Source organism: Stappia sp. TSB10P1A (assembly GCF_900185725.1).
GTDB lineage: Bacteria > Pseudomonadota > Alphaproteobacteria > Rhizobiales > Stappiaceae > Stappia.
Genome location: NZ_FYAU01000032.1, coordinates 109,624 through 164,528, shown reverse-complemented (window position 1 = coordinate 164,528; position 54,905 = coordinate 109,624). Strand labels below are relative to the sequence as shown.

The following is a 54,905-nucleotide window of genomic DNA, read 5'->3' as shown; positions in this document are numbered from 1 at the left end:
CGACGGCCATGGCGTCGTCGATGCTCGGTGTCTGGCCGCCGAACCCTTGCGTGAACTGTGAGAACAGCGTCGAGCCGATGCCAATGATGACGGCCAGCACCAGAACCTTGATGCCGGACGACACCACATTACCCAACACCTTCTCAGCCATGAAGGCGCTTTTGCCCCAAAGCCCGAAGGGGATGAGGACAAAGCCGGCGAGCGTCGCAAGCTTGAACTCGATCAGAGTGACGAAGAGCTGGATCGCCAGGATGAAGAAGGCGAGGATCACCAGCGCCCAGGCGAAGAGCAGGCACGCGATCTGGATGAAGTTCTCGAAGAAGGCGACCCAACCCATCAGGTCGGAGATGGATTCGAGCAGCGGCCGGGCGGCATCGAGGCCGGTCTGTGCGACCTTGCCGGGACGCATCAGGTCGGCGGCCGAAAACCCGGTCCCGCTCGCCTTCAATCCCAGCCCGGCGAAGCTGTCGAAGACGATCTTCGCCAGGTTGTTCCAGTTGCCGATGAGATAGGCAAAGGCCCCGACAAACAGCGTCTTCTTGACGAGGCGCGCGATGATGTCGTCATCGGCGGCCCAAGACCAGAACAATGCGGCCAGCGTCACGTCGATGACAATGAGCGTGGTGGCGATGAAGGCGACTTCGCCCGACAACAGGCCGAAGCCGGAGTCGATATAGCGGGTGAAGACCCCAAGGAAATTGTCGATGACGCCAGCGCCGCCCATGATCAATTCCCCTCGGTTCGGAGGGGCGAGAACGGCGCGGGCGTGCGGCCGAGAAAGCGGTCGCGCGTTTCCGCCCAGACCCGCATACACTCGCCATCCTCGGCAGCTTTCTGGCCGAGCTGCTGGCAACGGCGCTGGCCTTCACGCAGCGGGTCGGATGCGGGTTGGTGAAGGCGCACCGGCGAAGATGCCGACGCGTCCTCCTTGCGGGTCAGCTCGATCACCGTCGCCGTGAAGGCAACGGCGACGAAGACGATAGCGCCGAGGCGTGCCAGCATCTTGCCGTCCATGGTCACGACCTCAGTTGCCGTTGTTGAACATCCGCGCGCTGCCTGGCTGGTAGCCCGAGCCGGGCGTCAGGAAGCGGCGGCGCTGTTCGCGGCCCTGTTCGGCGGCGGCGGCACGCTCGGCCTCGGTGAGTGCGCTCGCGCGGCCGTTGGAGGCGAGCAGCGCGACGAGATCGGAGAGCTGCTGCGACTGGAGCGCGAGAAGCTGGTTGCCCGCCTGCGCCGCTTGCAAAGCGCCGGTCGCGCCCTGGCTCTGGTCGATCAGCGCCGACATCTGCGCGCGGTTGCTGTCGATATTGCCGACAACACCGGCCTGCACGCGCATGGCGTCCTGCAAGCCGCCAACCGTGTTCTGCCAGCGCGAGCGCGCATTGGCGACGAGCTGCTGGTCGGTGGCCGACATCGAGACGTTGCCGTACTGGCTTTGGAACGCCTGATCGATCTTCTGGACGTCGAAGGCGATGTTCTGCGCCTGGCCGAGAAGCTGCTGGGTCTTCTGGACGTTCTGCTGCAAGGTCTGGAGGGCAGAGAACGGCAGGCTGGCGAGGTTCTTCGCCTGATTGATGAGCATCTGCGCTTCGTTCTGAAGCGAGGTGATCTGATGGGTGATCTGCTCCATCGTGCGCGCCGCAGTGAGGACGTTCTGCGCGTAGTTCGTCGGGTCATAGACGATGCGCCAAGCATGGGCCGGCGTCGCCATCATCGGCGAGAAGGCCACCGGCGCCGCAGCGAGCACGGTTGCGGCGAGCGCCACGGCGCGCGAGCGGAAAGTACGGGTCTTCATGGCATGGTCTCCTTTTCGGCTTGGGGGAAGTTCGGGATGAGATCGGCCGCCCAACCGGCGTCGCGGGCGCGCAGCCATGCCGCGAGGAAGCCTTCGCGGCCGTGCTCGGCGACGAGGTTCGCGATGAGTGTCTGATCGGATTTGGAGGATGCGGCGCAGAGCGCGAGGCCAACCTCACACAAGCCCAATTCGAACAGGCGGTTGCCGCGCCGCGACTGGCAGTAATAGTCCCGCTTGGGCGTGGCCCGCGCGAGGATTTCGATCTGCCGGTCGTTGAGGCCGAAGCGCCGATAGATCGCTGTGATCTGCGGCTCGATCGCGCGTTCGTTCGGCAGAAGCAGCCGCGTCGGGCAGCTCTCGATGATGGCCGGCGCGATGCTCGAATTGTCGATGTCGCTGAGCGACTGCGTGGCGAAGATGACGGACGCATTCTTTTTTCTGAGCGTCTTCAGCCATTCGCGGAGCTGGCCGGCGAAGGCTTCGTCATCCAGGGCCAGCCAGCCCTCGTCGATGATGAGCAGCGTCGGCCGCCCGTCGAGCCTGTCGCCGATGCGGTGGAAGAGATAGGAAAGCACGGCCGGCGCTGCGCCGGTGCCGATCAGCCCCTCGATCTCGAACGCCTGCACGTCGGCCGAGCCGAGATGTTCGGTCTCGGCGTCGAGCAAGCGACCGTAAGCGCCGCCGACACAATAGGGACGGAGCGCCTGCTTGATGTCATTGGACTGGAGCAGGACCGCAAGACCGGTGATGGTGCGTTCCTCGACCGACGCGGAGGCGAGCGAGGTCAGCGCGGTCCAGATATGCTCCTTCACCTCAGGCGTGATGGGGATACCCTCACGCATGAGGATCATGACGATCCAGTCGGCCGCCCAGGCGCGTTCATAGGTGTCGTGGATGCGCGCCAGCGGTTGAAGCGAGACGGAGAACTCGTCCCCTTCGGTCAGCCCACCGCCGAGATCGTGCCAGTCCCCGCCCATGGCGAGCGCGGCGGCGCGGATCGAGCCGCCGAAGTCGAAGGCGAACACCTGGGACCGCTCGTAGCGCCGGAACTGGAGCGCCATCAACGCAAGCAGCACGGATTTGCCCGCGCCAGTCGGGCCGACGACCAGGGTGTGGCCCACGTCGCCGACATGGAGACTTAACCGGAACGGGGTCGAGCCTTCGGTCTTGCCATACAGCAAGGGGGGCGCACCGAAATGCTCGTCCCGTTCCGGCCCCGCCCACACGGCAGAGAGGGGGATCATGTGGGCGAGATTGAGCGTCGAGACCGCCGGCTGGCGGACATTGGCGTAGGCATGTCCGGGGAGCGAGCCGAGCCAGGCATCGACGGCATTGACAGTTTCGATAATGGCCGTGAAGTCGCGGCCCTGGATGACCTTCTCGACGAGGCGCAGTTTCTCGTCGGCAAGGCGAGGATCGGCATCCCACACCGTGATGGTTGCGGTGACATAGGCCATGCCGGCGACATCCTGGCCGAGCTCCTGCAAGGCCATGTCGGCGTCGGCGGCCTTGTTCGCCGCATCAGTGTCCACAAGGGCGGATGCCTCGTTGGTCATCACTTCCTTGAGGATCGCGGCGATGGACTTCCGCTTGGCGAACCATTGCCGCCTGATCTTGGTCAGCAGCTTGGTCGCGTCGGTCTTGTCGAGCAGGATCGCCCGCGTGCTCCAGCGATACGGAAAGGCCAGCCGGTTGAGATCATCGAGCAGCCCCGGCGTCGTCGCGGTCGGAAAGCCTATGATTGTGAGGACACGCAGATGCTGATCGCCAAGGCGCGGCTCCAGCCCGCCGGTGAGTGGCTGATCGGCGAGCAGCGCATCGAGACAGATCGGCGTCTCAGGGACGCGGACGCGATGCCGATTGGTCGAAACGGTCGAATGCAGATAGGTCAGCGTCTCGCTGTCATCGAGCCAGTCGCATTCGGGCATGAAGCCATCAAGCAGGGCCAGCACGCGCTCGGTGCGATCGGTGAAGGCGCGCAAGATCTCATGCGGATTGACGCCGGAGCGCTCGCGGCCTTCGTATAGCCAGGTCTCGGCGCGGGCGGCTTCCTCGGCCGGCGGCAGATAGAGGAAGGTCAGGAAGTAGCCGGAGACGAAGTGAACGCCTTCTTCCTCGAAATCGGCCTTGCGCTCTGCGTCGACGAGGCCTGATGCGGCGTCGGGGAATTGGTTCGCCGGATAGATCGCGGCCTGGTGGCGCTGAGCTTCGACGAAGATGCTCCACCCAGAGCCGAGACGGCGGAAGGCGTTGTTGATGCGGCCGGCGACGGCGACCAGCTCGGCCGCGACGGCGCTATCGAGATCGGGACCGCGGAACGACGCGGTGCGCTGGAAGGAGCCGTCCTTGTTCAAGACGATGCCGGGGCCGACGAGGGCAGCCCAGGGAAGGAAATCGGCGAGGCGGTTGGCGCTGCGGCGATATTCGGCGAGGTTCATCATGGCGTGGGCTCCCTCAGACCGACAGGTTTGCGGGGATGCGCAAGTGCCGGCGGCCGACCTCCACGAAGAGCGGATCGCGTTTCGCGGCCCAGACGGCGGCGAAGTGGCCGATGGCCCAGATGGCGAGGCCGACCAGCCAGAGGCGCAGGCCGAGGCCCACGGCCCCGGCCAGCGTCCCGTTGAGGATCGCGATGGAGCGCGGCGCACCGCCGAGCAGGATGTGCTCGGTCAGCGCGCGGTGGACCGGCACGGTGAATCCCGGCACGTCCAGTTGCTCGAAGGCGACCGCCATCAGACGAGCGCCCCGCCGCCGAACGAGAAGAACGACAGGAAGAAGCTCGACGCGGCGAAGGCGATCGACAGGCCGAACACGATCTGGATTAGCTTGCGAAAGCCGCCGGACGTATCGCCGAAGGCGAGCGCCAAGCCCGTTGCGATGATGATGATGACGGCGACGATCTTGGCCACGGGGCCTTCAATCGACTGAAGGATTTTCTGAAGCGGCGCTTCCCACGGCATCGAGGAGCCGGAGGCGTGGGCAGCAGGAACGAGGACGAGATTGACATAGGTGGCGGCAGCAGCGGTCGCGATCGTGCGACGTACGCGCATGGTGGTGGGGATCATGAATTATCTCCTGTGCTGGCGGGGATTGCGGGGCTGATGCGGTAGTCCCCGTCCGGGCCGAGTCCCTCGACACGGGCGAGTTCGGCAAGACGGCGCGCGGAGCCGCGGCCGGAGAGGACGGCCACGAGGTCGATCGTCTCGGCGATCAGGGCGCGCGGGACGGTGACGACGGCTTCCTGAATGAGCTGTTCGAGACGGCGCAACGCGCCTATGCCGGTGCCGGCGTGGATCGTGCCGACGCCGCCGGGATGGCCGGTGCCCCATGCTTTGAGAAGGTCCAGCGCCTCGGAGCCGCGCACCTCGCCGATGGGGATACGGTCGGGGCGCAGGCGCAGCGACGAGCGGACCAGATCGGAGAGCGTGGCGACGCCCTCCTTGGTCCGCATGGAGACGAGGTTCGGCGCGGCGCATTGCAGCTCGCGCGTGTCCTCAATGATGACGACGCGATCCTCGGTCTTCGCCACCTCGGCGAGCAGCGCGTTGGTCATCGTGGTCTTGCCGGTCGAGGTGCCGCCCGCGACGAGGATGTTGGCGCGCGCCGCGACCGCCGCGCGCAGCGTCAGGGCCTGGTCGGCCGACATGATCCCGGCGGCGACGTAATCATCGAGCGTGAAGACGGCGACGGCGGGCTTGCGGATCGCGAAGGCGGGCGCGGCGACGACGGGTGGAAGAAGCCCCTCGAACCGCTCTCCTGTTTCCGGCAGCTCGGCCGAGACGCGGGGGCTGCGGGCATGAACCTCCGCGCCGACATGATGTGCGACCAGGCGCACGATGCGCTCGCCATCGGCCGGCGAGAGGGTTTCGCCGGTGTCGGAAAGACCTTCGGAAAGGCGATCGATCCAGATGCGCCCGTCCGGGTTCAGCATCACTTCGACGACGGCAGGGTCTTCCAGAAAGCGCGCGATGGCGGCTCCAAGCGCCGTTCGCAGCATCCGCGCGCCGCGCTGGATCGCCTCTGGTTTCTGGTGAGAATTGTTGGTCATGCCGCCCCCAAATCCGTGGGGACGCAACAGATAGTTCCCCGATCGGGGATGATTAAAAGAGCCCGAAATCAGGCCTGTTCAACAAGTATCTAGACCCGTGCGGTGGTCGGCGGCTATTGGCGGCGAATAGGATGGGTAAGGTCTCGAATGAGGTGGAAAGCCAAACGACGGCTTACGGTAGCCTGACCAGGAAAGTGGCCACTCACTGAGCCAATCACTTCGGCGACAACGCGCCGCCAAAAAACATGAGGTGAAGCCTGGGATCGTGGTATAATTGCGATGCAATTGAGGCTTGGGGGAATATGGGCAATCCGCAAAACTTTAGCATCGACGTTCCGCACAGGTGCCAGATACTTCTCGAACAGCTTTGGCCGTCAGTGTCGAACAAAGCCGATGGAAGGTTACTTCCGTTGAATGCCTCATTTCTTCTGGCGATCTCCACACCCATGGTGAATTTGCCGATTGAGAGGATTTGGAAGCCGCAAATGGGCAGAGCGGTTGGCCACCTCAATGATGGCGTCCTTGACGCTTCGCTGGCGAAGGCAGTTAAGGGGCATATAAGTCAGAGCCCAGTTGCAAATGCTCCGTTCTACAAAGCCGGTGCGTGGCGCTATAGTTATTTGCCCAAGGGCGCGGAACTGCCAGACCTCTCCAAGCAGGGCCTACCAGCTGTAGTACAGCACGAGCTTGCTGCGGATGGCGCGGTGGCGGATGCCGACGCGCTTGCGACCGAGACATTCTGCAGCATTCTGCGAAACGGTTTGGCTCACGGAGGCGTGCTTTACCTCGATAAAAACGGTCAAACGGTGGAAGGCGCGCCGGTTACCAGGTTCTGCTTTGTCAGCACGAAGCAAAAAAAGCAGGCGGTTGTAGGCCTGCATTTTCTGCAGATCACGATGCAGGAATATCGCGCGTTTCTGGGTAGGTGGGTTGGCTGGCTTCAAAGCGCCACTGCCCGAGGGGCAGAGTTAGCCGCTGACCGAACCATTCCCCGAGAGGAGATCCTCGGGCTTCAGGCGCCATGACGCAATATCCTGATCGATTAATTCCCAGTTCGCATCAAGCTCGGGCATGTCGGCTGCCGACATCGCAGCCATGTCTAGCCCTTCGAACTGGTTACCCTGGTAGACGGCTAGGGTAGAGACCGCTCCGTTGGCAAACCAGAGCCCGATCAGGTCACCAATCTCCTTTAGAGCTTTGATCACTTCCCTCGCGTCGCGTATGTCAAATTCCTCGAGACCCTTCCCCAGGCGACTCTCAGCGTTGCCTGCATGAGCGATGTGGGTGGAGGCATGGTCGCTGATGCGATCAAGTTCCTTGAGACGTGTTTCGATCAATTCTAGAACGGCGGGATCTATCAGGTCGGTCTCGCTCCGATCCGCTTCCCTGACCCCGCTGAGATAATCGAAGTCTCGATGACTATATTCGCTGAGGGTTAGGGCAGGGTCGCCCCATATTGCTCTTCCCGCAGCGGCTTTCAGGGCCTCCCAGTTCTCCTGTCGAAGTACGTCGAGATCGTAGCGGCACATCCGAAGGTGCTCGACGTATACTCGTCGGGTCAGTTTAGGTCGGCAAGCTTTCACGTCATTCAGGATCGCCCGAAGTGAATAAACCCCGCGTGGTCCAACAAGTGGGTGCGGATCGAGCAGCTTCCTGGCCCCGAGAAGCAGACTGGACCAGTAACCCTTTGCCAATAGATCAAACAACATCTGATTTAACGATGGACTGTCACCGTCTGGTACTTCTGCCCGCTGCCGTTGACTGGCGAGATTGACAACCGTGATTGCCGTTCGAAACGCGGCATGATCCCACAGCATGGCTTCAATGGCCGCCAGGACGCCGGTGGTGTCATCGGTGTAGGCCATCTTCCAGTTTGCGATGCGCCGAAGTAGTGCGTCGTCTGCCTGTTTGCCCAAAATTCCCCCTCGACCTTCAAGTATGCCATCAGCCGATCCAGTATAGCGCTTCAGATAGCTGATCTACGAGTATCTGGCCTGAGATAGCTGCGTCCCCTTTCGTGGACTGCGTCGGCTTCTTGGTTGTCGCCGTCGTTTCTGTAGCGGCACGGGGTCGAAACCAGACGCCATTCCTAAGCATCTTCGTCATTCTCTGTCGGGGGCTATTCAGAAGGATCTACATCGCGCGACAGCTCTTTCAAGAACCTGTCTCCCGTCGCGAGACGACGGCCGAGCGTCTGCATAAAGCGCTCGAACCGTTCCGCTCCCTTCGCACGCGCGGAGGCTTGCGCGTTCTCCGGGAGCGGCGGCGTGGAGGAGAGCCAGATGTTGATGAAGAGCGAGATGGTCTCGCCGAGCACGGCGAAATCTTCGTCGATCGTATCGATCTGACGGCCGAGCTTGTCGAGGCGGCGAGACATAGCCGCCTCCAGCTTCTCCGTCGTGTCGCCGGACAGGAACGATGCCACGGCCGCTTCGACGATGGCGGATTTGGAGATGTTCCGGCGCAGCGCCAGCGCCTCGACCTGCTTGAGCAAGGCCGGGTCGAAATAGACGTTCATGCGGGTGCGGGTTGTCATGGCGCGCTCCTCAAAGCTCGATGCCGTCGCCGGGATCGAGCGCGGCTTGCCGCGCGACCATCCGCATACGAGCGCGAATGGCGTTGGCCTTGGCGGCTTCGACATCGGGTTCGTCGTCCAGAAGCTCGAACTCGTGCTCGGACGGCGGCGGCGGGGGCAGGATTTCTTCGTGCTCGGGCAGTGCGGGTTCGCGGCGAATGCCGGCATTGGCGGGATCGCCGCCGTCATGGCCTCCGCCGGCTCCGCCAGTCTGGCCAGCCGCCGCGACGACGCGGCCGGACCAGTCATCGGTTGCGGGGGCGTTCGCAGGTGCGGCCACCAGCTGGGGCGGCGCGACGATGCGCTCCTGCAAGCGCGCGTCCTCGAAATACTTCGCCTTGGTGGCGCGGATTGGCGGCGTGCCCGCCACCATGACGATTTCCTCATGGGGCGGGAGCTGCATGATTTCGCCCGGCGTCAGCAGCGGCCGCGCCGTCTCCTGCCGCGAGACCATCAGATGCCCGAGCCAGGGCGACAGCCGATGGCCGGCATAGTTGGTGGAATCGCGCAGCTCGGTCGCGGTGCCGAGCGCATCGGACACGCGCTTGGCGGTGCGCTCGTCGTTCGTGGCGAAGCTGACGCGGACATGGCAATTGTCGAGGATGGCGTTGTTCGGCCCATACGCCCGCTCGATCTGGTTGAGACTCTGGGCGATCAGGAAGCCCTTGAGGCCGTAGCCCGCCATGAAGGCGAGCGCAGATTCGAAGAAGTCGAGCCGCCCCAGCGCCGGAAATTCGTCCAGCATCAGCAGCAGCCGATGGCGTTCTCCGGAGTTGGTCAGCTCCTCGGTCAGCCGGCGGCCGATCTGGTTGAGGATCAGGCGAATGAGCGGCTTGGTGCGGTTGATGTCGGAAGGCGGCACGACAAGGTAGAGGCTGACGGCTTTCCTGCTGCCGACGAGATCGGCGATGCGCCAGTCGCAGCGTGCAGTCACACGCGCCACCACCGGATCACGGTAGAGGCCGAGGAACGACATGGCGGTCGACAGCACGCCCGACCGCTCGTTGTCGGACTTGTTCAGCAGCTCGCGGGCCGACGAGGCGATGACGGGATGAACTCCGGCTTCGCCGAGATGCGGCGTGTCCATCATCGCGCGCAAAGTGGCTTCGACCGGGCGGCGCGGATCGGAGAGGAAGTTGGCGACGCCTGCGAGCGTCTTGTCCTTCTCCGCATAGAGAACATGCAGGATCGCGCCGACCAGCAATGAATGGCTGGTTTTTTCCCAATAGTTGCGCTTGTCGAGCGAGCCTTCGGGATCGACTAGGATGTCGGCGATGTTCTGGACGTCGCGGACTTCCCATTCCCCTTGCCGGACCTCCAGCAGCGGATTGTAGGCGGACGATTTCGCATTGGTCGGATCGAACAACAGGACGCGACCATGCTTGGCTCGAAAGCCAGCGGTCAGGCCCCAATTCTCGCCCTTGATGTCGTGGACGATGCAGCTTCCCGGCCAGGTGAGCAGGGTCGGGACGACGAGGCCGACGCCCTTGCCCGATCGGGTCGGGGCGAAGCACAGCACGTGCTCGGGGCCGTCATGACGCAGGTAGTCGCAATCATAGCGACCGAGCACGACGCCATCGGGACCGAGCAGGCCGGCGGCGCGGATTTCCTTGTCTTCGGCCCAGCGTGCCGATCCGTAGGTCGCGACATTGCGCGCCTCGCGCGACCGGATGATGGACATGGTGATCGCGGCAACCATGGCGAAAAGGCCGCCGGATACTGCGATGATGCCGCCCTCGGTGAAGATCGCGGGGGCATAGGCATCGAAAGAGAACCACCACCAGAAGAAGGCGGGTGGGTAATAGATCGGCCATCCCGCCAGCTCGAACCAGGGGCTTCCAAGCTGCGCCTGAAAGCCGAGCCGCCACGCGGTCCATTGCGTCGCCAACCACATCATCACGAACACGATGGTCAGGACGACGGCAATCTGGCCCCAGAGAATTCGGCCTCCACGCATACGAGCTCCAATCGGCAAAATTGTTGGAGCCGATCAGAGAATGCGGGATTTCGGAAGGAGCAACAGTTAAGACGATGCTGGAGGGCGGCCGGATACTGTCGACGGCGAATAGGATGGGCGCGTCAAATCTATTCTGCGCACGCCGTGGTTTCTGTTCGCCGCATCTTCGATGCTAGTGTGAGCAGATTTCGTAATGCGGCGCCGCGATTGTTCGGTGACCAGACCGCCGAGAAAACCACGGGATCAGGTTCATCAATGATCGGAGCAAGCGCGACACCAAACGTAGGAGAAAGCTGGCTCGCAGCTCCTAACAGCGTGATTCCGAAGCCCTGCGCTACCATGGATAGAAGTGTGCCGCGCTCAACCGCGAATCGATGGATGGCAGGCGGCGGCCACCCTCGCGCAAGCCGCAAGATAATATGGTCGTGAACTTGTGGTCCGGTCCCACCATGACGGACAAGAAAAGTCTCAGCAGCGAGATCAGTCCACTGGACACCTGCCCGGCCGGCCAGTCTATGCTTTGACGGGAGCGCGACGACGAGCGGCTCAGTCCATATCGGCCGGGAATGGCAATCGGGCAGCTCAAAAGTGCCAACAAGGAACGCCACGTCGAGCTGACGGGCGCGTAGTTGCGTAATGGCGTCGCGTGCCGATCCTTCGGCCATATCAAGTGCTATGGCCGGATATTGCTCACGGTATCGCGTCAGCAGGAGATCGAGAAAGCTGCCTGCTATCAGGCCGTGAACACCGACGCGCAGGCGGCCGGATTCTCCCGATGCCGCCAAGCTTGCGGATTTCACGGCATTCTCAAGGTGGTCGACGCCGGCTGTCACGCGTTCGACAAAATAGCGTCCAGCTTCCGTCAGGCGAACGCCGCGGGTATTGCGCTCGAAGAGCGGAGTGCCAAGCTCATCTTCCAGCGCCTTTATGCGAGCGCTGACACTTGACTGGCTAGTGCCCAATGCTTTCGCCGCGTGGTGAAAGTTGAGATGCTCCGCAACGGAAATTACTTGAATCAACGAGGCCATAGAGATGCGGTTGCGCAGGATCGCACAGCAGGTCAATGGTTTCGATTCTGCTTCTGTTGACCTAATCGTTTGCCCGGCCTTGTTAGCGACGGCCATGGAATGCGCTCCTCCGTGCTCGCTTCACTCGTGGCCATCGCACTCGAAAATGAGGAATCCATCTAGGTTGCGTTTTGCAATGTTGAAAACGCGGGCAATTGAGTCTCCCGTACTTGGAAGGAAGGCTAGACGTTCAGGAGGTCAAGCTTGGACGCTTTAAAAACGGCCGACGATAACGTCAGTGAACCGAGCTTCCGGCGCGCGCAATGCAAGTGCTCTCTGGCCATCGAACTACTAATTTTCAGCTGGGCCGCGATCTGCTTGGGCGCATAGCCGCGCGCGTAAAGCTCAAGGCATTGTTGCTGTCGATGGCTCAGGCGGACTTGCCTCGGCTCCCGTGCATGAAGCAGGAATGCGACTTCATGGAGGTAGGGAGCAAGCGCGGAAACAAACGCCTGGTAGCGCCATCTTTTTTGTTCCCACTCCCGGCAGGAATGAAATGATGTCAGCGTTATAAGCGCTCGCTCCCCGGAGGCTCCCCGCATCGGTACAGACACTCCTTGCCGCCCAACGCCGAAGCTTTCTGCCTCCGCAAATAGCCAGCGCAGCGAGGCCGTGCTGGCAACTGCCTGCCAATCGAACGGCAGCTTCCTGGTGATGCCGTCGGCAATCGGGTCGATTCCTAGATAGCCACGATCAAAGTAACGGCCTTCCCATTCCCTTGAATATGTAACGTATCGAATCGGATCGTCAGCAGGCGCCAATGCGCCGTCAGCCATATAAGCAATATTAGCGGCATCGATCTCTGTAGATATTTCCATCAGAACAGATTGTATCTGGTTCTCAAACTTGACGTTCTCTAGCCTCCGTACAGCGTCTTGCAGCACAATCATCGCACATCTCCTCCCGGCCTGCTCGTCGGAAGATGCTGCATGTATTGCCCGGCTACAGCAACCGTGCCTTATAGTCCCAAGCCGCGTTGCCGCCCCAACTGCCACGACACCGATCCGCCTTGAACGACGCCACTGACTTCGCGCCCGAGTTGGCGGTCGATGACCGGCCGCCATGGGACCATCGTGAACTCGTGGCTCTGCTCGACTAGGGCGAATTTGCCGCTCAATAGCTGGACGGTGCCGGTGAACTTGCCCGCGATGGTCTCGCCGTCAGCGGCGGGGCGAAAGGGCAGGTTCTTGCTTGCAGCCAGCTCGCCGCCGATGCGTTCGATCTCCCGTGCGCGCAACGTGGCGAGAAGGTTGCGCCGGTAGAGCGTGCCGCCGTTCGGGCCGGGCGAAGCATCGCCATGGTCGATATGATGCCGGCGGCGTCGGTCGATCGCGTCGCGAACCTGCTGGCCGAAGCCGGCCGGCGCAAGGTCGGAAGCGTCGGGCGTCACCAGCCGGCGGTCGAGCCAGGTCGCGCCGTCCGCGCCGATCTGCTGTTCGAGCCGGGCGGCCGAGAGGATGCGAATATTGGTCTGCCGGTTGCGGCCGGCGTCATAGGCGGCGGCGCGGCTCTCGAAGTCCTCGGGGATGCGCCACTGGTCGGCGTCGATCCGCTCGGCGATTCCGGCGCGGCGCAGCGCCTCCAGTCGGCGCACATGGGCACCGACGTAGCCCTCATAGTCGCCGCCCGGAACACGGCCTTCGAACCTCGCCTGTTCGAGATGGCGGCTCGGCCGATAGACGCCGCCCTCGGCGATGCCTGCGATGGTCCGATCGGATGGCCGGCTCGCCGTCTCGGCCGGGCCGATCTCGATGACGCTGCCGATCCGCGTATCCTCGACGCGGGCTGGATCGATGCCGGCGATATGGTGGGTGCGCCCGTCCACGCCAACGACCACGACGGTCAGGTTCTCGCCCAGCTCGTCGGTGAGATATTTATCGACGACGCGGCCGGTGATCGCGACTTCGAGCGCAGCGTCGTGAATCTGGAACGTCATCGGATCTCGCTCCAATCCGTCGGCCTTCAGCGCCTTGTGCATATTTCGGATGATGTCGCCGCGCTCGCCCAGCTCGCGCAGCGCCGGTTCCATCCGCTCGCTCAATTCCCAGACGCCGGGCGCGTGCTCGGTGGCGAGGCCCATCTTCTCCAGCTTGCCGAGACGGCGCAGGCGCAGCGTGCGGTCGAACTGGCGGCGATGATCGGCCGCCTCATGGCGCAGGTCGAGGAAGCGGTCTTCGGCTTCCTCGGACATGGCGCGGTCGATACGGGTGAAGCGGTCCTGATCGATCTCGGCCGAGAGCTTGCGGCTCTGCTCGATCTCGGTGACGGGACCGAGTTCGAGCGTCGCCAGATCGCTCGCCCGCTCGCGGATGCCGTTGGCGAGATAGTCGCCGTTGATAACGAGGTTCTCGCCCAACTCGTCCTTGCCGCGCACGATGACATGGACGTGGGGATGGCCGGTGTTGTGGTGATTGACCGCGACCCAATCGAGCCGGGTGCCGAGATCGGTTTCCACCTGAGCCATGAGGTCGCGCGTATAGGCGGTGAGATCGGAAAGGTCTGCGCCATCCTCGGGCGAAACGATGAACCGAAACTGGTGGCGATCGTCCGCACCGCGCTCGACGAAGGCAGCGCCGTCGGCGCGGTCGTCGGTCGCCGAATAGACCTGGCCTTGCTCGCCATCGCGGGAAGTGCCGTCACGCTGGATGTAGCGAAGATGGGCGACGGATTTGCCATTCTTTCCCGCGCCCTGGACGTAGCGGGTTTTGACGACGACGCGTCGCTGACCGGGGCTGCTGTGCTTCCATCCGCCCGACAAGGTTCGGGCGCGCACGAAGGCCGCGCCACGTCCCCGTTTCAGGCCCGGTGCGCCGCTCGCCCGCGAAGCCTTGCCGCCCATGGCCGACGCCTGCGTGCGGGCGCGCTGCGATGATGATCCCGACGAACGCGACGGGCTGTTGCTCTGCTGGCGGGCGATCTTCTTCGCCTGCGTGAGAAAGCTCTTGGCCTTGCCCATCTTCGGGGCATCGCTGCGGACGCGCCCGGGCCTCGGGCGGAAGCGAAACTCCTCGTCGTCGCTCAAACCCGCGCCTCCGGCCCGAAGGCGTCCAGAGCGGGGAAACGGCTCGATTTCGGGCTATGGTGCCGCTCGAAACCCAGCAAAGGCAAGGCTTTGCGCGACATCGCGGCACGCGGGCTCCAAAATGAAGGTGCCGCAAGCGCCGCGCCAAAACAGTGTGCAGACAAGGGCTTGCCCTGAAACCGGCCCGACGTGGTGCCAGTTTCCTTTATCTTGCCCTCCGCCTTTTCTGACCTTTCCGCCCTTCCGACCGGGAATGCAGCGAGGCGCGACCCCGCCTGACTGCACACCGGGCCAAGCGCAAGCGGACGCGGTAACGCTATCCTCATGGCGCCCTCCCGTCGTCGGCCCGCGCGACGAACATTCGGCGGTCTCGCGACTCCGCATCGCGATGCGCGCGCACCGGAACGGTGGGGCGAGAGTCGCCTGATGTACCGATGGTCTGCACTGGATCGGCTGTTCGCGTGTCGGTCGGGCGCATGACGAAGAGCGGTGCGTCGCGCCAATCGGGCGGCGGCTCCGCGCGTTTCGCCGGATCGCCGGACGGAGCCGCGCCGCCGAGCAACGGTACGAGCGCGGCGACATAGGCGCGGGTTTCTGCCGGCAGCGGCCGGCCCCTCGCGCGATGATCGTCATAGCGGCCGGGACCGGCATTGTAGGCGGCGAGCATCGCCGCGACAGTGCCGTAGCGATCCCACATCTCGCGCAGATAGGCGGTGCCTGCGAGGATGTTATCGCGGGGATCGTAAGGATCGCGGCCGAGGCGATAGCGCATGCGCAGGCCCGCCCAGGTGTCGGGCATGACCTGCATGAGCCCGATCGCGCCCGCCGTCGAGATCGCGCGCACATCGCCCGCGCTTTCGGCGCGCAGCACCGCACGAATCCAGTGCTCGGGAATGCCGAAGCGCTGCGACGCCTCGGCGATATGCGCGCCGTAATCGCTGACGGGCCGCGCGACGACGGCAGATTGCGCGATCGTGACAGTCGGCCCGGACGAGAACGCCAGCACGGCCAGCGCGATCAGGAGGGCATAGCGGCGTGCCGACCTTTCTCCGCCGAACCGCCAGCCTGCCAGCGTGCTCGCTGCGGTCAAGGGTGCGCGCGAAGCGCCGGCCGGTGGCTGCCCTTGACCTTCGCTGCGCGCGCCGGCCGACGTGTGGTCGAGCGGGACAGAGGAATGAGACGGCATTCCCGCGAACAAAGGAATACGAGCTTTGAGCGCGATGATGACGGGAGGACGCATGGCCTCAGTCCCGTTCTTCACGCGGTTTGAGGCGCGTCCAGTGCAGCGACCATGACGATCCCGCATCGTCGTCGCGGAACAGGTTGGCGCGGATCGGCTGCGGCAATGCCGGATCGTCAAGCAGGATGGAAAGATATTCGCCGGCCTTCTCGCCGGTGCGTTTCCATGCCGCGCCGATCTCCGGGCCATCGTCGGCTCCGTGATGGACACGGAAGTCCGGCACATTCTCCGCGTCCGACGGATCGGCGGGAACGATGGTAAGTTCGCGGTAGAGCGTGAGGGTGTGAACGCGCCCGGTGAAGCCGGACCCTTCGCGCGTGAACTGACCGATTTGCGGCATGACTGTCTCCATGCGGTGGCGTTGGGAAAGCCAACGGCGGGCACCGCTCCCGCCGATGGGGAAGCGGTCAGTGCGTCGGCGCTCGCCAGACTAAGCGGCCGTCGCCGTCCTCGTTGGTCCAGAGCGGCAGCGCGCGGCCGATGACGGCGCTGGCCGGAATGGGACCGAAGTAGCGCCCGTCCAGGCTGTCGCGGGCGTCGATGTTCATGAGGAAGAGCTGGCCGTCGGCGATGACGCGACAGCCCTGCCAGACCGGCAGCGTGCGCCCGATCCGGTCGCGGTCGAGCGCGTCGCCCATCTTCACGCCATCGACGGTGATGGCGCGGCGGGAGCGGCATACCCGCTGTCCCGGCAGGCCGAAGACACGCTTCAGAAGCGGCACGCCGCGACCGACATAGCCGCGCGCCACCATGAATCCGGCGAGCGGTTCGGGCGGCATGACCGCGACCAGCTCGGGCACGGCGAGCCGCTCAGCCGGTTCTATGGTGTAGAAGCCGACCGGCGCGCTGGCGGTGACGTTCCATAGGAGTTTCGTCGGCATGTCGGCTACGCTGGTGGCGGCGATGCCGGTCACGGAGAGCAGCGTCACCGCGAGGATGCGGTGGCGGCTCATGGATCGATCCTCCGGCGGCCGATCCATGCGGCATGGCGCTCTGGCGTATAGGCGGCAGACTCCAGCCCGGCGCTGAGCCGGTTATGGACGTGCCGCCAGTGATCGGGGGAAGCGTCGGCGGGATCGAGGCCGAGCGCTTCCACCGCGTCGATCGCGGCAAGCGCGCGCTGCACCTTCGGCCAGCCGTCGAGCCGCAACAGGATCTCGCCGCCGGGGCGAACGAAAGGCAGTGTCTGGAACGGCTCACCGCGGCCGATGGTGCGGACGATGTCGATGCGCGAGACGATTGTGCCATGCTCGCCGGCCGCCCAGCGAACGAAGGCGAAGATGCTCTCGGGCGCGAAGCCAACGACGCTCCGGCGACGATCGAGGATTTGTTCGTAGGCTTTGCGGCCGAAGCGTATCCAGTGCTCGACCCTGCGTTTCTCGAAGGTCAGCTCGACCAGGGTGGTGAACGGTGCTGACCCGTCCGGCAGCGGACGGCCGTGCGCGCGATGAGAAGGTCTGCCGCTCATGACCGGCCTCCATGGCGGTCGTCGTCGGCGAGCATGTCGCGCAGCACGTCGGCGATGGAGCGGCCGGCACCGGCACCACGCCTCGCGCGCGGGTGCGTCAAAGAAGAAGAGTTAGATTCTCTGTTAGACTCTAAGTTAGCAGCCGGATTCCGAGTTTCAGGCCATAGGTTTAGCTGCGATCCGTGCGCCTGATGTGCCGATAGGGCTGCGCCCGATGTGCCGATACCGCGTGCGCCTGATGTGCCGATGGTTTCCACAGGCGTATTCACAGGCACTGTGGACAGGATTTCGGGGCGGATGCGCAGTAGCTCGCGACCGCGCTCGCGCTCGATCTGAAGGCGGTAGCCTGGGAGCGGCTGGCGGGCGGCGATCCGGCGCAGGTCGAGCGCGAAGTCGGAGGCACGCGCCATGCTGCCCGACTTCACATGGAGATGCGCGACCTCGAACAGCCAACCGTTGCGCTGGTGGCCGGCGTGCTTGCGGGCGACACGATAAAGCCAGCGTTCAATGCCGCCCGTCAGCCGGAAATAGGCAGGGTCGATGTTGAGGACGAGCGTGCGATCGACGACGCTATTGTAGAACCATTCGGGCAGGACGAATTCCATTCCCTCGACGCGGCCGGCGCGCGTCGTCATCTCCTCCCATTCGTTGATCCACGAGAATTGCCGACGCTGCCAATGCGGGCCGTTGCGGATCGTGGTGGCGATGACGGTCGATTGCAGGCGCGCGAGCGCGGCTTTCAGCAGCACATATTGACGGTTGCCGGTCGGCCGCCCGATGGCGCGCAGCAGATGATAGGGCGTGAAGCGGAAGAAGCGCGAGGTGCGCAGGCCGTCATTCTCGGCCGCCACGATCTGCGAGGCCGCCCATATCAGCACGTCGGCGTCCCATATGGTCGCCATGCCGTGTTCGGGCATGGCGAGCACCTGCACCTCGACGTCGGCCGCCTTGTAGAGAATGGGTTTGGTGCGCGGCGTCTTCGCCAGCGAGAAGAAAGGCCGCTCCATGAGATCGCGCTGATCGCGCGGGCTAGCGTCGCCCGTCGCGACCACGAACGGAGGCAGGTGATTGCGCTCGCTCGTGTCGGCCGGCTGCGCTGGGCTGTGATCGTCGTGCAGCATTCAGCACTTGCCCCGCTCTTCGGGCGTCAGCGGACGCGCGGGGAAAACCGTGCCGACATCCGTGTCACGAGTGGATTTGCGGCTGCCGATGTCGGACCAGACTTCGAGATCGCGGATGGTGTAGAGGACGCGGCCGCCGATCTTGCGATAGGTCGGGCCGGTCCCGTAGGTGCGGTGCTTCTCAAGGGTGCGGATGGAAATGCCGAGGAAGCGGGCGGCTTCCTGCGTGCGCAGGAGTCGTCGCGGCAGGCCCGCCAATGGATTGGCCATGGAGTCACCTCTGGTTCGTCGTGATGCGCGCTGCCTTCGTGGCAGCGGGCTACGGCGAACGATGGCGAGGGATCGGCGGCGGGGAGCGTGCCGCATTTGCGCTTATGCGCAGGCGGCACCCCTGGGCGTGCAGGCTGGAACCCCTGTTCGGAGACAGGAGCGGCGGGCTTCTGGCTACATGTTATGACTAGATGACTACTTTGGCGCGCTGGTATTCTTCAGCAATTCGCCCGGCTCGATCCCAAGTGCCTCGGCGATCTGGCCAAGAACCGTGACACTGGCGGACACGTCGCCACGTTCGATGGCTCCGATGTAACGCATACTCAAGCCTGCCCGGTCGGCGAGTTCTTCCTGCGTCAAATTTTGATCATGGCGGATCCGACGCAGATTCCTCGCCATGACCTCCTTGAGATCCATGACAAAAGAGGAACCAGCATAGGAACGATCCTTCTAGGAACGATCATTCCCATTCGTATCAGACCATGCTATTCATCGGGTTGTCCTGAAGTGCTTCATTATGTCCGCGTTCTCGATAAAAAAGGGCGGAATTCATGCGTGAACGGCCTCTGCTTGACCCAGATGTTGAAGATGAGGCCCCCAGGGGGGCCGATATCACGACCTATGACGAACAGCACTACGTCACCTATTTGCGGCTGTTAGATGCCAGCCGAGACGGCGCAGACTGGCAGGAAGTCGCCCGTATCGTTCTGCATCGCGATCCCGACCGTGACGAAGCAGGGACGAGGCGATGCTGGGAAAGCCATCTCGAACGTGCGCGATGGCTCTCAAATAAAGGCTATCGACGTATTCTCGAACAAGAGATTGCCAACAATCAATTATAGGCTAACCGGAAGATGACGTCGTGCCGAAACGCCATTGTCGGCACGAGGATTGAGATGCTTAAGGCGGGATCATCTATTGAGCAATGGAGATAAGGAAGACGCCATTACAGTCTCTGGCGTCGAGAAAAGATTCGGGTGGGGAGGCCGTGCTTTCAAGGCGCTCGATGGGCTTTCTCTTGGTGTTCCCCAAGGCTGCGTATACGGCCTCCTGGGCCCGAACGGTGCCGGCAAGAGCACGTTGCTACGGATCATAGCTGGCCTCGTGCGCCCTGATCGGGGCTCGGTTTCCATCTTCGGAGAGAATGCTGGCAGGGAATCGCGACGCCGCCTCGGCATGTTGATCGAAGCCCCGGCGTTCTATCCGTTCCTGACCGCACGCGAGCATTTGGAAATGTTCGCTTGGATGAGCGATACCGTCACGATGGTAGAGCCTATTCTGCGGCGCGTTGGCATCGGCTACGCCGCTGACAAAAAAGTAGCTGCATTCTCGTTGGGGATGAAACAACGCTTGGGGATCGGCTGCGCGCTCGTCGGCCGTCCAGATGCTATCGTTCTCGATGAGCCGACCAACGGTCTCGATCCGGATGGCATCCTCGAAATGCGTTCGCTGATCGTGGATCTAGCCCAGAGGGACGGTATCACCGTGCTGCTTTCGAGCCATCTCCTCGACGAGGTGGAGCGCGTTTGCGAACGCGTCGCGATCTTGCGCAGCGGGAAAATGGCGGCGCATGGGAAAGTCACTGACCTGCTCGACAGCCAAGCTCGCTTTTGGCTCAACGTTGATTCACCGCAAGCCGTGTTGGAGCGTTTGGCATCGCGGGCCGATGCTGGTGATGGTGGAGTTTATGTTCGAATTGAGCGCGACGATGCACCTGAACTCATACGCGCGCTTGTAAACGCGAACATCCGGATATTCGAAGCAAAATGGATCACTCCCGATCTGGAGTCGGTCTTCCTGTCGGAAACGCGGAGAGAGCCACAATGAGCGCTCTACTCTCGGCAGAACTTCTGAAGCTTCTACGACAGCCAGGCATTCTATTCTGGGGGTTTCTGTCGGTTCCCGCTGCCGCAGTCGGCCTTAAGATCGCGCTGGAGAGTTTTTTCGTCCTCCGATCAGGAAACCTCCCGCAAGCACAAGCCGATGCGCTTCTTTCAGCCGCGCAATCATTGGGCATCGCAGGCAATCCGATTGCACAGCTTCTCTATGCGATCGGTGTTTCCTCTGTCTTCTACGTCGAATACCGCTTCTCGGCTTGGCGTAACCTCGTGCCACGGACAGGGCGTATTCCTCTCCTCGCCGCAAAGTTCGCTGTTTGCCTCCTGTGCATGGTCATCGGTCTTGTTCTGACAGTCGTCGGAGACATGATCCTCAACACTGCGCTTAACTTTCTCGGCGGCGGCACCAGCAATAGAACCCCAGTCCAAGCGGGCAGCATCCTCGTGCTCTGCGCGGCGTTTGTAATCGCCTTTCTCGAACTGGCGACCCTTGCTGCAGTTACCGCGACGCTCACGATCATATTCCGGAGCATGATCGCGGCAGTCGTTCCGGTATTTCTGGTAGGGATAACGTGCTCGATCCTGCAAGCTTATTTTGGCGCTGCCATAGCCAGCGTTCCCATGCCGTCTTTTGCTGCCGATGCTGCGCGAGCATGGCTTTTTATAGGTGCCGAGGGGTCGTACGGCATCACGGGTTTCGGCACACTGCTGGCATGGCTGTTAGCGGCGGTAGCAGCCGGGTCTTTCATATTTTGGCGTCAGCCTCTGAATACCGAGTAGCAGCGAAAACACTCATATAACTCGCTGAAGCCTTGATGAGTGGATCAACGAAATACCAATCTGAGGGACATGCAGATCGAATGATGCGGATACTTAAATATGCGGCCGTTGCATTTGCTCTCTTGCTGGTCGGCCTCGTCGGTTATGGCGCTAAGGGATACTGGGATGCGCTATCGGATGCAGAAAGCTTGCGCACTCGTGCCGACGCGGTGATCGCTCATGGCCGCGGCGGCGACTCTCTGGGGGCAGCCCATAGGGCTATTCTGCTCGCGGTCGAAGACCCGAATTTCTCAACGCATTCCGGTGTTGATTTCTCGACCCCGGGCGCTGGGTTGACCACCATCACTCAATCGGCTGCCAAGCGGCTTGCCTTTGAGGAATTTCATCCCGGCATCGGCAAGATCCGCCAGACCGGTTATGCGCTAGGGCTGGAGAGGCGTCTTTCCAAGGAGCAGATCCTTGCCCTGTGGCTGGAGACGCTGGAAATGGGCAAGGGGCCAAATGGCTGGATAATCGGCTTCCATTCGGCAAGCTCAGCGATCTATGGGCGGCCTCCAGCCGAATTGACCGAGGCCGAGTTTATCCGACTTGCGGCGGTGCTGATAGCGCCGGCCTCCTATGATCTCGTTCGAAGCGACGCCAAGCTCGACGAACGCGCCGCCCGTATCCAGCGTCTGGCAGCCGGGACGTGTGTGCCTGCGGGCTTTTCGGATGTTTGGCTTGAGGGTTGCCAGTAGCGATACACGAATCGTATTCGTGGTCTTATTTTGATCTAATCAGCGTCATGCGCTCTTTTCGTGAGGTAAAGATTGAATGTCCCATAACTACTCATCGTTCCTTACTGTCTCCCTCTTGGCGATTTCACTGTTGGCAAGCACTCTTGCGGCGCGAGCCGATGTGCCTCCCGCCTCCGCGCAAAGCGTAACCTTGGATCGGGCAACGGTCGCCAAAACGATCGGTGGTATCGCCGCCGAGTTGCGGGAGAGCTACGTGTTCCCGGAAAGGGGCGCGCAGGCGGCGGAGGCGCTGGAGAAGGCACTGGCGGAAAACGCCTATGGCGGCGTCACCGATCCAGCGCAGTTTGCGATGCAGCTAACGGAGCAACTCCGGGCGATCACGAAGGACGGTCATGTGCGGGTGATATTCGGTTCGCCCCTCGGCAATCAGCCTACGCCAGCGAGCCCGCAGGATGCCGGTTTCGAGGTGAAGCGGCTAGACGGCAATATCGGCTATATTCATTTGACGCGGTTCGTTCCGCCTGAAGTTTTCAAGCCGGCCGCCGACCAAGCCATGCGTAGCTTGTCAGACACCGCCGCGCTGATCATTGACATGCGGGAGAATGGCGGCGGGCATCCGGCATCCGTTGCCTACCTCGTGAGCTTCTTCCTCGACCAGGGTGCGCGCGTCCATATCAACGACCTCATCTGGCGCAATCGCGGGACGTTGACGTTCAGAACGGAATCGTTCTGGAGTTCGCCGACGCCGGTGCGCTACGTCGGCAAGCCGGTCTACGTTCTGGTCGGTCCGAAGACCTATTCGGCTGGCGAGGAATTCGCATATGACTTGCAAGCCCTTCGGCGGGCGATCGTAGTCGGCACGGCCACCCGCGGAGGTGCGAATCCGGGCGGGCTTAATGAACTCGGATCGGACCTCTTTGTCGTTGTGCCGACTGGCAGGGCTGAAAATCCAGTCACGCGAAGCAACTGGGAGGGTGTCGGCGTACGCCCTGACGTTCAATCAACACTTGAGGACACGCAGGACACTGCAGTGGCGCTGGCGAAGTCCGAGGCTGGCGCACCACAAACGAGTCAACAATAACCGGCGGGCGTTGCCTGCGGCAGAGAGTGCAAACGTTGCGGCAAAGACGTGGAGAGGTGATGTTCTATCGCCATCTCCGACTGGGGAGCTTGATGGGATAGTGCAGTAGCAGTCGATAGCCGCCGCGCATCATTTTGATGCCGTGCGCGATCAGACGGCGGGCCTTGTTCTTGCGCGGATCGAGCTCAAAATCCTCCTTATTGCCGCGAAAGCCTAGCAGGACTTCGGCGACAGTACGATAGCTTTCGCCGCGAAGCCGAGCGTCGAGGGCCCGCAGAGATAGGATGTGCCATTGCCTGAGTTGCGCGGGCAATGCGCGGAAATCGCGCCCCGGCCCGTGGCCCTGAACGGCTTTAACCAATCGACGCGCCGCATGAGAGCGGAGATCGTAGAAGGCGTCCGCCGGCAAGACCGTGCCATAGAAGGCCGCCGCATCGGGAGCGGCCTGGGGCAGCCAGAATTGATGCGCGACGCCGTCAGCCTGCCAGATACCGTGCCAGCCATCCTCAGCCTGGCGGAGGTCGAGACCGTCGAGATGCGCAAGCGTGACGATGGGTTCGGTTTCGCCATTATGGTGCTCCAGCGGCATGAGCCGTATGGCCTGCGGCTGAAGGTGTGGACTCCAGAATAAAGTCTGCCGATCCGATGGGGTTTCAGGATCGGTCGGAAAATCGCAGCCCCCACCGCAGCGCAAAAGCTTCCAGCCGCTCCGGGTCTGGCTCACGCGACGCGATGATGGCCTGAAACTCGCGACGATACTCGTCGTCGCGGCGAAGATACTCCCAAGCGAAACCGGCGGCGGGAATGCTCTTTGCAAATTTATATGCCGCCGGAGAACGCCAGTCGATACTCAGCATTGGCGTTGCCTCTCTATTCGGGCGCACACAAAGCAGTGCCCGGATAGAGATCTTCAAGCATCGATTAAAACAACTGTAGTCGCGCTATCGAGATAACTAGATCGGCTAACGCGATCAATCTATTGGTTTTTTCTTCTTAAAAGTGCTTACGTGTTTCTGCGAGCCGGGCGTAGTCCGGCGAGCGCGGCCATGATCTCGGGCATGGCCGCGCCGCCGATCCGCAACGTCGGATCGGCGCGATTTTTCCGCTCCTGTGATCGCGGGAAGAGGCAGGGCCGCCGGGACCGCGGCCCTGTCGCGTTCGCGGTCAAAGCCCCTTCAGTTTCTGCATCCCTTCCGCCAGCGTCCAGAGCGCACGATTGAGCGTCACATTCTGGTCGATGCCGTTGATGGCGCGGGTCTGGGCGCGGCGGATGCGGCCTTCGGCATTCTGCTTGCGGCCTTGCAGCCCGCCCTTGGTCAAATGCTCCTGAATGACGTTGAACGTGCTCCAAAGGCTCCCGCCCATATCCTCGCGGCGGCGCGGTTCGATGATCTGTTCCGGGCGCAACGGGCTTTCCTCCTCGCCATAGCGGGCGACAAGGCTCGCCTCGGCCAACACGCGGCGCTCTTCTGCGGAAACGCGGATTTCCTTCATGGTCTCGCTGGCGTCGATGAGACGCGGAAAGTCTTCCGCGACGGTGAAGACGCCTTCAATAATCTGATCCTGAATGCCGCCTTTGTGGGGCACGCGGATTTCCTCGAAGCGCTCGCCCGCAATCATGCTGTTGGTGCAGACGAAACGGAGCATCCCGGCGAACATCTGATAGGCGCTCGTCCCGTCATGGCTGTTGACGATGATGACTTCCGCCGCCTTCGGCTTGCCGATCCCGCCATCCCGACGCAGGCGCAGCATGTGCTTTGCGTGGCCGTGGCGCGAACCGTCGCGCGGAACCGACTGCACGGCGAAGAACGGGAACCATCCTTCCCGGCGCAGGCCCTCCACGATGTCGATGGTGGGGACATAGACGTAACGCTCGGAACGGCTGTTATGGGCTTCGCTGGCGAAGATCGACGGGACATGTCGATAAAGCGCCTCGTTATCCAGCGGCTCGCGCCCGCTGATCTGATGGGAGTTGCGGCCGAACCGGGTGGCGAGCTGGTGATACATGTTCTTTCCTTTCGTGGGCTTGGGTTGGAGCGCAGCGCTGCGCTGCAACCCTGGCCGTCGCCGAGACCGGGTGTGCAAACGGAGGTAGGGTTCGCGGGGAACCGGCTGCACGGAGCGCGGCACGCGCGAAGGAAGCTGGGCGGAAGCCTCTCGAAGTGCGCTGAGGGCTGGTCCTAAGCACTTCCCCGGTCAGAACGGAGCGGAGGCCGGGCACAAGAATCTGATCGGGACTAACATCGGAAATCGGAAAGCCACCGCTCGCGATCGGTAGCCCCGCCGGCCCGGAGGCGAACGCGCCTCCACATTGGGCGCGCTGTGGTGAGCCGAAGGCCGCCAGTGACAAGCACCGGCGCTTTTGCTCCGGGACCGCATTTCCAACTGGCGTCAGCCATGCGCCATGGGATTGATGGCGAATGGCGGAAACGCGCCATAGGTGTGGTTTCGACGCAGCCAAAAGCCCGGCCCGAAGGGCAACGCCCAATCCTAGCTACCGATCTCCGTATTGACATCGTGGATACGAACGCCCGTATTCCCACGATGGCAAAACTCGTTTAGCCCTCCGAACCCATCCGTTCCGCTGCTGTCGCGGCGCGCGCCTCGGCGGCCGATGCCAAGGGCAGCATCAACTTGCGGATCGGGGCCGGAACCCGCCAGCTCATCGACGACGCAGCGGTGACACTCGGAAAAACGCGCACCGAGTTCATGATCGACAGCGCCAGACGGCAGGCGGTTGTTGTTCTGCTAGACCAACGCTTGTTCACGCCCGACCCTGAACGCTACGACGCCTTCATGCAGGCGCTCGACAATCCGCCTGCGCCGGGGCCGAAGCTCAAGGCGCTGCTGCACCGGTCTCCGGCATGGCAGAAATAGACGACATGCCGGACCATCCCGAACCGAGCCTGTCTGCCCCCGTTCCTCTGACGGCGGAGCACGACCTTTCGGCGTTCGAGTGCGGCAAACCCGCGCTGAACGACTGGGTCCGCCACCGGGCCTTGAAGAACGAAAGCCAGTTCTCGCGCACCTATATCGTGTGCGCTGGCAATGGGGTCGTCGGCCATTTCTTCATCTCTGCGGGATCGGTGGAGCGGGGCGCGGCTCCTAGCAAGGTGTGACGGAACTCGCCCGACCTGATTCCAGTTTCGTTTCTTGGGCGGCTCGCCGGTAGCCTCGACGATGCGGGAAAGGGTCTGGGCGCGGACCTGCTGTCGGACGCGCCTGCGTCGGGTCGCGCTGGCCTCGCAAAGCATCGGTATCGGGGCGGCGATGGACTAGGCGGAGGATGAAGCGGCCAAACGCTTCTATCTGCGCTGTGCGGAGCTCGTTGAGCATCCCGAGGACAGTCGGACGCTGTTCGTGCCTGTCGAAACGGTGGTCGCGGGTTTCAGCTAGGCTGCCAGGAGAGTCAATCGCGATATCGACCATTTCCTAGCGCTACGCGGGATCGAAATTTGCTGGGGGGCGCGCGAGCCCCTTCACCCCATCGTTGTCTCACCCGTCGCTAAGCTGCGAAACTGGTACGCCGTATTCTCCCATGCGCTGGCGATCGGACGCCAGTCTGCCATGGTCACGGCGTTGTTGCTGCGCTATAGGTATCGGAACCGCCACGCCTAGCCATAAATTGCCCCATGAGTAAAACAAACAAAATCTACAACGTCATAAGTTCAAATCCTAAGGGATACTACAAGAATATCACTGTTCGTGGTAGCGATGACGCATCCGTCACTGTACGTGTCCACCGCTTTGCCGTCGTCGGCAAAGGCGATCAGATTCGTTTCGGTGCTGCTGGAAGCGACAAGGTCTTCGTTGTCGCAAAAGACGAGAGCGAACCGGATATTCCGCTTACACCTTTGTTCTCCGTCGATGAAAGCGTCTCCATCGGGAAGGAAAAATTCGAGCTTCGGATTCGTGAGATCAATTCTGAAGCGGATATGCGTGCACTCGAATTTCTAGAGCAATTCCATTACAAAACCAACAACTCTCTGAGCGAGAAAACCCAAGAAGATGATGCCAAAAGCGCCACTTCTTCCGTGGGAGGACGCCGGGCGGTGCTTTATGCGTCCATCAAGATCGGCGAACGATGGCTCCCAGCGGGCTATATTGATCTTCAAATGCCGCTCATGATGTGCAAACCGCGTCATGAAGTTTTCAACCATCCCTTCGAGCATCCCGAGCGCGCCATCCGCTGGGAGCGGTGGGACCAGCACGCTATGAAAGACTATCTGAACACGATAGTCCGTATTGGGCGCATCGTGGTTAGCCCCGAGTTGCGCGGTCTCGGCATTACACGGCGAATCATCAAGGCAGCAAAGAGCTTTTCAGCCGAACGTTGGCATATCGGCGGGATGCGTCCGATCTTCATGGAAATCTCAGCTGAGATGCTGAACCATATTGATTTCGTCAGTTCCGCCGGCTTTAAATTTATCGGCAAAACCGAAGGCAACCTCTCGCGCGTCCTGAAAGACATGCAATCTATGGCTCGCGCGCCCGGCGGGGAGTTCGGGATGATGAGCTTGCAGCGAAAATATTTTCGCACACTGGAAGATTATTGCAAGACACTTCAAATAAGCTTCGATGAAGGTCTTGAGGCCCTTCGTCGCAAGATCGAGCAGAATCAAAATGCGCTGACAACCGGTGAATGGGCGATCCTGCGCTCGGTCATTCGGAATCCGATTCCTTACTATTTATGCCCGATGGATGATTATACGGCGAAGTATCTTCGGGAGGCGTTGAAAGCGCATCCGCCGACGGAAGATAGCCCGATCGAGAGTCCCGATTTTTCAGCTAAAAGCATGCAGATCAGCATAGATAACCTATCGATTCGCGCCGCCTATCGCGTACCGGAAACCCGTTCGACCAAGATCATCATGGATGCTTTCGGTCTCAGGGGCGACATGATCTATGCCGATATCGTCCAGAATGTCTCGGTCAAAGCTTCGAATGGCAACATCATCTTCGTAGTTGGAACCAGTGGAAGCGGGAAGAGTGTCTTTCTGAATGCACTTGATCCTGACAAGACACCCGACGGCAACCTTACTGTGAAGCGCGTAGGAAGTCTGACGCATTCCGCTGGCTGGTTGCGTCCGCTGCGAGACGATATCCCCGTGTTCGAGGCCCTCGCGGAGAAATTCACACCGGAAAAGGCTTTTATTGCACTTAGCCGTGTCGGTTTGTCTGAGGCTTTGGCCTTCATAAAACCCTTCTGGATGCTGAGCCGTGGACAGCAATATAGAGCTATGATCGCCGATCTCCTGCTCAGGAACGAAGAGGTCTGGCTTCTCGATGAATTTTGCAGTGATCTCGATCCCATCACTGCCAAAATCGTTGCTCATAACTTGCGCAAGCAGATCATCGCGACAGGGCGTATCGCTTTTATTGCAGCGGCAAACCATACCCACTATCTCGACGCTTTGCGCCCGACCAAAGTCTTGATGCTTCGTTCAGGCGATCAGCCTGCATGGCTGTCCTACAAGGAATATCAGAATGACTTTCTCGACCAAGTCGGCTGAACGGTTCGGAACCGTTATTGATAAAAGCCCGTACATGGTCGAAGACCCTCTGGTCAAAATCCAATATGTCTCAAAAGGGCAGAATGTGGTATTTGGCCGCGCCCTAAAGGATGAGAACTACAGCAACCTTCTCTATGTCGGTAAGATTTTAGAAAGCACCAAGGGCAAGAGTTATCTAGGTTCGGATGCGTGGCTGGATACGACATTCCCGCATGTCATCTACATTACCGGAACACGCGGCAGTGGCAAAAGCTTCGATCTTGGTGTGCTTGTTGAGGGCATATCTAGGCTCGCCAATCCATCGCCTATCCAGAATGATGTAAAGCCGATCACTTCAATCATCATCGATACTCAAAGCCAGTTCTGGACACTCGGCTATGCGCCACGCGAAGCCATCGAAGCGAACAAAGTTCAACTTGATGAGCTAAAACACTGGAACTTGCAGCCGAACCATCTGGCTACTGCGAAGGTCTTCACGCCACCAGGATCGACTACGTTCCTCGGCACCGAGCAAACGCTCCAGATCAGGCCTAGAGATGTACGAGCAGAGGAATGGTGCGCGTTACTTAGCCAAGAGGTCTACAGCCCGCAAGGGCATATCATTACGGCAACGCTCGAAGCCCTTGGCGATACGGATTTCGAGATCGCTGATATGCTCGCCTACATTGCCGATGATACCAACTGGCCGACTGTGGCCGAGTCCTCGCGCAACGCGATCACCTACAAGCTGGATGACTACCGCCGTACCAATCTGTTTTCGGCCTCTGGCCTGCGAATCAAGGACTTCTTGGAGGACGGAACGTGCAACATCCTCTCGCTTCGAGAGCTTCGAAATGAGGATAAGTCGCTCATCACAGCTGTAATTGCCCGCAACCTCTTTGATATTTTAGGACGGCACCACAACAAAAAGAAGACGGCGAGCTTCTTCGAGCAGCCGTTCGAGAGCAACGGAACGCCGGATCGAGTTTGGCTGGTCATCGATGAAGCGCATGTTGTAGCCCCGAGGGATCAGATCTCACCGGCGCGCAGCGCGCTAGTGGAGTATGTGAAACGCGGGCGCGATGCTGGCTTGTCGTTGGTTCTTGCCACCCAACAGCCATCAGCTCTTGATGATCGCATCCTCAGCCAAGTCAACGTGACGTTCAGCCATCGGCTGAGCTTCCAAAGCGATATCAACGCAGCCGTGGACCGAATACCAACCAAATCGATTAAAACAATGAAATTCGCTGGTACCAATCTAACCGATTTCGGGGATATGGTGCGGGTCCTCGATGCCGGTCAATGCTTCTTGGGAGATCAGGCCAGCAGCCGCACCGTCCTTGTCCAAATTCGTCCCAGAGTGAGCGCGCATGGCGGCTACAGCCCATTCTGACCCTTACTCCATCTTCCTGCGCAAAATCGGCTATTCGGTGGGTTTGGAGTACACCGCCGAGCGCCTAGAAGATTTGAACTCAGTCTATTTGCAGGACCGAGATGTCACTGCCGCGAGTTGGCATGACCTTGTCACCGGCAGCAAGTACGAAGGGGGCTGGGGGCGCGACAAGAGCGCGGAAAAGCACATCGGAGATTTTTTCCATTCACTGCGCCTGATCCACCGAACCTCTGGCGACGTGCTCGCGTTGGAAAACCTTGACGCCATGGCTATCGCTTCTGAACTGCTCGACAACGACAAAGAAAAACGTGCTGCGCGAGACTTCCTGTTCCTATGGGCGATCCTCACTAATGATGGCGAGATTTTTGTCAATCTACTGCTTGCTGGCTTTAAAGAACAATCTATCAAGGAAACTCTTACCGCGATGATGCAGAAGAAGCGGGCGGATGCAGCCGAAATTTTCAAAGGAAGAGCTAATGCCCAGCGAATTAATCGTGTCATCACGATTGAGCGCCAAGAGAAAAACAAGGGAAGCGCGGGAACTGGTCAGTCCGTCACGTCTTTGCGTCGCACGGAGCCCCTGAAACCTGAGCGTGCTAGCGGATCGGGTACAGATGAGGACGATGGAATCGAATTTTCGGAGGACTACTTCCGCAAAGTTCCACCGCGCAGACGAGATTGGGCAATTTCTCTCGGCCTTTGGGACGAAGAGAAGGGCTTAACACAGCGCGGAGGCGATTTTCTCGATGGCCTTCGACAAAGCGGATATATCGATGGGAAAGACTGCTTCACGTACTGGCCTATGGATTACGAGTTGATGCGGTCCGGCTTCCGACCTGATCTGTTCGGCGAAGCGACAAAGAGCTTATGGGATTGCCTTGTTGACTTCGCAGGGGCCTACGCCAGTCTGCGCGTTAAACCACGGACGGACGGCGATCCGGATGCCGTTGTGAAGTTGATTGGAAACATGATGGAGGTATTCCGCAGCTTGCATGTGAGAAAAGCCATGCTGAGACGGGAGTTGCCGATCACGATTGCCTACCCATCAGCCATTGCCCTGTCTTGCGCGCGCGGCGATGCCGTGCTCGATCTTCCTGCTACGATCCTCGCGGAGCAGAAAGGAGACCACCGCCGTGTTGCGTTCCGGCAATCAAGACACACTGGCGGCGCCTTGAGCATGAAGAGATAAGTATGCCAGTATTTCTTCTTCCCGATTTCATCGCTGATTTACAAGAGCACAACGACGCACACTTTGCGCGACGTGTTCTGCAAAAGACCATACGGCCCGACGGTGGCTTCCGGCCCGACTCGGATGACCACCCTTATGAAGGGATAGAAGATGGTTGGATTCGTTATGTGAGCCGCAAGCGAACGGCATATCGTGTAATCTTCCTTCGCAAGGGCGAGAACATCTATCTATTCCGAGCCGGAGAACACAGCGTCGAAGATCGATTGAACGGGCCTGCTGACGGTGCCATGAAGGCGGCCGTGCCCGTAAATGACGGCGGACCTGAGATAGCGGCGACCCTAGCTGCTGCGCCTACTCGGGCACGTCCGGCTGGCGCATCGCCTCCTTTAAACCGCTTTAAGCGTAACCTCCCGCATCCGCAAATTCACCGTGAGATATTTTCGCGTCGTAATCTGCCGCATAAGGATATCTGGTTGGTCACTCCCTTCGTGAACGGAGATTTGTTTGCGCCGACCAAACCTCTAGGGAAGCTTTTGCTCGACCAAGTCGAAGATGGGGCAAGTGTCTCACTTATAACCGCACCGCCCAGGGATAAAAAAATTGAATGGATGGAGAAATTAGCAGAGAGGAAGGTAAACATCTTTGTGTATCCTCGGCTGCACTCAAAGCTATACTGCTTTGTCTTTGACGAGAACCGCCGCTATGAGCCGGGGCTGCGCGAAGGCGATCATTATTCGTCATTGATTCTTGTCGGCTCATCAAATCTGACCTCAATGGGGATGGCTCTTGGGAATCAGCCGTGGAGTGAAGAACTGTGCTACTCGGTTCCGGAGAATGAGATGGGCTTTGTGGAAGAGTATGTGGCGGAACTGATGATGCACGGCTATGAGCTACCCGACGTGCGCCGGTTTCTGGCACGGGGGCAGTGGGAAAAACTGGAGAACGGAAAATGGTGATGCAGCCTGGAGTATACTACGAAAAAGCAAATCTTAAGGATAATCCGTTCCGGTCAAACCCCAACTTCGCGGCCGATCCGCGAGCAGGCATTTGGGTTGGCTATGAAAAGCAGAAAAAACAATTAGATAAATACCTGAGACGTTCTCTGGCAGATCAGGTCGGCAATGCTAACTTTCTCATGCTCTATGGGAACTACGGGACAGGGAAATCCCATGCCCTACTCTGGGCACAGAACCGTATACTTCATGAAGAGAAGGCAGTATTTGACTCGGTCTGTTACTTCATTCCGACGCTGCGTAAAGATAAAGGCAAGCTCACCTTTGCCGGAGCATTCCTTGACGACATCGTCGCCAAGTCTGACCTCATGGCGAATGTGCAAGCCTATCACAATTTTCTAACCGAGTGCATCTCATTTTGCCGCTCTGCTCATGGCCTTGGTCATGACGTGCCCGCAGAAAAGGTCATTGAGATATTAATACCTCCTGTTGAGCTCAATAATTTCGCCAAGGAACTTTATCACTGCCAGAAGGAAGAGGATTTCCTAAGACTTATCGCGCCCAAAACACTTACAGATTATCAGGCTATGATGATCTTCACCAGACTGGTGAACTTATTTGTCCACGAGATGGAGATTTCGAGCACGAATAAGAGGCGGTTTAAGAAAGCCGCCTATCTCTTTATAGATGAGCTGGATGATCTGGAGCGTGCAAGCGTCAAGGAGGCGCGTGAGGTTAACGATATATTGCGCCATATCTATGATAATTGCCCAAATTGCTTCTGCATGGTCATCGCGCTTTCAGCGGAAATATCGCAACTCGCCGTGCTGTTCTTCGATTACATTTTAGGCCGTATTCACCGCCAGATTGAACTGGTCGTTCTAGATAAAGACGATGCAGTTGCGTTCGTACGTGAGATTCTCAATAGCAATCGCGTTGATCCAGATGGCGAACGGGAGTTCTTCCCGTTTGAAGAGACAGCGATTGAGACAATCGCATCTCAGCTCACCGAAATAACGCCGCGCAAGATCGTCACCACGATGCAGCAAGTTATCGAGGAAGTGCGACTTGCAGGACACGATCCGGCTGATGGACTTGTCTCCGTGGATTTTCTTGATGAAAATGAGATACTTGAAGAAGTCCTTGGCGAAGGTGGTGTAGCATAGCGGGTGAATCAGCCACTCAGGCTGAGCTTGACCTTTTCGTCTGTTTTCAGGATGCGACCTCGATTTCGACCTTATCAAGCCCGAGAGCAGTTCATGATGGCTAGGTGTGGTTTCTGGAGAGGTTGTTCATCGCCCGTGAGAGCCTGAAGGTGGTTGTTGCGACACGACCGACCGCAGGATATGAGGAGGAACAACCCTCATCAGAATACGCGAACGACGCCGCTTGGTCGAGCCGAGATGGTTCGGCGGATCGTCGAGGAGAAGCGGCCCGTTGCCGAAGTGGCGGCCGGCTTCGGCGTCAGCGAAAGGACGGCCCGCAAATGGCTCGCCCTCTGGCGGGCAAGAAAGGCGGCAGGCCTTGAGAACCGCTCCTCCCGGTCGCACGCCGCAGGCGATGAGGCGGCCGGTTCTGGCGGGAACTGGCGGCTCGCCTGCGCCGCGACTACCGGCTGAGCGGCGAGGAAATCGCCACCCAGCTGGGCTTTGCCCGCTCCACGGTCGCGGGCTGGCGGATGCGGATCGGGCGGCTGTCCGCGCTGGTGCCGAAGGGAACCGGTGCGGCGCTATCAACGCGAGCGGCCGGGCGAACTCCTACATCTCGACATCAAGAAACTGGCGCGTTTCGCGGGTGTCGGCCACCGCATCACCGGCAACCGGCGCGGGGCAAGATCGCTCAATCCTTCCATCAGCACATCGACCTGATGGAAGCTTTCATGATCGGGCAGTTCATCGAGAAGATCGAGGATCGCACGCTCAGATGCCGAAACCGTCAGCGGCCAGTCCCATTGTCCCTAGGCAAGCGAGCGCAATCCGACATCTTGGAAAGATCGGTCGTCGCGTATGCTGGCGTGTTTCCGATCAAGGGTAGGGAAGGTAGTGTCCTCAAGGTCCCTCCCGAAGAGTGGCACGCTATTGCGGTAGACGAATTGCTCCTTGAGTGGCAGCGCAGTGAGCCAGTTCGGGGGCTTCGTTGGGTCGTGAAGATAAACCTTAGAACCGCCTTGCGAGACGTAATGGGCATAGCCCTGCAGTTCGAGTGCTCTTCGGCCACCAACGGCAAGGCGATGGTCGAGGATCGTCTGGAGCGAGATAACGACCTGCTGCCAGCTCAACTGCCCGCGGGGGCGTCTATAGACCCGGCGTGCTGGCTGTTCGAGCCACCCTGAGGCGACATATTTTGTACGCAGGGAGGTGAATAGTCGTGCGCGGAGAGCCACGCGGAATCGACGAGCAGCTCTCTGGGAGGAGGCGCTCAGCTGTTCTAGCTTTCCTTCGCTTTGCTCACTCATGATGAACTTTCTCGCTCACTTTCAAACCGTTGACCAGTTTGAAAATATCCCGTTTAGCGTCGTAAAGGTAAGTAAATCTGGCATCTGGCAAACCCGCAGCCTTTACCTTGACACAAATCCTCGGATTCTGATGGCTGAAAACCGCGGCTTCGTAGCAGCCAGTCGGAGCGGCCTATCCCTCGTCGGCTCCCTCAAGCGGCAAGGCCAAGGCGTCTGTCCACTCCAGCGGCGAGTACGAGGTGGCCAGCCCCTTTGCTTCGTCGATAGACCAGAGTTGGAGGGTGATGGGGGGAGAATAGTAATAGCTGCCCCTTTCAGCTTCCTGTTCTGGACCTAGCTCGGCGAAATCGACTTTCGACGATCTCGCCGAAATGTCGAGGAAATGGGGACTGATCAGGGCATCAATCTGTTTCAGACGCTGCCGGACCCAAGTCGCCATTGTACTCACTCTTGCAGCATCCTCAGACGTTCCATTTTCGAGATGATGCAGCACTGCAGTAAGTTTGTCCCGTTGGGTCAGTTGCTCATGGACTGCATCCACAAACTCCATGCGGCGCTTCTCGCGGCTATTAAATGCCTCTTCACGCTGGCGTCGAGCCTCGGCCTCCCGGTGCCGGCGTTCCCGCTCGTCGGATTCTCTCCTGCGCTCACTAATGTAGGCGGCGTGCCCGACGAAACCTGCCAATATGTCCGGCAGCATGCGTTCCAGAGTTTGCGTCTTTCCGTCTGAGTAAGTGCGGCGAAGACCTGCGTATGGGTTGGCGTGAATGACGATAGCGAGCCGGCCGGATGGAAACTGGTCGTACTTTGACCACGGATCGGTGGAGTAGCCCCAGCGCGCCCGTTCATCCCGCCGCTTCAATTCCGCGGTTGTTGGTTGATGCAACGTCTTCTCGGGCTGTTCCTCCAGGCCGAACGCAATTGACTCATTCTCGACAATGAGCACCAACCCGTCTTCAGTCGCCTTCGGCAAATGGCCTTGGGTTTCCGCAAGAGTGAACAACTGGCTTAGAATCCGAATTCCCCGTTCGATGGAAGCAGGAGCAATTTTGATCGGGACAACGTCTTTCGAGCGAACCGACGCGAAACCCCGGTCGTCGGGACGCGCTTTTGAAATCGCGCGCCTTGTGGCAGTGAGACACGGCGGTTCATCGATGCTCAGCGTCGGTTGCGATGCAGGGACCAGAAGCGGCTTAGCCGCGGCATGCTTGTGAAGCCTGTCTCTAGCTCTTTCCTTGGCTTCGCGGACCGAAGGAGACAGATGCTGCTCGGAGCTTCCCGATATCCTGACCGTAGCCAGGTTAGGTTCGGTCAGTGACGGTAGTGCTTCCTTGTTGACCCGCTTGCCGTGTTCCAGCTTCGCCCAGTAACCACGTTCAGGTGTTGGAATGCGATGGCGATCGCAGGTCTTCTTCAACGCCGTACCCGTAACGCCATAGTCTGCGGCAACTTTGGTCATGGGTTTGGACCAAACCTGCTCGTAAAGCTCTTCCCGAGAAACTGTCTTCACCCTCTCAACCTCTGTCGTCCATGCAATGTGCTCGATCTCGCCCGTGATCTAGCGAACTAGGATCGAGGTGTAAGTATTGATTTTGCCGGTTTTGACGGTACTTTATCGCCGCGTCAGATTCGACGTTCGTGGCCTATGCCTTACTGCGACGCGGCCGATAGATGCCGATAGTTCACAGAATTTTTCTAGCTAGGTTCGTTCCTGAAAACCCAGAAAAATCAAAAGGCTAGGCTTTTGACGGCACCTTTCACGGTATACTCAGCCGCTGAAATTATTTTTCGCAGATATGTCAGATGCTTAGGGCGAAAAGAATATTCGAGTGGGAGTGATTTTTGCCCCTCCGGCAGTATCCATTTCTACGCTCCGATACGCCATAACACATTGAAGTGCAGGGTAATTCCAACCAGCCTTCTGTCAGCGCTCAAATCTTCCACAAGTCAAGCTGCCGTGGTCTCAGGGCTAAGAACGGGTGCGCGGGTCGGTGACACTGCTACGAGCCAGCGAGCTACACGCCTCAAAGGCAGAGCGCTTTTCCTTGGATGCTGCAAAATCCATCTCGAAGAGTGCGCCGCCGCCTGGCGCGGTCCTGTACCGAAGATTTCCCCCATGCGCCTCCATGACCGCGCGCACGACGGAGAGACCGAGCCCGTTTCCTCCAGTTTCCTTCGCACGCTCGGGATCGCCGCGCACGAACGGGTCGAACACCCGGCCGACTAGATCGGTGTCGATGCCTGGTCCTTGGTCGGAGATGGCGAGCACCGCTGTTCCGTTAACCGCCTTCAGGCTGATGGTGATCGTGCCCCGGATGGCGTGGCGCCGCGCATTCGAGATCAGGGCGAGAACCGCCTGGCGCACGCGTGTCACATCCGCGTCGACAACGATGTCGTCGAGGTCGAGCGCCAGATCGAAACCGCTTGAAGCCAGATCGGGCAATAGGAGCGCGGCGATTTCCTCGACCTCCTGGGCCAGGCGGGTCGGCACGATACGGAGATCGAGATGGCCGCTATCGGCAAGCGTCACCGTGCGCAGATCCTCGACCAATCGGGCGAGGCCGTCGACCTGAAGGATCAGCCGTCGAAGCGTGGGCTCGTCCGGTTCGAACACCCCGTCGATGATCCGCTGGAGGCGCCCCTTGAGGATGGTCAGCGGTGTACGCAGTTCGTGTGCGATCGTCGCGTTCCACAGCGCCATGTCGGCGGCCATGTCCTGCAGTCGCTGCGCCATCGTGTTGAAGTCGCCGACGAGTGAGGCCGTTTCGCCCAGCGCCTTGTCGCTTGCCGTAGCCCGGGCCGACAGGTCGCCAGCGGCGATCTGGCGAGCGCTGCGGGCCAGCGACTCCAACGGATCGAGGATGCGGCGCGCGAGCCGCAGCGCCACCAAGGCGGCAATCGGAAGGGTGACGAGGACCAACACGGCAAAGATCACGAGGTCAAGCGATGTCAGCCAGCCATCCGCTTCCGGCAATGGATAGACGGCGACGAAAACCGAGTAGATGAGATAGGTGCCGAAGAACACGAGGATGCCAGCCAGGACGGTGATCGCTGACATGGCGATAAGGATCTGACGGCTCAGCCCAGTGCGCGCGTCCATCGTCACGCCGACAATCTGTAGCCGATGCCGCGAACGCCGGGCAGGAGCCCGTGTGCCCCTGCCTGTTCGAGCTTCTTGCGCAGCTTGCTGAGGTGGCTGTCCACCGTCCGGTCCAGGGCGTCCGATCCGGGGAGGCAAGCATCGACAAGCTCGCCGCGCGTAAACACCTTGCCGGGATTGCGCGCCATATGGGCGAGGATGCGGAACTCGGTCAGGGTCAGCGCCAGCGGCCTGGCCTCGCTGCCGGTCCCGAAGCTCGCCTGATAGCCATCGAGATCGATGGAGAGATCGCCCACGCGCAGAACGCCGCCCGCCGTCGCCAGCCCCGAGCGCCGGAGCACGGCCTTGGCGCGCGCCACAACCTCAATCGGATTGAACGGTTTGACGACGTAATCGTCAGCGCCGATGCGAAGACCTTGAAGGCGGTCGATATCCTTGTCGAGCGCAGTGATCATGATGGCTGGGGTGGTGCCGCGCCGGCGAAGTTCCGCCAGGACTTCCCAGCCGTCGAGACGGGGCATGTTCACATCCAACAGGACGAGATCCGGCTTCAAAGCGAGATGGAGATCGAGGGCGGTGCGGCCGTCGCGGGCGAGCACGGTCCTGAACTCCTCCCGCTGGAGGTAGGCGTCCAGGATAGAAGCGATTTCTTCGTCGTCTTCGGCAATCAGGACAAGGGCGGCCATGGCGTTCTCCTGCTCAAGGGATGCCATCCGTAGCGACTGCCGTCGAGTGCTTTGGCCTCTCGTCCATCAAGTCTCCATAAAACCTCCACACTGCGCAAACGGTCCGGGTTGATATGGGCGTCGTCGCTTCGAGCGATCGATGGTCTTGAAGGATGTCCCGATGATGCGTGCCCGCAGCCACTTCACCCGCACAGTTCTCGGCATTGCCTTGCTGGTTCTCGCCGCCTGTTCCGACAACGGGGAGCCGCGAGCGTCTCAGGCTGCAAGTGCGCGGGAACAGGCTGAACCGGCGGTCGCACGCGTGGCGACCTTGACCGTCCAGCCCCGTCGCGTCGTCGTCTACGAGGAGTTGCCGGGACGCGTGTCCGCGCGGCGCACCGCGGAGATACGGCCACAGGTCAGCGGGATCGTCCGCAAGGTGCTTTTCAAGGAGGGCTCCGAGGTCTCTGCCCACCAGCCTCTGTTCGAGATCGATCCCGCGCCATTCGCTGCCGATGTGGAAGCCGCTTCGGCGGTGCTGGCGCGCGCTGAAGCTGACGAGCTCAACGCCTCCCTCAAGCATGATCGTATCAAGGCCTTGGCCGAAAGCCGGACCGCAACCGCCGCCGCCCTGGGAGACGCGAAGGCGGCGCTGGCACAGGCGCGTGCGAGCGTGGCAGAGGCGCGGGCAAACCTGACGCGTCGCCTGCTCGAACTGGCCCATGCCACCGTGACCAGCCCGATCGCCGGGCGGGTGGGGCAAGCACTCATCACCGAAGGCGGACTCGCTACGGCGGGCGCTACCAACCCAATGGCCGTCGTCCAGCAGTTGGATCACCTCTTCCTGGATGTCCACCAGCCGTCGATGCGCCGTGAGGCACTCGAAGAGGCGCTTGCGAACGGACAGGCAGACGAGGCGGGCGGGCTGCCGGTCGACATTCTCACCATCACGGGCAAGCCCTACGAGTATCAAGGCACCATCCGTTTCTCCGACAGCGCTGTCGATCCGGGAACGGGCAGCATTACGATCCGCGTCGAGGTGCCGAACCCTTATGATCAACTGCTGCCCGGCATGTACCTTCGCGCAAGACTCCCTCGCTCAGTCCATCCCAACGCCCTGACGGTGCCGCAGGAAGCCATCGTGCGTGACAGCTCCGGCCGGCCGCAGTTGACGGTCGTCGGAGCCGACAAGTCGGCACGGCGCCGCAATGTCGAACTGGGTCCGCTGGTCGACCGGCAGTACGTGATCCTGTCAGGCATCAGCGCCGGCGACGAGGTCGTGGTCCGGGGCCAGGATCGCGCGACCGACGGAATGAAGCTCCAGACGGTGGCGCACCAGCCTGCCGTCCGGACGGACACACAGTAGGGACGCCCCATGCCCCAATTCTTCATCGACCGCCCCGTCTTCGCCTGGGTCATTGCCATCTTCATCACGATCGCCGGCATCGTCGCGATCCCGCAACTGCCTGTCTCGCGCTTTCCCGTGATCGCGCCGCCCAGCGTCAGCATCAATGCGAGCTATGTCGGCGCGAGCGCCCAGACCGTCACCGACAGCGTGACGGCGCCGATCGAGCGCGAGCTGTCGGCTGTCAAGAACGTCCTCTATTTCGAATCCTCGGCAGACGCTTCCGGCAACGCCTCCATCACGGTGACCTTCAAGCCGGGGACCGACCCCGAGCTTGCTCAGGTCGACGTGCAGAACCGTCTGAAGTCGGTCGAGCCCCGCCTGCCTGAGCAGGTCCGGCGAGCTGGACTGTCGGTTGAGGCCGCATCTTCGGGTTTTCTCATGATCGTCTCGCTGCGGTCGGCCGACGGTGCGGTCGATCCTCTGGTGCTCGACGACTATCTCGCCCGCGAGCTTTCGCCGGAGCTGAAGCGAGTACCAGGCGTCGGCCGCGTGCAGTCGTTCGGCTCGGAGGCCGCGATGCGTGTCTGGGTGGATCCCGCTCTGCTCACATCCTACTCGCTGTCGATGGCCGAGATCATCCAGGCGATCCAGACGCAGAACATCCAGGTGGCTCCGGGCAGGCTCGGAGAGGAGCCGAGTGTCCCCGGCCAGACGATCAGCGTGCCGCTCAGCGTCAGCGGACAGCTCGAGACGCCGGAGCAGTTCGCAGCGGTGGTGCTGCGGTCGAATCCTGACGGATCGAAGTTGACGCTCGGCGACGTCGCCCGCATCGAGGTCGGAGCCCAGTCCTCCGGCTTCTCGATCTTCGACGGCGGCAAGCAGGCGACGGCGGCGGCGATCCAGCTCGCGCCCGGCGCCAATGCGGTCAGCACGTCCGAGAACGTCCGCGCACGGCTGGCCGAACTGGCACCCTCGATGCCGTCCGGCGTCGCCTACGCAGTCTCCTACGACACTGCCCCCTTCGTGAAGATCTCGATTACCAAGGTCGTCCAGACCCTGGTTGAAGCAATGGTGCTGGTGTTCCTCATCATGCTGCTTTTCCTCCAGAATATCCGCTACACGCTGATCCCGGCGATCGTCGCGCCGATCGCGCTGCTCGGCACCTTCGCGGTGATGTGGATGATCGGCTATTCGATCAACGCGCTGACGATGTTCGGCATGGTGCTGGCCATCGGCATCATCGTCGACGACGCGATCGTCGTGGTGGAGAACGTCGAGCGGCTGATGGCGACCGAGGGCCTTTCGCCGCGGGATGCCACGCGTCGCGCCCTGCGCGAGATCGCGGGCGCCGTCATCGGCATCACGCTGGTGCTGACCGCGGTGTTCCTGCCGATGGGCCTGGCGACGGGCTCTGTCGGCGCGATCTACCGCCAGTTCACAGTCTCGCTGGCGGTCTCGATCCTCTTCTCCGCCTTCCTCGCTCTCAGCCTGACACCTGCGCTCTGCGCCACGATCCTGAAGCCGGTCGCGCCTCATCACGAGCGCAAGGGTTTCTTCGCGTGGTTCAACCGCGGTTTCGAGCGGCTGACGGGCCGCTACACTGCCTGGGTCGGAGCACTGGTGAAACGCGGTATGCGCGTGATGCTGGTCTACGCCGCGATCGTAGGCGCGCTGGCCTTCGGCTACAGTTCGTTGCCGACCGCCTTCGTGCCCGACGAAGACCAGGGCGCATTCATGACGTCCTACACGCTCCCGGCCGACGCGACGGCCGAGCGCACCAAGGCGATCGTGGAAGGCTTCGACCGCCATGTCGCGACGCGTCCCGATATTGCGAACAACCTCTCCGTCATGGGCTTCAGCTTCTCCGGATCTGGACCAAATACCGCCATGTCGTTCACGACGCTGCGCGACTGGAGCGAACGGACGGGCAGCACCGACGCAGAAGTGGCGGCTGCCAGCGCGGCGATGCAGGAAACGACAGAAGGCGAAATCCTCGTGATGAAGCCGCCCACCATCGAGGAACTCGGCACGACGTCCGGCTTCGCGATGCGCCTTGTCGATCGCAGCGGCAACGGGGCGGAGGCGCTGCAGAAAGTTGCCGACGACCTCATCAAGCTGGCGGGAGGCAGCAAGCTCCTGCAGAACGTCCGGGTCGACGGATTGCCGAGCGGTCCGAGCGTCCGCCTCAACATCGACCGCGCGAAGGCCGGGGCGCTCGGCGTCAACTTCTCGATGATCAGCGATACGCTTGCCGCCGCGATGGGCTCGACCTACATCAACGATTTCCCGCGTGCGGGCCGGCTTCAGCAGGTCATCATACAGGCCGAAGCCAAGGACCGCATGCAGGTCGAAGACGTCCTCAAGCTTCACGTGCGCAACGACAAGGGCGGGATGGTTCCGCTGGCTGAAGTTATCACGCCGGAGTGGTCGGTCAGCCCTCTCCAGCTTAACCGATACAACGGTTATCCCTCGCTGAGCATCTCCGGCGATGCCGCCTCGGGCGTGTCGAGTGGTGCTGCGATGACCGAGATCGAGCGCCTCGCATCGAAGTTGCAGGGTGGGTATGGCGTGGAATGGACCGGGCAGTCGTTCCAGGAACGCCAGGCCGGGGCGCAGGCGCCGATCCTCGTCGCCTTCTCCTTCCTGGTGGTGTTCCTGGTTCTGGCAGCGCTCTACGAAAGCTGGGCCATTCCGCTGTCCGTCATGCTGGTCGTGCCGCTGGGCATTCTCGGAGCGGTCATCGCGATGCACCTGCGCGGCATGGAAAACGACGTGTTTTTCAAGGTCGGCCTCATCACGTTGATCGGCCTGTCGGCGAAGAACGCGGTGCTGATCGTGGAGTTCGCGCGAAAGCTGCACGCGGAGGGCAGGAGCCTCGGGGAGGCGGCCATAGCGGCATCGCGCCTCCGCCTGCGGCCGATCGTGATGACCTCGCTTGCCTTCACGCTCGGCATCGTGCCCCTGGTCATCGCCAAGGGGCCGAGTTTCGAGATGCAGAACGCGCTGGGGACGGGCCTCTTCGGCGGCATGATCTCGGCCACGGTCCTTGCCGTGCTCTTCGTGCCTGTCTTCTTCACGCTCATCATGCGATTTGCTGGGCGGAAAACGAAGCAAGAAACTGCCGAAGCGGTCACAACGTGACCAATGGCCAGCCGCATCTCGACACAGATTTCGGAGAATATTGATGAAATCCGCAACCACAACCGGCCAGGTGACCCTCGACATCGCGCGCGAGGACGACCTGCCGCGCTTCCGCAAAGATCTTCAGGACGCCTTCGCGGTCGCGGTCGTGGAAACCTTCGGATCGGTCGACGACGGCCCGATCCCGTCCGACGACGACGTGGCCGCCTCCTTTGCGGCGCCGAACGCCGTCGTTCACCGGATTCTCGAAGACGGCCGCTGGGTCGGCGGCGCCGTGGTGTCGATCGACACCGAAACGCAGCATAACTCGCTCGATTTTTTCTACGTGCGCTCCGATGAACTGGGGCGCGGCATCGGTCGCAAGGCCTGGGCCGCCATCGAGGCGGCATATCCGGATACGCAGGTCTGGATCACCCACACGCCCTACTTCGAGAAGCGCAACATCCACTTCTACGTCAACGTCTGCGGCTTCCACATCGTCGAATACCACCACGCCGGCCACCCGGATCCTCACCGTCCGAGTGAGCCGGGTCTGCCTGGCGACGACGACATGTTCCGCTTCGAGAAGCATATGCGGGGCCTGGTCGCGTAGAGCACAGGATGGCGTCCTGGACGTCCGCCATCCCGGCGATCGGCGATGGCAGGGTGAGCGTTGACTGCGCCAGCTTTGACGGCCTACTCCTCGGCGCTGACGGGCAAAGCAAGTTTTTTGAAATAAAATCAATCTCTTATGGCATTGAAAAATCAGAGTGGGGAGTGTCCAAGCTCACCGACGCGGCTTTTAAGGCACTGATATCAAAGGCGAAAGTACAAGGCCGCGGACCGTGGCGGTGCACCTCGCCGATGGGGATGGGGCCGTTCGAAGGCGTTTTCATGAACCTGACTTTTTGAACCCCTACCGACACGGTGGCTCATACCCCGAAAGTCTCTCTCGCACCTGGATGAACGAGGCTGGTTTCCGGGAAGTCTCAAGATCGCGCCTTGCTGATGGCTGCAGTTTGTTTCGCGGGCGCCTTCCGTCCTGATCCGCGCTCCAATACTCTCTGCATGTCGACGGCATTCGTCGCGCAGTAGCAGGTCAGACATGCCCGCGATCATCCAACCGGAAGGTTCCATATGGCTGAGGTCTTGCTGTTCCATCACGCGCAGGGGCTGACCCCGGGTGTGCGCGCTTTCGCCGACGACTTGCGAGCCGGGGGGCACGTCGTTCACACGCCCGATCTGTTCAACGGGCTCACCTTTCAAAGTATCGACGAGGGGCTTGCCTATATCGGGGAGACGGGATTCGATGAAATGCGGGAGCGCGGCGTCAGAGCCGCCGACGGATTGCCTCTCGAACTTGTCTACGCGGGGTTCTCGTTCGGTGTGCTGCCGGCACAGCAGCTTGCGCAGACCCGGCCCGGCGCCCGTGGGGCCTTGCTCTTCCACTCTTGCCTGCCGATAACTGGCGAGTGGGCTTTCGGGCCTTGGCCGGACGGCGTGGCAGCTCAAATCCACGGGATGGACAATGACCCGATGTTCGTCGGCGAGGGCGATATCGACGCCGCCCGCGAGTTGGTGGAGAAAGTCGCGGAGGCGGAACTCTTCCTGTACCCAGGCGATCAGCACTACTTCGCTGACAGCTCGCTTCCGTCGTACGACGCGGATGCGACCGCGCTGCTCACCCTCCGAGTGCTTGAGTTCCTGGATCGCCTATGATCCAGGCGCGCGCCTCGCTTGAGCGCAAACCGGCCCAGAACGCCGGGGTAGACGCGTTCAACGGCGGCTTCCGCGACGAATGCCTGAACGAGACGCTGTTCACCACCCTCGGTCAGGCGAGGCCGGGCATCGCCAGGTGGCGTAAGGACTGCAATCGCACCGGCCACATTCGGCGCTCGGTAACATGACGCCGTACGAACACGCCATCAAATGGAGACCGGGAAACCAGGCCGCATGGGGCCAAAAATCAATCCAAGGGCTCTGCGCTGAGCGGCAGGGACCCCAGGGCCCAGATCACATGGTATTCTCGCCCGAGTATTTTCTTTCTCAAGGAATATCAGATGCTTGTTTCGGAAAAATAGAGTGGCGTGACGTCTTCGGCATCCCGAAGGGCTGTCGATTGGCCCTTCGGGGACCGGCGGTGCGTTTCGGATCGCGCGGGTCGCCGCGCTAATAGACCGCTTCGTAGGCCGCGCAGATCTCGCCCTGCGTCTTGCCGTCCAGGTAGGCGATCTCGCCCTTCTTGTGTTTGACATAGACCTCCGGGAAGCCGGCGGGAAACCAGTCGCGAACGACCGGGTTTCCTTCGAAGCGTTCCAGGGCGGCCTCAAGCGTCTGCGGGAGCCGAATGAAGCCGCGGGCGGCAAGGGCGTCGGCGTCGAGCAGCGACAGATCCTCCTGCGTTGCCTCCGGCACCGGCAATCGCTCTTCAATGCCCTGGACACCGGCATGCACGATCGCCGCCAGGGCCAGATGCGGGTTGGCCGCCGCATCCGCTGCCCTGAACTCGAAATTGAACTGGGCGGCGCGGGCGATGTCGCTGATGTCGGACACCGGGCAGATGCGCACCGAGGCTTCGCGGTCCCGAAAACCGAGATTGTTGAAGGCAGCGCTCCAGCGGTGCGGCGTCAGCCGGAGATAGGACACGACGCTCGGGGCGGTGATGGCGATGATCGCATCCAGATATTTCAGGATCCCGGCGACGAACATGCCGGCGACCTCGGAGAGCTCGTGCTTGCCCTGCGGGTCGTGGGTCACCGGAGTGCCCGCATCATCGAGCATGCTCAGGTGAACATGGACGCCGTTTCCGACGCCGGCCGGATCGCGGATCGGGGTGAACGTCGGATCGTAGCCGAGTTCACGCGCCACGAGACCGACGATTTCGCGTGTGACCAGCGAATGGTCGGCGATCGTCACGCCCTTTTGCGGCCCCATCGTCACCTCGAACTGGCCGGCGCCGAATTCCTTCAGGATCGTGTCCGGGGTCACGCCCGCATCGCGCATGGCGGCGACGACGGCTTCGCAGAAATGCCGTTCTTCCTGGAAAGCGGCGAGCGTGAAGGCCTTGCCGATCTCCCCGGTCAGTTGCTTGATCTGAAACTCGTGTTCGAAAGCGCCGTACAGCGTCACGCCCGCAACCGTCTTCAACCGCGCGAGCGCGGCCTCGAGGATCGAGCGCGTGCAGAACTCCCAGGGGCGGCCGTCGAGATAGCGGATGTTGCCGAGCACGAAGTTCTCGTTCGGCGCTCCCGCCTCGCTCTCGATGCTGACGCGGGTCGCGGGATCGGGAATGAGCACGAGATCCCCGAGCGAGCCGAACGGGCTGTCGGCGATCGCGTCGAAGCAGGTGATCTGCACGTTGGTCGGCGTCCAGCCGACGCCCCGCTTGAGGCGCTTGTCGAACTGCGACACAGGGAAAGCCTTGCCGCGCACCTTGCCCGAAAGGTCGCCGCAGCAGGCGACCATCATTTCCTCACGTCTCATCGACATCCCCGTTCAGTCTGTCCTGGTCGTATCCGGGCATTGCGAAGCGAATGCCGTCCCAGTCCCTGATGCGCTTTTGTGTGGCTTCCCAGTCGGTCTCGGAGACGCGCACGATCAGTGCCTCGACAAGAGCCAGGGCGGCCGCGGCCGTATCCCAGGCCGTGCCGGCATCGATCGGCAACGCCACGATGTGATCGGCGTGTCTTGCCGCCGGCGACATCCACTTGTCGGTCACGACGACAATCGTCGCTCCGCGCTGTTCCGCAATGGATTTCGCAAGCCGGGAGAGGCTGATCTGATAGCGGCGGAAGTCGAAGATCAGCACCACGTCCTTCTTGCGCATGCGCAACACATGTTCCGGCCAGAACTCGGGATTGTCGGCCATGTGATAGATGCCGCTGCGAATCTGCCGGAGATGAACGGACAGGAACGAGGCGATGCAGTCGCTCACCCTGCCGCCAAGCAGGAAGATGTTGCGGGTTGGGTCCGCAAGGAGGCTGGCGAGACTGTCGAACTGTGCCTGCGGCACGGTCTCGACCATTTCCTGCATCACGGCCGAGAGGCGCGCCACATATTCGGAGAGAAAATCCGAGTGGCCGACCGGGGTCTGGCTGGACATCAGGTCGACAGGCGAGCTCTGTCCGGCTTTCAGCTCGGCGATCAACTGCCGCTGTAGATCCTGGAACCCGCCGCAGCCGATCTTGCTGACAAATCGCGTGATCGACGGAGCGCTGACGCCGGTCCTGGCGGCAAGCTCCTGAATATTCTCCAGACCAGCGAATGGATAGTCGGCAAGGATGGCGTTGGCGATCTTGCGTTCGCTTGCGGTGAGCTGGCTGGATGCTTCCCGAATTCTGGTGCGGATCGTCGAAGACGAAGTCACATCGCTCATTGGCGAGTTCCCCTTGTTGGAGCGGATATTCCCTTTTTGGAAAAAATTAGTCAAATGGAAAAATGCGATTGACTATGATCGATAAATTTCTTTGATTTGCGGTATCGAAGCCCCGCGTGCCGAGATCGTCCTGGCCGCCTCACGGATACCGTCCTCCATGCTCAGGTTCGCAGATCCCGACATCACTGGACTGCTGCAGTCGGGCGACCCGCATCCGGTGGAATGGGTCAATATCTCCGGCCGATCCGCCATTTTCCTGATCTGCGAACATGCGGGGCGTGCCGTGCCTTCGGCGCTTGGCGACCTCGGCGTCGATCCGCAGGAAATGGACCGGCACATCGCCTATGACGTGGGGGCGGAGGGGCTTGCCCGGGGGCTTTCCGAGCGCCTTGACGCGCCTCTCATCCTGCAGCGCTACAGCCGCCTCGTGATCGATTGCAATCGTCCCTACGAGTCCGACGGCTGTGTCGTCAGGCAGAGCGACGGCACCGTGGTGCCCGCCAATGCGGAGGTTGCCGAGATCGACCGGCGCCGCCGCTTCGAGGAAATCCACCGGCCGCTGCATGCCGCGATCGCGGCGGCGCTCGATGATCGGCAAGCCGGCGGCGGCCCGCTGTTTCTCGTCACCGTCCACAGTTTCACTCCGGTCATGCGCGCAACGGGCGCCCGGCGGGATTTCGAGCTCGGCCTGCTGTACAATCGCGACGCCCGTCTTGCCGAACGGTTGGCCGACCTGTTCGCGCGCGCCAATCCGCATGTCACGGTCAAGCTCAACGAGCCCTATGTCGTCGACGATCTCTCCGACTACACGATACCCGTTCACGGCGAAAGGCGCGGCATCCCGCACGTGCTGATCGAAACGCGCAACGATCTCATCACCGATGACCGCGGACAGCGGGAGTGGGCGGACCGGCTGGCCGCCTCCCTTCGTCTGGCGGCGCAAAGCCTTGAAGGAAGCGTATGATGGCCGCAGCCCATCCGACCACACGCGATATCCCGCTCGATCCGGCTGCCTCCGCGATCCTCTTTATCGATGTCCAGAACTTCTCGGTCCTGCGGGACGGCGGCGAGTTCAAGGATGTCTCGGACGAGGATATCGCCGGCAAATACGGGTACTATTTCAAGCGCATCCACGAGGTGGCGATCCCGAACATGCAGCGGCTGCTGGCGGGGTTCCGCAGGGCAGGGATCGAGGTTCTGCACACCACGATCGAGAGTCTGACGAAGGATGGCCGCGACCGGAGCCTCGATTACAAGATCACCGGCTTCAACGTGGCGAAGGGATCGCATGACGGCAAGGTGATCGACGAGCTGGCGCCGCTTGAAGACGAAATCGTCTTTCCGAAAAGCTCGTCCAGCGTCTTCGTTTCGACCCATATCGACTATGTGCTGCGCAATCTCGGCGTGAAGCAGATCGTGCTGTGCGGACTGCTCACCGATCAGTGCGTCGAATCCGCCGTTCGCGACGCCTGCGACCTCAACTACCTGGTCACGCTCGTGCCGGATGCCTGCGGAACCTACTCGCAGGAGCGTCACGACTTCTCGCTCAACGCCATCAAAGGCTACTGCCGGCAGATCTCGACCGCCGATCTTCTGAAGGAGATCGGCCAGTAAGCGAAAGGCGGCTTGAGGAAAGGACCAAGGAGACACCCGAGAACGTGGCGAATAAGCCCAAGAAGGCAGGCCCGCTTGTCAGTTCGCAGCCGAAAGGCACCTTCCAGAAAAGAGGAACAACCATGATGAAGACGTCCAGAATTCTGATGGCAGCCGCCGGCGTGGCGCTGGCCGGCTCCGCGGCGCTCGCCGACGACGGCAAGATCGTGATCGGCGGCGCCTTGTCGATGACCGGCATTCAGGCGCCGCTCGACACGCCCGGCTACTACGGCGCCCAGGTGGCGGTGAAATACCTCAACGACAATGGCGGCGTGCTCGGCAAGCAGATCGAGTTCATCAATATCGACGGCAAGTCCGATCCGGTCACGGTCGGCAATGTCGCGGTCGAACTGATCGACAAGGGCGCGGCGGTCATCGTCGCGCCCTGCGATTTCGATTTCGGTTCGCCCGCCAGCCGCGAAGCCCAGGCCGCCGGCCTCGTCGGCATCTCGACCTGCGCGTCCGATCCGCTCTATTCGTCGTGGTCGCTGGGCGACAAGCAGTTCACGCTCTCCATGTGGAACACCACGATGGGGGCGGCGGCGGCCGATTTCGCGATCAAGGAGAAGGGCTGGAAGACGGCCTATGTCGTCACCGATCAGTTCATCGCCTATACCAAGTCGCTCTCCAAGTATTTCGTCGAGCAGTTCAAGGCGAATGGCGGCGAGATCCTGCTGGAAGACACCTATACCAACGGCGACAACAATTTCTCGGCGCAGCTTGCGCGTCTGCAGGCGCTCGGAACGAAGCCCGACGTCATCTTCGTCTCGTCCTATGGTCAGGACATCGGCATCATCATTCGCGCTCTGCGTGAAGTCGGCTACGACGCGCCCGTGCTGGGCGGCGACGCCTATGACGATCCGGCGATGCACGAGGCGCTCGGCGAGAAGTTCGGCAACGACGTCTTCTTCGTCACGCATACCTGGATGGGCCCCGAGGCGCATCCCGACATGGCGGAATTCATCGAGCTCTACACCGCCATGCATGGTTCGGCGCCCGACACGTCCTTCGTCTCCACGGGCTGGGACACGATCATGCTGATCGCCGAGGGCATCAAGGCCGCCGGAACCACCGAGGGCGCGGCGCTCGCCAAGGCTCTCGAGGACGGCCAGTTCAAGCTTCTGACCGGCGATCTCGACTACGGCACCGCCGAGGAGGGGCACGTTCCGAACAAGGCCGCGGCGATGATCGAATTGAAGGGCGGCACGCCGAGCTTCGTCGGCTGGCGCAAGCCTGACTCGCTTCCCAAGCCCTGATTGCACTTTTGGGCCGGCTGACGGGCCGGCCCATCTTCGTTTGGAAAAGCCATGTCAGAATCGCGCCTCGCGCTGAACGACGTGTCGGTGGAGTTCGCCGGCCTGCGCGCCCTCGACCACGTGTCTCTTGCCGTTTCGACCAGTGAGATCGTCGGACTTATCGGGCCGAACGGGTCCGGCAAGACCACGCTGATCAACGCCATCACCGGCCATGTGAAGCTGGCCGCCGGCCGTGTCAGCATCGGCGATACGACCATTTCAGGCCTCTCGCCGCGCGAGATCGCCCTTCAGGGTGTCAGCCGTTCCTTCCAGATCGTCCGGCTTTTCAACGCGATGACGGTGTTCGAAAATGTCGAAGCCGCGGCGTTGGCCAAGGGGACGCCGCCTGACGAGGCGCGGGAGCGGACCAGGACCCTGCTCGGCGAATTCGGCCTCGGCGAGAAGGCCGACGAACTCGGCGAGAGCCTGAGCTATGGCGACAAGCGCCGGGTGGAAATCGCGCGCGCACTTGCTGCCGAACCGCGCTTCCTGCTGCTCGACGAGCCGGCCGCGGGAATGAACGATGCCGAGACCGAAACGCTGCTTCACACCCTTGCCGAGCTTCCGAAAAGCCGGGGGCTCGGTCTCATCATCATCGATCACGACATGAGCCTGATCATGCGGCTGTGTCACCGGCTGCATGTGCTGGCGTCCGGCCGGACCATCGCGGAAGGCGATGCCGCCCATGTCCGCAGCCATCCGGCGGTTATCGAAGCCTATCTCGGCAAGGGGGCGACCCATGCTTGATGTCCGGGACCTCTCCGTGGACTACGGCTCGATCCGGGCGGTTCGCGGCATCAGCTTCCATCTCGCAAAGGGCGAGTTGGTGAGCTTGCTCGGGGCCAATGGCGCCGGCAAGTCCACCACGCTCAAATGTATCGCCGGCGCGTTGAAGGCCTCTGGCGGCTCCATCACGCTGGGCGGGGTCGCGATCACCGCCAGCAGCCCCGAGCAGGTCGTGCGTGCCGGCCTTGCGACCGTGCCGGAGACCCGCGACGTCTTCCCCGATCTGACGGTCGCGGAAAACCTGATGCTCGGCGCCTATATCCATCGCCGGGACCGCGCCGGCAATCGCGACAATCTCGAACGGGTCCACACGCTCTTTCCGCGTCTTGCGGAGCGCAAGCATCAGGCGGCCGGGACGCTTTCGGGCGGCGAGCAGCAGATGCTGGTCATCGCCCGCGCCCTGATGTCGCGTCCCACCGTGCTCCTGCTCGACGAGCCGTCCCTCGGTCTGGCGCCGGCGATCGTCGACCGGATCTTCGAGATGATCGACACGCTGAAGCGGACGGGCCTCACCATCTTCCTGGTGGAGCAGAACGTGAACCAGGCGCTGGCCCTTGCCGACCGTGCCTATGTTCTGCGGCTCGGAAAAATCGTCGCTTCCGGAACCGCCGACGAGATCAGGTCGACCACCGATCTCAGCGCACATTATCTGGGAGGCTGAGCATGGCGTTCACCATCCAATTCGTCATCGACGTGCTGAGCCTTGGCGGTGCCTATGCGCTGATGGCCCTCGGCCTCGTCATCATCTACGGCATCCTGCGCCTCGTGAACTTCGCTTACGGCGAACTGATCATGGTCGCGGGCTACACGCTGTACCTGACCGGCGGCTCCGGCTTGCCCTGGATCGTCATGGCGGTCCTTGCCCTGGCCATGGCGGTGGTCTTCGGCATCTTCACGGACTATGCCGCGTTCCGCCCCGTGCGCGCCAAGTCCGTGACGGCGGTGCTGATCACCTCCTTCGCGTTCTCCAACCTGTTGCAGAACGCGGCGCTTCTGTTCATCTCGCCGCGTCCCCGCTATGTGCCGTTGCCGGAGATTTTCTCGCAAACGGTGGTGATCGCGGGTGCCATCACGCCGGTCCGCAACCTGCTGACGATCGCCGCGTCGATCGTGCTGCTGGCGGCCGTCGCCTTCCTGATGCGGAAGACGACGCTCGGCATCGCGATGCGTGCGGCGGCGAGCAACTTCACCATGGCGCGCATGCTGGGCGTTCCGGCGAACCTCATCATCTCGCTGGCCTTCGCCCTGTCGGGCTTTCTCGCCGGAGTGGTCGGCATCCTGTGGATCGGCCGCATTGGCACGGTCGTGCCGGGGATCGGCCTCGAACCCTTGCTCGTCGCCTTCATTGCCACGGTCATCGGCGGCATGCGCAGCCTGCCGGGGGCGGTCATCGGCGGCTTCCTGCTGGCGTTCATCGACACCACGCTCAACTACACCCTGTCGCAGGATCTCCTGAAGTTCCGCGACGCCTTCACCTTCGGACTCGTGATCCTGATCCTGCTTTGGCGTCCCGATGGCCTCATCAAGGGCCCGGCGAGCGGGCAGCGGACCTGAGGAGCGCTGCCTTGAAACCCTCCCATCTCACCGCCCTCGTCCTGCTTGCCGTCATCGTGATCATCGGTGTCGGCAGCCACCTCATCGGCATCCGCCTCTATGACCGCATTGCCACGAACCTGATGATCTCGCTGGTGCTTGTGGTGGGTCTGCAGACCTTCATGGGCAATTCGGGCCTCCTGTCCTTCGCCCATATCGGCTTCATGGGCCTTGGTGCCTACACATCGGCGGTTCTCACCATTCCCTCGCAGATGAAGGGCATGGCGCTGCCCGACCTCTACCCGTTCCTGACGGCCGTCGAGGTCTCGCCGCTTCTCGCGATGGTCGCCGGCGGCCTGGTCGCGGCGGCGGTGGCGGCGGCGATCGCCTATCCGCTGATGCGCCTGTCCGATGCGGCAGCCGTCATCACGTCCTTCGCGCTGCTGGTCGTGCTCTACACGGTGATGAACAACTGGAGCGCCCTGACGAACGGTCCGCGCACGCTCTTCGGCCTGCCACGGACGACGGACCTTCCCACGGCGGCGAGCGTGGCGGTGCTGGCGGTGATCGCCGCGCTGGTCTTCAAGGAGTCCCGCACCGGCAAGCTGTTGCGCGCCTCTCGCGAGGATGAGGTCGCCGCCGCCGCGCTTGGCGCCAACATTCCCGCATTGCGGTGGCGCGCCTTCATCCTTGCCGCTTTCCTCGCCGGCGTCGGCGGCTCGCTCTGGGGGCACTTCATCACGTCGTTCTCGCCCAAGGCCTTCTACCTCAAGGAGACCTTCCTGATCGTCACCATGCTGGTCGTCGGCGGCGCCAACACCGTAACCGGCGCGGTTGTCGGAACCGTGCTGATAACCGTGGCCTATGAAGGCTTGCGCGGAACCGAAAGCATGCTCAACGCCACGTCGTTCGGCGCCGGACAGGTCATCGGCCTGACGGAAATCGTGCTGGCGCTCGCCATGATCGCGGTGATGATCCTCAAGCCCGGCGGCATTTTCCCAAGTCGCGAGATCGGCGATATCCTCGCCCGCCTCCGCGCCAGGAAGGAGACACGTTCATGACCTGGAAGACCGACTATCGCTCCTTCTACTATGCCAATGCCGAGGAGCCGGAGGATATCGTCCTTGACCCGGAAACCACGGCGTTGCTGGTCATCGACATCCAGAACACCTATCTCGCGCCCAAGGACACGCCCGAGGAAACCGCCCGCTGGCAGCCCTTTTATGATCGCATGCGCCAGACCGTCATCCCGAACACCGCGCGCTTGATTGAGGACTGCCGCAAGCGCAAGGTCGAGGTGATCTTCGCCCGCATCGCCTGCCTGAAACCCGACGGCCGCGACCGCTCGCTGAGCCAGAAGAAGCCGGGCTTCAACTACCTGCTGTTGCCGAAGGACCTGCCCGAGGGGCAGATCGTCGACGAGCTTGCGCCGAGGGCGGACGAGATCGTCATCACCAAGACGACCGACAGCGCCCTGACCGGGACCAACCTGCGCCTGATCCTTCACAACATGGGGATCAAGGACGTCATCTGCTGCGGCATCTTCACCGACCAGTGCGTGTCGTCCACCGTGCGCAGCCTGGCGGACGAGAGCTTCGGGGTGATCGTCGTCGATGATTGCGCCGCCGCCGCGACGGACGAGCTGCACAGGCGCGAGCTCGAGATCATCAACATGATCTACTGCCACGTCGCGCAGCTCGACGAGGTCGTGACCTTCTTCAAGTGAAAGGGCGCGCGCCGATGTCCGGTCTCTATGCCCGAGAAAGCCGATCGGTCTCCACGATGGCGCATCTGCGGTTCTTTCCGCAGGCGGTGACAGGCGGTCACGGATCGTATCTGACCGGGGAAGATGGGCGCCGGCTTCTCGACCTCTCCGCCTCCTGGGGGGCTGCGAGCCTCGGTCATTCCCACCCGGCGCTGCGCGATGCGGTGAACCGGGCGCTGTCGAACCAGGCCGGTGCCAGCTATCTGTCGAGCGCCAACGAGCCTTGCGTGCGGCTGGCCGAGAAACTGCTCACGCTGGTGCCGGAGCGTGCCCGCGGCCGCGTCTGGTTCGGCCATTCCGGGTCCGATGCCAACGAGACCGTCGCGCGCATGGTCGTCTCCGCAACCGGCCGCCCCCGCATCCTTGCCTTCAAAGGTGCCTATCATGGCGGCACCGTCGGCTCGATGGCGGTGTCCGGCCATCCGGCCCAGCAGGGGGCGCGCGCCGCGGGGCTGACGCTCGTGCCCTATCCCGACAGCTATGCCAGCGGCGGTCCGGAAGCCGCAAAGCGGGAAGCTCTGGAGGCGCTGGAGCAGGCTCTCGCCAGCGAAGCCCCGCCGCAGGAGATCGCAGCCTTCTTCATCGAGCCCATTCAGTCCGACGGCGGGATGCTGGTGCCGCCGGACGGCTACTTCCAGGCCGTGGAGGCGATCTGCCGGAAGCACGGCATTCTCATCGTCGCCGACGAGGTGAAGGTCGGACTCGGTCGCACCGGCCGGTTCAACGCGTTCGAGCATTGTCGCATCGAGCCGGACATCGTCGTCTTCGGCAAGGGACTGGGCGG

The 54,905-nt window shown here is 61.7% G+C and carries 58 protein-coding genes and 1 pseudogene (2 of these 59 only partly in view); 30 read left to right on the top strand and 29 right to left on the bottom strand.

Annotated elements, in window-relative coordinates; all coding sequences use genetic code 11:
- The 7 genes in view from trbL to trbB are tightly spaced (at most 13 nt apart) and all read right to left on the bottom strand, a layout consistent with a single transcriptional unit that may run on beyond the window.
- Positions 1-724, bottom strand: the 5' portion of a protein-coding gene (gene trbL / locus TSB10P1A_RS17245) for a P-type conjugative transfer protein TrbL (RefSeq protein ID WP_186389176.1). Its footprint begins 632 nt before the window's first position; only the first 724 of its 1,356 coding nucleotides appear in the window; its start codon is at positions 722-724; its stop codon lies off the left edge, out of view.
- Positions 725-726: 2 nt separating this feature from the next.
- Positions 727-1,014, bottom strand: coding sequence for a putative entry exclusion protein TrbK-alt (gene trbK-alt / locus TSB10P1A_RS17240; protein ID WP_186389175.1), 288 nt, complete (start codon positions 1,012-1,014; stop codon positions 727-729).
- A gap of 10 nt (positions 1,015-1,024) precedes the next feature.
- Positions 1,025-1,795, bottom strand: a complete 771-nt coding sequence (gene trbJ / locus TSB10P1A_RS17235; RefSeq protein WP_186389174.1) for a P-type conjugative transfer protein TrbJ — start codon at positions 1,793-1,795, stop codon at positions 1,025-1,027.
- Positions 1,792-4,236 carry a conjugal transfer protein TrbE gene (gene trbE, locus TSB10P1A_RS17230; protein ID WP_186389173.1) on the bottom strand — a complete coding sequence of 815 codons (2,445 nt, stop codon included), beginning with the start codon at positions 4,234-4,236 and terminating at the stop codon, positions 1,792-1,794. The genes trbJ and trbE overlap by 4 nt, the downstream gene beginning before the upstream one ends.
- Before the next feature lie 13 nt (positions 4,237-4,249).
- The gene (locus TSB10P1A_RS17225; RefSeq protein ID WP_066183505.1) at positions 4,250-4,528 is read right to left on the bottom strand and encodes a VirB3 family type IV secretion system protein; all 279 of its coding nucleotides are present in this window, start codon (positions 4,526-4,528) and stop codon (positions 4,250-4,252) included.
- A complete protein-coding gene (locus TSB10P1A_RS17220) occupies positions 4,528-4,860 on the bottom strand; it encodes a TrbC/VirB2 family protein (RefSeq protein ID WP_186389172.1) in 333 nt (110 codons plus the stop codon). Before TSB10P1A_RS17220 ends, TSB10P1A_RS17225 begins: the two co-directional genes overlap by 1 nt.
- Entirely contained in the window at positions 4,857-5,843 is a 987-nt protein-coding gene (gene trbB, locus TSB10P1A_RS17215) for a P-type conjugative transfer ATPase TrbB (protein WP_186389171.1), read from the bottom strand. Before trbB ends, TSB10P1A_RS17220 begins: the two co-directional genes overlap by 4 nt.
- Positions 5,844-6,145: 302 nt before the next feature.
- On the opposite strand from trbB, the gene TSB10P1A_RS17210 reads away from it, so the two are divergent.
- Complete coding sequence (locus TSB10P1A_RS17210) at positions 6,146-6,868, top strand: hypothetical protein (RefSeq protein ID WP_186389170.1); 723 nt, start codon at positions 6,146-6,148, stop codon at positions 6,866-6,868.
- Here TSB10P1A_RS17210 and TSB10P1A_RS17205 read toward each other — a convergent pair.
- The 13 genes from TSB10P1A_RS17205 to TSB10P1A_RS17145 all read right to left on the bottom strand — a co-directional run bounded on the left by TSB10P1A_RS17205 (position 6,812) and on the right by TSB10P1A_RS17145 (position 18,980).
- Entirely contained in the window at positions 6,812-7,708 is an 897-nt protein-coding gene (locus TSB10P1A_RS17205) for a hypothetical protein (RefSeq protein WP_244293162.1), read from the bottom strand. The genes TSB10P1A_RS17210 and TSB10P1A_RS17205 overlap by 57 nt on opposite strands.
- Before the next feature lie 254 nt (positions 7,709-7,962).
- Positions 7,963-8,379 carry a CopG family transcriptional regulator gene (locus tag TSB10P1A_RS17200; RefSeq protein ID WP_186389169.1) on the bottom strand — a complete coding sequence of 139 codons (417 nt, stop codon included), beginning with the start codon at positions 8,377-8,379 and terminating at the stop codon, positions 7,963-7,965.
- A gap of 10 nt (positions 8,380-8,389) precedes the next feature.
- Positions 8,390-10,375, bottom strand: a complete 1,986-nt coding sequence (locus TSB10P1A_RS17195) for a conjugal transfer protein TraG (RefSeq protein ID WP_186389168.1) — start codon at positions 10,373-10,375, stop codon at positions 8,390-8,392.
- A gap of 128 nt (positions 10,376-10,503) precedes the next feature.
- Positions 10,504-11,499 carry a LysR family transcriptional regulator gene (locus TSB10P1A_RS17190; protein WP_371515140.1) on the bottom strand — a complete coding sequence of 332 codons (996 nt, stop codon included), beginning with the start codon at positions 11,497-11,499 and terminating at the stop codon, positions 10,504-10,506.
- A 125-nt stretch (positions 11,500-11,624) separates the two neighbouring features.
- On the bottom strand, positions 11,625-12,332 hold the full coding sequence (locus TSB10P1A_RS17185) for a LuxR family transcriptional regulator (RefSeq protein ID WP_186389167.1): 708 nt from the start codon (positions 12,330-12,332) through the stop codon (positions 11,625-11,627).
- A 68-nt stretch (positions 12,333-12,400) separates the two neighbouring features.
- Complete coding sequence (locus TSB10P1A_RS17180) at positions 12,401-14,464, bottom strand: relaxase/mobilization nuclease domain-containing protein (protein WP_186389166.1); 2,064 nt, start codon at positions 14,462-14,464, stop codon at positions 12,401-12,403.
- A gap of 322 nt (positions 14,465-14,786) precedes the next feature.
- Positions 14,787-15,704, bottom strand: a complete 918-nt coding sequence (locus TSB10P1A_RS17175; RefSeq protein WP_186389165.1) for a lytic transglycosylase domain-containing protein — start codon at positions 15,702-15,704, stop codon at positions 14,787-14,789.
- A gap of 4 nt (positions 15,705-15,708) precedes the next feature.
- Positions 15,709-16,044, bottom strand: a complete 336-nt coding sequence (locus TSB10P1A_RS17170; RefSeq protein WP_186389199.1) for a DUF736 domain-containing protein — start codon at positions 16,042-16,044, stop codon at positions 15,709-15,711.
- Positions 16,045-16,111: 67 nt separating this feature from the next.
- Positions 16,112-16,657 (bottom strand): S26 family signal peptidase, encoded by a 546-nt coding sequence (locus TSB10P1A_RS17165; RefSeq protein ID WP_186389164.1) that lies wholly within the window; start codon positions 16,655-16,657, stop codon positions 16,112-16,114.
- A complete protein-coding gene (locus tag TSB10P1A_RS17160) occupies positions 16,654-17,172 on the bottom strand; it encodes a DUF2840 domain-containing protein (RefSeq protein WP_186389163.1) in 519 nt (172 codons plus the stop codon). The genes TSB10P1A_RS17165 and TSB10P1A_RS17160 overlap by 4 nt, the downstream gene beginning before the upstream one ends.
- A complete protein-coding gene (locus tag TSB10P1A_RS17155; RefSeq protein ID WP_186389162.1) occupies positions 17,169-18,293 on the bottom strand; it encodes a replication initiator protein A in 1,125 nt (374 codons plus the stop codon). The genes TSB10P1A_RS17160 and TSB10P1A_RS17155 overlap by 4 nt, the downstream gene beginning before the upstream one ends.
- Complete coding sequence (locus tag TSB10P1A_RS17150) at positions 18,294-18,563, bottom strand: AlpA family transcriptional regulator (RefSeq protein WP_186389161.1); 270 nt, start codon at positions 18,561-18,563, stop codon at positions 18,294-18,296.
- Positions 18,564-18,758: 195 nt separating this feature from the next.
- Entirely contained in the window at positions 18,759-18,980 is a 222-nt protein-coding gene (locus tag TSB10P1A_RS17145; protein ID WP_174064969.1) for a helix-turn-helix domain-containing protein, read from the bottom strand.
- A 134-nt stretch (positions 18,981-19,114) separates the two neighbouring features.
- Here TSB10P1A_RS17145 and TSB10P1A_RS17140 point away from each other — a divergent pair, with 134 nt between their 5' ends.
- The 5 genes from TSB10P1A_RS17140 (at position 19,115) to TSB10P1A_RS17120 (ending at position 22,999) form a co-directional block, all read left to right on the top strand.
- Complete coding sequence (locus tag TSB10P1A_RS17140; RefSeq protein ID WP_186389160.1) at positions 19,115-19,405, top strand: DNA -binding domain-containing protein; 291 nt, start codon at positions 19,115-19,117, stop codon at positions 19,403-19,405.
- A gap of 76 nt (positions 19,406-19,481) precedes the next feature.
- A complete protein-coding gene (locus TSB10P1A_RS17135; RefSeq protein ID WP_186389159.1) occupies positions 19,482-20,390 on the top strand; it encodes an ABC transporter ATP-binding protein in 909 nt (302 codons plus the stop codon).
- Positions 20,387-21,181: a hypothetical protein gene (locus TSB10P1A_RS17130; protein ID WP_186389158.1), complete on the top strand. Its 795-nt coding sequence runs from the start codon at positions 20,387-20,389 to the stop codon at positions 21,179-21,181. The genes TSB10P1A_RS17135 and TSB10P1A_RS17130 overlap by 4 nt, the downstream gene beginning before the upstream one ends.
- An 80-nt stretch (positions 21,182-21,261) precedes the next feature.
- Positions 21,262-21,918 (top strand): transglycosylase domain-containing protein, encoded by a 657-nt coding sequence (locus TSB10P1A_RS17125; protein ID WP_244293161.1) that lies wholly within the window; start codon positions 21,262-21,264, stop codon positions 21,916-21,918.
- A gap of 76 nt (positions 21,919-21,994) precedes the next feature.
- A complete protein-coding gene (locus TSB10P1A_RS17120) occupies positions 21,995-22,999 on the top strand; it encodes a S41 family peptidase (protein ID WP_186389157.1) in 1,005 nt (334 codons plus the stop codon).
- Positions 23,000-23,063: 64 nt separating this feature from the next.
- Here TSB10P1A_RS17120 and TSB10P1A_RS17115 read toward each other — a convergent pair whose 3' ends face one another.
- The 3 genes from TSB10P1A_RS17115 to TSB10P1A_RS17105 form a co-directional block, all read right to left on the bottom strand.
- A complete protein-coding gene (locus TSB10P1A_RS17115) occupies positions 23,064-23,588 on the bottom strand; it encodes a DUF2285 domain-containing protein (protein WP_186389156.1) in 525 nt (174 codons plus the stop codon).
- A 64-nt stretch (positions 23,589-23,652) separates the two neighbouring features.
- The gene (locus tag TSB10P1A_RS17110; RefSeq protein ID WP_186389155.1) at positions 23,653-23,856 is read right to left on the bottom strand and encodes a transcriptional regulator domain-containing protein; all 204 of its coding nucleotides are present in this window, start codon (positions 23,854-23,856) and stop codon (positions 23,653-23,655) included.
- A 307-nt stretch (positions 23,857-24,163) separates the two neighbouring features.
- Positions 24,164-25,006: a DUF932 domain-containing protein gene (locus tag TSB10P1A_RS17105; protein ID WP_186389154.1), complete on the bottom strand. Its 843-nt coding sequence runs from the start codon at positions 25,004-25,006 to the stop codon at positions 24,164-24,166.
- Between the two features lie 567 nt (positions 25,007-25,573).
- On the opposite strand from TSB10P1A_RS17105, the gene TSB10P1A_RS17100 reads away from it, so the two are divergent.
- The 9 genes from TSB10P1A_RS17100 to TSB10P1A_RS23810 all read left to right on the top strand — a co-directional run bounded on the left by TSB10P1A_RS17100 (position 25,574) and on the right by TSB10P1A_RS23810 (position 33,894).
- Positions 25,574-25,876: a DUF1778 domain-containing protein gene (locus TSB10P1A_RS17100; RefSeq protein WP_186389197.1), complete on the top strand. Its 303-nt coding sequence runs from the start codon at positions 25,574-25,576 to the stop codon at positions 25,874-25,876.
- Positions 25,864-26,118 carry a hypothetical protein gene (locus TSB10P1A_RS24010; RefSeq protein ID WP_371515139.1) on the top strand — a complete coding sequence of 85 codons (255 nt, stop codon included), beginning with the start codon at positions 25,864-25,866 and terminating at the stop codon, positions 26,116-26,118. Before TSB10P1A_RS17100 ends, TSB10P1A_RS24010 begins: the two co-directional genes overlap by 13 nt.
- A 513-nt stretch (positions 26,119-26,631) precedes the next feature.
- Positions 26,632-28,512: an ATP-binding cassette domain-containing protein gene (locus TSB10P1A_RS17090; RefSeq protein WP_186389153.1), complete on the top strand. Its 1,881-nt coding sequence runs from the start codon at positions 26,632-26,634 to the stop codon at positions 28,510-28,512.
- The gene (locus TSB10P1A_RS17085) at positions 28,487-29,884 is read left to right on the top strand and encodes an ATP-binding protein (RefSeq protein ID WP_186389152.1); all 1,398 of its coding nucleotides are present in this window, start codon (positions 28,487-28,489) and stop codon (positions 29,882-29,884) included. The genes TSB10P1A_RS17090 and TSB10P1A_RS17085 overlap by 26 nt, the downstream gene beginning before the upstream one ends.
- Positions 29,862-31,073, top strand: coding sequence for a hypothetical protein (locus tag TSB10P1A_RS17080; protein WP_186389151.1), 1,212 nt, complete (start codon positions 29,862-29,864; stop codon positions 31,071-31,073). The genes TSB10P1A_RS17085 and TSB10P1A_RS17080 overlap by 23 nt, the downstream gene beginning before the upstream one ends.
- Positions 31,074-31,075: 2 nt before the next feature.
- Positions 31,076-32,029: a hypothetical protein gene (locus TSB10P1A_RS17075; RefSeq protein WP_186389150.1), complete on the top strand. Its 954-nt coding sequence runs from the start codon at positions 31,076-31,078 to the stop codon at positions 32,027-32,029.
- Entirely contained in the window at positions 32,023-33,192 is a 1,170-nt protein-coding gene (locus tag TSB10P1A_RS17070; RefSeq protein WP_186389149.1) for a hypothetical protein, read from the top strand. Before TSB10P1A_RS17075 ends, TSB10P1A_RS17070 begins: the two co-directional genes overlap by 7 nt.
- A gap of 180 nt (positions 33,193-33,372) precedes the next feature.
- Positions 33,373-33,645, top strand: a complete 273-nt coding sequence (locus TSB10P1A_RS24005) for a leucine zipper domain-containing protein (protein WP_186389148.1) — start codon at positions 33,373-33,375, stop codon at positions 33,643-33,645.
- A gap of 102 nt (positions 33,646-33,747) precedes the next feature.
- A complete protein-coding gene (locus TSB10P1A_RS23810) occupies positions 33,748-33,894 on the top strand; it encodes a hypothetical protein (protein WP_244293159.1) in 147 nt (48 codons plus the stop codon).
- Between the two features lie 89 nt (positions 33,895-33,983).
- On the opposite strand, the gene TSB10P1A_RS23800 is transcribed toward TSB10P1A_RS23810, so the two are convergent.
- The 4 genes from TSB10P1A_RS23800 to TSB10P1A_RS17045 form a co-directional block, all read right to left on the bottom strand.
- Positions 33,984-34,481, bottom strand: coding sequence for an AbiEi antitoxin N-terminal domain-containing protein (locus tag TSB10P1A_RS23800; RefSeq protein WP_244293158.1), 498 nt, complete (start codon positions 34,479-34,481; stop codon positions 33,984-33,986).
- Between the two features lie 172 nt (positions 34,482-34,653).
- Positions 34,654-35,940: a hypothetical protein gene (locus TSB10P1A_RS17055; RefSeq protein WP_186389147.1), complete on the bottom strand. Its 1,287-nt coding sequence runs from the start codon at positions 35,938-35,940 to the stop codon at positions 34,654-34,656.
- Between the two features lie 510 nt (positions 35,941-36,450).
- Entirely contained in the window at positions 36,451-37,581 is a 1,131-nt protein-coding gene (locus tag TSB10P1A_RS17050; protein ID WP_186389196.1) for an ATP-binding protein, read from the bottom strand.
- Between the two features lie 2 nt (positions 37,582-37,583).
- Positions 37,584-38,267 (bottom strand): response regulator, encoded by a 684-nt coding sequence (locus TSB10P1A_RS17045; RefSeq protein WP_186389146.1) that lies wholly within the window; start codon positions 38,265-38,267, stop codon positions 37,584-37,586.
- 160 nt (positions 38,268-38,427) lie between these two features.
- Here TSB10P1A_RS17045 and TSB10P1A_RS17040 point away from each other — a divergent pair, with 160 nt between their 5' ends.
- The 6 genes and pseudogenes from TSB10P1A_RS17040 to TSB10P1A_RS17015 form a co-directional block, all read left to right on the top strand.
- Entirely contained in the window at positions 38,428-39,612 is a 1,185-nt protein-coding gene (locus TSB10P1A_RS17040) for an efflux RND transporter periplasmic adaptor subunit (RefSeq protein WP_186389145.1), read from the top strand.
- A gap of 9 nt (positions 39,613-39,621) precedes the next feature.
- Complete coding sequence (locus TSB10P1A_RS17035) at positions 39,622-42,735, top strand: multidrug efflux RND transporter permease subunit (protein WP_186389144.1); 3,114 nt, start codon at positions 39,622-39,624, stop codon at positions 42,733-42,735.
- Positions 42,736-42,778: 43 nt separating this feature from the next.
- On the top strand, positions 42,779-43,327 hold the full coding sequence (locus TSB10P1A_RS17030) for a GNAT family N-acetyltransferase (RefSeq protein WP_186389143.1): 549 nt from the start codon (positions 42,779-42,781) through the stop codon (positions 43,325-43,327).
- An 8-nt stretch (positions 43,328-43,335) separates the two neighbouring features.
- Complete coding sequence (locus TSB10P1A_RS17025) at positions 43,336-43,626, top strand: hypothetical protein (RefSeq protein WP_186389142.1); 291 nt, start codon at positions 43,336-43,338, stop codon at positions 43,624-43,626.
- Between the two features lie 225 nt (positions 43,627-43,851).
- The gene (locus TSB10P1A_RS17020) at positions 43,852-44,433 is read left to right on the top strand and encodes a dienelactone hydrolase family protein (RefSeq protein WP_186389141.1); all 582 of its coding nucleotides are present in this window, start codon (positions 43,852-43,854) and stop codon (positions 44,431-44,433) included.
- Between the two features lie 26 nt (positions 44,434-44,459).
- Positions 44,460-44,650: pseudogene (locus TSB10P1A_RS17015) on the top strand (transposase); the annotation flags it as partial.
- 233 nt (positions 44,651-44,883) lie between these two features.
- On the opposite strand, the gene TSB10P1A_RS17010 reads toward TSB10P1A_RS17015, so the two are convergent.
- Entirely contained in the window at positions 44,884-46,197 is a 1,314-nt protein-coding gene (locus TSB10P1A_RS17010) for a glutamine synthetase family protein (protein WP_244293157.1), read from the bottom strand.
- Complete coding sequence (locus tag TSB10P1A_RS17005; RefSeq protein ID WP_186389195.1) at positions 46,187-47,089, bottom strand: MurR/RpiR family transcriptional regulator; 903 nt, start codon at positions 47,087-47,089, stop codon at positions 46,187-46,189. The genes TSB10P1A_RS17010 and TSB10P1A_RS17005 overlap by 11 nt, the downstream gene beginning before the upstream one ends.
- Before the next feature lie 157 nt (positions 47,090-47,246).
- Between TSB10P1A_RS17005 and TSB10P1A_RS17000 the strand changes: the two genes are divergently transcribed.
- The 9 genes from TSB10P1A_RS17000 to TSB10P1A_RS16960 form a co-directional block, all read left to right on the top strand.
- Entirely contained in the window at positions 47,247-48,053 is an 807-nt protein-coding gene (locus TSB10P1A_RS17000; RefSeq protein ID WP_186389139.1) for an N-formylglutamate amidohydrolase, read from the top strand.
- Positions 48,053-48,703 (top strand): isochorismatase family cysteine hydrolase, encoded by a 651-nt coding sequence (locus tag TSB10P1A_RS16995; RefSeq protein ID WP_186389138.1) that lies wholly within the window; start codon positions 48,053-48,055, stop codon positions 48,701-48,703. The genes TSB10P1A_RS17000 and TSB10P1A_RS16995 overlap by 1 nt, the downstream gene beginning before the upstream one ends.
- Before the next feature lie 122 nt (positions 48,704-48,825).
- Entirely contained in the window at positions 48,826-49,998 is a 1,173-nt protein-coding gene (locus tag TSB10P1A_RS16990; protein ID WP_186389137.1) for an ABC transporter substrate-binding protein, read from the top strand.
- A 51-nt stretch (positions 49,999-50,049) separates the two neighbouring features.
- A complete protein-coding gene (locus TSB10P1A_RS16985; protein ID WP_186389136.1) occupies positions 50,050-50,784 on the top strand; it encodes an ABC transporter ATP-binding protein in 735 nt (244 codons plus the stop codon).
- Entirely contained in the window at positions 50,777-51,484 is a 708-nt protein-coding gene (locus TSB10P1A_RS16980) for an ABC transporter ATP-binding protein (RefSeq protein ID WP_186389135.1), read from the top strand. The genes TSB10P1A_RS16985 and TSB10P1A_RS16980 overlap by 8 nt, the downstream gene beginning before the upstream one ends.
- Positions 51,485-51,486: 2 nt before the next feature.
- Positions 51,487-52,377, top strand: a complete 891-nt coding sequence (locus TSB10P1A_RS16975; protein ID WP_186389134.1) for a branched-chain amino acid ABC transporter permease — start codon at positions 51,487-51,489, stop codon at positions 52,375-52,377.
- An 11-nt stretch (positions 52,378-52,388) separates the two neighbouring features.
- Positions 52,389-53,417: a branched-chain amino acid ABC transporter permease gene (locus tag TSB10P1A_RS16970; RefSeq protein WP_186389133.1), complete on the top strand. Its 1,029-nt coding sequence runs from the start codon at positions 52,389-52,391 to the stop codon at positions 53,415-53,417.
- Complete coding sequence (locus tag TSB10P1A_RS16965) at positions 53,414-54,082, top strand: cysteine hydrolase family protein (protein WP_186389132.1); 669 nt, start codon at positions 53,414-53,416, stop codon at positions 54,080-54,082. The genes TSB10P1A_RS16970 and TSB10P1A_RS16965 overlap by 4 nt, the downstream gene beginning before the upstream one ends.
- A 14-nt stretch (positions 54,083-54,096) precedes the next feature.
- A protein-coding gene (locus tag TSB10P1A_RS16960; protein WP_186389131.1) for an aspartate aminotransferase family protein crosses the window boundary here: on the top strand, positions 54,097-54,905 show its 5' portion. 505 nt of this gene lie beyond the right edge of the window; 809 of the gene's 1,314 nt are visible here — the first part of the coding sequence; the start codon lies at positions 54,097-54,099; its stop codon lies beyond the right edge, outside the window.

Bases quoted from the DNA above. Each gene is read 5' to 3' on its own strand.
- trbK-alt (WP_186389175.1), bottom strand. From the start codon at position 1,014: ATGGACGGCAAGATGCTGGCACGCCTCGGCGCTATCGTCTTCGTCGCC.
- trbJ (WP_186389174.1), bottom strand. From the start codon at position 1,795: ATGAAGACCCGTACTTTCCGCTCGCGCGCCGTGGCGCTCGCCGCAACC.
- trbE (WP_186389173.1), bottom strand. From the start codon at position 4,236: ATGATGAACCTCGCCGAATATCGCCGCAGCGCCAACCGCCTCGCCGAT.
- TSB10P1A_RS17225 (WP_066183505.1), bottom strand. From the start codon at position 4,528: ATGGCGGTCGCCTTCGAGCAACTGGACGTGCCGGGATTCACCGTGCCG.
- TSB10P1A_RS17220 (WP_186389172.1), bottom strand. From the start codon at position 4,860: ATGATCCCCACCACCATGCGCGTACGTCGCACGATCGCGACCGCTGCT.
- trbB (WP_186389171.1), bottom strand. From the start codon at position 5,843: ATGACCAACAATTCTCACCAGAAACCAGAGGCGATCCAGCGCGGCGCG.
- TSB10P1A_RS17210 (WP_186389170.1), top strand. From the start codon at position 6,146: ATGGGCAATCCGCAAAACTTTAGCATCGACGTTCCGCACAGGTGCCAG.
- TSB10P1A_RS17205 (WP_244293162.1), bottom strand. From the start codon at position 7,708: ATGGCCTACACCGATGACACCACCGGCGTCCTGGCGGCCATTGAAGCC.
- TSB10P1A_RS17200 (WP_186389169.1), bottom strand. From the start codon at position 8,379: ATGACAACCCGCACCCGCATGAACGTCTATTTCGACCCGGCCTTGCTC.
- TSB10P1A_RS17195 (WP_186389168.1), bottom strand. From the start codon at position 10,375: ATGCGTGGAGGCCGAATTCTCTGGGGCCAGATTGCCGTCGTCCTGACC.
- TSB10P1A_RS17190 (WP_371515140.1), bottom strand. From the start codon at position 11,499: ATGGCCGTCGCTAACAAGGCCGGGCAAACGATTAGGTCAACAGAAGCA.
- TSB10P1A_RS17185 (WP_186389167.1), bottom strand. From the start codon at position 12,332: ATGATTGTGCTGCAAGACGCTGTACGGAGGCTAGAGAACGTCAAGTTT.
- TSB10P1A_RS17175 (WP_186389165.1), bottom strand. From the start codon at position 15,704: ATGCGTCCTCCCGTCATCATCGCGCTCAAAGCTCGTATTCCTTTGTTC.
- TSB10P1A_RS17170 (WP_186389199.1), bottom strand. From the start codon at position 16,044: ATGCCGCAAATCGGTCAGTTCACGCGCGAAGGGTCCGGCTTCACCGGG.
- TSB10P1A_RS17165 (WP_186389164.1), bottom strand. From the start codon at position 16,657: ATGAGCCGCCACCGCATCCTCGCGGTGACGCTGCTCTCCGTGACCGGC.
- TSB10P1A_RS17160 (WP_186389163.1), bottom strand. From the start codon at position 17,172: ATGAGCGGCAGACCTTCTCATCGCGCGCACGGCCGTCCGCTGCCGGAC.
- TSB10P1A_RS17155 (WP_186389162.1), bottom strand. From the start codon at position 18,293: ATGCTGCACGACGATCACAGCCCAGCGCAGCCGGCCGACACGAGCGAG.
- TSB10P1A_RS17150 (WP_186389161.1), bottom strand. From the start codon at position 18,563: ATGGCCAATCCATTGGCGGGCCTGCCGCGACGACTCCTGCGCACGCAG.
- TSB10P1A_RS17145 (WP_174064969.1), bottom strand. From the start codon at position 18,980: ATGGATCTCAAGGAGGTCATGGCGAGGAATCTGCGTCGGATCCGCCAT.
- TSB10P1A_RS17140 (WP_186389160.1), top strand. From the start codon at position 19,115: ATGCGTGAACGGCCTCTGCTTGACCCAGATGTTGAAGATGAGGCCCCC.
- TSB10P1A_RS17130 (WP_186389158.1), top strand. From the start codon at position 20,387: ATGAGCGCTCTACTCTCGGCAGAACTTCTGAAGCTTCTACGACAGCCA.
- TSB10P1A_RS17125 (WP_244293161.1), top strand. From the start codon at position 21,262: ATGATGCGGATACTTAAATATGCGGCCGTTGCATTTGCTCTCTTGCTG.
- TSB10P1A_RS17120 (WP_186389157.1), top strand. From the start codon at position 21,995: ATGTCCCATAACTACTCATCGTTCCTTACTGTCTCCCTCTTGGCGATT.
- TSB10P1A_RS17115 (WP_186389156.1), bottom strand. From the start codon at position 23,588: ATGCCGCTGGAGCACCATAATGGCGAAACCGAACCCATCGTCACGCTT.
- TSB10P1A_RS17110 (WP_186389155.1), bottom strand. From the start codon at position 23,856: ATGCTGAGTATCGACTGGCGTTCTCCGGCGGCATATAAATTTGCAAAG.
- TSB10P1A_RS17105 (WP_186389154.1), bottom strand. From the start codon at position 25,006: ATGTATCACCAGCTCGCCACCCGGTTCGGCCGCAACTCCCATCAGATC.
- TSB10P1A_RS24010 (WP_371515139.1), top strand. From the start codon at position 25,864: ATGGCAGAAATAGACGACATGCCGGACCATCCCGAACCGAGCCTGTCT.
- TSB10P1A_RS17090 (WP_186389153.1), top strand. From the start codon at position 26,632: ATGAGTAAAACAAACAAAATCTACAACGTCATAAGTTCAAATCCTAAG.
- TSB10P1A_RS17085 (WP_186389152.1), top strand. From the start codon at position 28,487: ATGACTTTCTCGACCAAGTCGGCTGAACGGTTCGGAACCGTTATTGAT.
- TSB10P1A_RS17080 (WP_186389151.1), top strand. From the start codon at position 29,862: ATGGCGGCTACAGCCCATTCTGACCCTTACTCCATCTTCCTGCGCAAA.
- TSB10P1A_RS17075 (WP_186389150.1), top strand. From the start codon at position 31,076: ATGCCAGTATTTCTTCTTCCCGATTTCATCGCTGATTTACAAGAGCAC.
- TSB10P1A_RS17070 (WP_186389149.1), top strand. From the start codon at position 32,023: ATGGTGATGCAGCCTGGAGTATACTACGAAAAAGCAAATCTTAAGGAT.
- TSB10P1A_RS24005 (WP_186389148.1), top strand. From the start codon at position 33,373: ATGAGGAGGAACAACCCTCATCAGAATACGCGAACGACGCCGCTTGGT.
- TSB10P1A_RS23800 (WP_244293158.1), bottom strand. From the start codon at position 34,481: ATGAGTGAGCAAAGCGAAGGAAAGCTAGAACAGCTGAGCGCCTCCTCC.
- TSB10P1A_RS17055 (WP_186389147.1), bottom strand. From the start codon at position 35,940: ATGACCAAAGTTGCCGCAGACTATGGCGTTACGGGTACGGCGTTGAAG.
- TSB10P1A_RS17050 (WP_186389196.1), bottom strand. From the start codon at position 37,581: ATGGACGCGCGCACTGGGCTGAGCCGTCAGATCCTTATCGCCATGTCA.
- TSB10P1A_RS17045 (WP_186389146.1), bottom strand. From the start codon at position 38,267: ATGGCCGCCCTTGTCCTGATTGCCGAAGACGACGAAGAAATCGCTTCT.
- TSB10P1A_RS17040 (WP_186389145.1), top strand. From the start codon at position 38,428: ATGATGCGTGCCCGCAGCCACTTCACCCGCACAGTTCTCGGCATTGCC.
- TSB10P1A_RS17035 (WP_186389144.1), top strand. From the start codon at position 39,622: ATGCCCCAATTCTTCATCGACCGCCCCGTCTTCGCCTGGGTCATTGCC.
- TSB10P1A_RS17030 (WP_186389143.1), top strand. From the start codon at position 42,779: ATGAAATCCGCAACCACAACCGGCCAGGTGACCCTCGACATCGCGCGC.
- TSB10P1A_RS17025 (WP_186389142.1), top strand. From the start codon at position 43,336: ATGGCGTCCTGGACGTCCGCCATCCCGGCGATCGGCGATGGCAGGGTG.
- TSB10P1A_RS17020 (WP_186389141.1), top strand. From the start codon at position 43,852: ATGGCTGAGGTCTTGCTGTTCCATCACGCGCAGGGGCTGACCCCGGGT.
- TSB10P1A_RS17010 (WP_244293157.1), bottom strand. From the start codon at position 46,197: ATGAGACGTGAGGAAATGATGGTCGCCTGCTGCGGCGACCTTTCGGGC.
- TSB10P1A_RS17005 (WP_186389195.1), bottom strand. From the start codon at position 47,089: ATGAGCGATGTGACTTCGTCTTCGACGATCCGCACCAGAATTCGGGAA.
- TSB10P1A_RS17000 (WP_186389139.1), top strand. From the start codon at position 47,247: ATGCTCAGGTTCGCAGATCCCGACATCACTGGACTGCTGCAGTCGGGC.
- TSB10P1A_RS16995 (WP_186389138.1), top strand. From the start codon at position 48,053: ATGGCCGCAGCCCATCCGACCACACGCGATATCCCGCTCGATCCGGCT.
- TSB10P1A_RS16990 (WP_186389137.1), top strand. From the start codon at position 48,826: ATGATGAAGACGTCCAGAATTCTGATGGCAGCCGCCGGCGTGGCGCTG.
- TSB10P1A_RS16985 (WP_186389136.1), top strand. From the start codon at position 50,050: ATGTCAGAATCGCGCCTCGCGCTGAACGACGTGTCGGTGGAGTTCGCC.
- TSB10P1A_RS16980 (WP_186389135.1), top strand. From the start codon at position 50,777: ATGCTTGATGTCCGGGACCTCTCCGTGGACTACGGCTCGATCCGGGCG.
- TSB10P1A_RS16975 (WP_186389134.1), top strand. From the start codon at position 51,487: ATGGCGTTCACCATCCAATTCGTCATCGACGTGCTGAGCCTTGGCGGT.
- TSB10P1A_RS16965 (WP_186389132.1), top strand. From the start codon at position 53,414: ATGACCTGGAAGACCGACTATCGCTCCTTCTACTATGCCAATGCCGAG.